Raw genomic sequence first — 51624 nt, 5'->3', positions numbered from 1 at the left:
CTAGCTCTAGTTTATATTCCATGAAGAAACACTGAAGCTTGTGTTTCTTCATGGAGCTAAGGTAATGTTCAATTACAGTTTCAGCCCTTCGTATAGCGTGTTAATCCATTTATCTGCGGTGCTGAAAAAACCTGCTCCAATCAATGTTATATTTTTGCATGCCTTCAAACGTTATCAGCTCCAGACTCATTCTCGATGAGAGCTTGCTCTACATCTGATTAATTGATTGATCTAGCATTATGCTTGAAGCGAACGAGAGAGCATCTTGTGGCCAGTTCGCCGTGAACTGGGATGACCTTAGTGTCCTTTAAAAATGAGGGGCTGCAATTGCAGCCCCTCATTAACGTTACTCCGCAAACCTTATTGTCTCAATGGCTTGCTCAATATGCCCAAGGCATAAGCCTTCTCGACAGGCTATTTGCACGACCTAGACGTACGGCGGCGTTATAGCGCATTCTATACAGGGCTTGATAACACAGGGGCACCAGATAAAGACTGGTCACGGTAGAGAATGTTAAGCCGCTTATGATGGCAATGGCCATGGGTGAATATGATGGGCCGCCTCCACCGAGCTGAGTGTCACCCAGTGCCAGCGGCAGTAGACCCAGTACGGTAGTGGCGACAGTCATCAGCACGGGGCGAAGACGCGAAATACACACCTGACTGATGGCTGTCGATAGCTTGTCGAGTGCCGGCTCTTGCTGGTTTATCTGATCCACCAGCACTATGCCGTTGTTGACCACTATGCCCATCAAGATCAATATGCCTATCATGACCATGACGCCCATGGGCGTGCCGGTAAATAGTAAGCCCCAAAATACGCCTGTGATGGAAAACAGGATCGAGGTGATGATGGCTGTCGGTAACAGTAAAGATTCGAACAGAGCCGCCATCACTATGTAGATCATGGCTAAGGCCAGCAACATGTTGGTCGCCATCACCGCCTGATCTTCATCTTGCTTCTCGAAGCCTCCTCTGAGTGAGTAGCCATATCCCGCAGGGAAATTCACCGTATCCATCACTCGAGTTATCTTCTCCTGTGCCTCTTCTGTGGTGAGATCATCTAGGTTTGCGCCGATAGACAAGGCCGTCTGTCTGTCATAGTGACGAATGGTATCGAACCTTGGCGAGATGGTGATACTCGCTAAGCTGTCTAAGGTATAGACGCGGTTATCGATTCTGATCACAGGTAGCTGTTTTAATCGCTCTAGCGACAGGCGCCACTCTTGCTCGAAGGACATCTCGATGCGTAACTCGCCATTGGGATCATGACGAAAAGATCTAAGTTGGCTGCCTCTTAAGGCCATAGAGATACTCGAAGCGATTTCATTGAGCTTAAGATCCAGTCTGGCGGCCATCTGCCTGTCAATCTGGATCACCACCTCCTGCTGAGCACCGCTGAGTTCAGACCTCACATCCGTTAAGCCTTCAATCTCAGACAGGAGCGGGATCACTCTTTGACTTATCTCGATAAGCTCGCCGGTGGAGCGTCCGGTCAGGGTCACTCTTAAGCCGTTGTTACCACCGCCCCAACCAAATTGAGGCTTGGCGATAGAGAACTTAGGGAAGCCTTCACGTATGACCTTCTTTAGCGCCTTCATGTCGACTTCAGTATCTTGTTTCAGGATCAGGGTCGATTGGCCGCGGTCGGGAGCATAGTAGCTATAGACGGAGTCGATATGAAATTTATCTTTATTGGCATAGAGATAGGTCTCCATCCTAGTGATCATCGCCTCGGTGACGTCGAGATTGTGTCGTCCTTCAACCTGGTAGTTGATGTAGAGTTTATTGTTGCCCTCACCATCGGATTGATCTTGATTGACCATACTTAAGGGCAGGGCGGTTGATGCCAAGATAATGAGAGATATCACACCTGAGGTACGTGGCCTGGTTAAGATCCAATCCAGGCTCTTGTGATAGTAGGTTTGCAGCTTGCTCTCTTTGTCCTTAGTTTCGACCTCTATGTTCATCTTACTGAGCATCAGTGGCAGTAAGGTTTTCGCCACCAGCAGTGATGCGGCCAGCGAGATGCAGATAGCGATGGCCACATGCTCGAGGAAGATGGTCAATTCGACTTTGACACCGAAGATGTTGGGTAGAAATACGATGCCAGTGGTGAGTGTACCGGCGAGAACCGCCAGTGACACCTTGTTTACCCCGGTGAGTACCGCAGAATCAGACGCTTTGCTGGAGCTTGAGCCCTTGGCTTGTTTCTCCTGCAGCACGCTCTCGGTGACGACCACGGCATTATCAATCAGCATGCCGACGGCGAGTAACAAGCCCATCATGGAGAGAATGTTGAGGCTATAACCTAGCAGATACATGGCGGCCAATGTCATACAGATAGAGATGGGGACCGAGGTTACCACCACTAAAGTCATCTTCAGGTTTCTGAGAAACAGATACAGGATGGCAAAAGAGAGCAGGCCGCCTATTAGGCCGGCGGTCAAGAGATCGTTCAGTGACGATGTGACCCCATAGGCCTGATCTTCCATGACAAATAACTTGATGCCGTCAAACTGCTCATCTTGCTTAGCAGCCTCGATGACCTGCATCACTCTTGCCGACACATCGACTAGGTTAGCGCCCGATTCCTTGAAAACGTCCAAGCCTACGGCGTAGTTCTTGTCTAAGTGACGGCCATCTAAACGCTCGGGAAGCGAGAAGCCGATAGTGGCAATATCGCCAAGGGTGATACCAGGTTTGAGCACCACGGCGTTAATATCATCTAGGTGTCTAAATTCTCCCTTGGGAGAGACCTGATAGACTCGCGAGTTAGCCCTCAAGATCCCCGCGCTGACGATAAAGTTTTCTTGTTGCAGGCGCTGCTGCAGATGGGGAATAGAGATCCCACTGGCCGACAACTTATCGGCATTTATCCTGATCTCAATCTGTTTCTGTTCGACGCCGTATAGCGTCACCTGAGACACACCTTCGACTCGCTCCAGCGGACGTTTTAGCTGCTTATCTAGCAGGTCGAATGCGCCGGATAGCTCACGGTCGCTGGATATTCTTAAATTAAGCACCGGCATATCTGCGGTCGAGAACTGCCTGATAAAGACACGCTCTACATCTTTTGGCAGCAGGTGTCTCACGGCATCGATTTTTTCTCTGGCCTCTAAGCTTTTAGTGGCAACGTTCTCGCCCCACTTCATCCTGAGCTCAATCTCGGCGCCATTTTGTGAAGAGCTGGATCTGAGCTCTTCTATGCCGCCCATGGTGGCTAAGGATTCCTCCAATATACGGGTGATATCACGCTCGACCTCGGCCGGAGTGGAGCCTTTATAAGGCACACTTATGTTCACCTGAGGCATATCTATGCCAGGAAACATCTCCAGAGGCAGCAAGCGGCTCGATGCCAAACCAAACAAGAGAATGGCGACGAAAAACATGCTGGTGGTTACCGGCCTTGAAATGGCTAATCGGGTGAGATTCATGCCTGACCTCCTTCACTCACGAGCCGTGCGTCTTGAGTCTCTTTGGCCACAGCTGAGGCGTATTGCTTACGATCGAACAAGGCGTACAGCACAGGTATCACCACTAAGGTGAGTAGGGTCGATAAGATCAGCCCGAATATGACCGTGATTGCCATAGGTGCGCGGACCTCAGAACCGTCCCCCAGACCGAAGGCCATGGGGGACAGGCCTAAGGCTGTCGTCATGGTGGTCATGATAATGGGGCGTAAACGAGACTTGGCCGCTTCGGATATGGCCGCCATCTTCTCTTTGCCTTCTTGGCGTAGCTGGTTAATGCGATCCACCAGTACGATGGCATTGTTGACCACTATGCCGGCCAGCATGATGAGTCCGATGAACACCACCACACTCAAGTGGGTGCCAGTTACATAGAGGCCCAATATACTGCCACCGACCGCCATAGGCACGGCAATCAGAATAAGCAGGGGGTGCAGCAGAGATTCAAACTGGCTGGCCATGACCAGATAGACTAAGAATATGGCTAACACTAAGGCTATCTGCAGCGACTGGAATGAGTGTTCCATCTCCTCATTTTGACCACCAAATCTGGCTTGGATTGAGGTCGGTAACGTCTGCTTGGCTAAGATATTTCTGGCTTCCAATACGGCTTCGTTGAGATCCCCATAGGCTAAGTTCGCCGAGACGATGGCGACTCTTTGTTGACTGATTCGATTGATGGCCGAGGGACCTAGCTTGAGTGTCACATCGGCAACCGCACTGAGGGCAATGGGATGACTGCTCTCTGGGTTGATGATCATGGCGCCAATATCGCTTATCTGATCGCGCTCATCTAGCTGACTCCTGACCAGGATATCGATTTTACGATCTCTGACCGTGTATTGGCTGGCAAGGGTACCACCAATTCTTTGAGCGATACGATTTGCCACGGTCGGCGCGTCCATGCCCAGTGCAGCCAAACGCTGATGATCGAAGCGAATACTGATCTCTGGTTGGCCATCTCTTAAGCTGGACTTAAGGTCTGCAAAACGGTCTGAGTCTGACAAGGCGTCGACTAGGTCATTGGCAGTTTGCTTCAATTGAGTCAGATCATAACCAATGAGCTCAATTTCTAGTGGTGTCTTGAAACTAAATAGCTCTGGGTGTTGTATTTGAGCTTCCAGCTCAGGAATACGCATAGCTGTGGTACGCAGCACAGATGCGACGGCATCGAAGGCATCGGGATCGGCTAGCACGACCTGCAAGCGCCCCCAGTTTTCACCGCCACGAGAGGTATCCGATGTCATCAAACCACCACTTCCCGCCTGGCTATAGGCATGCTTAACATCTGCTCTGCCTTTTATCGACAGGGCGAGTCGACGCAGTATCTTGTCAGTCTCTGATACTTCGGTTCCTGGGGGCAGGAGGATCTCGACATAGAATTCACCTTGGTTCATGGGAGGAATAAGCTCCATTCCCAATTTAGGCACCAAGGAGGCCGCGCCTAAGGTGATTAGGATGGCGATAGACAGAGTCATGACCCTGAATCTAAGCGCCAATGCGAGCAGTTGATGGTAGATACCTTCAAGTTTATGGTAACACCCGTTGAATCCTTGGCTCAGGGGGCGCATAAACAGTCCGGTGAACCAAGACAGCAGGCGGCCGAGCATAAGCACTAAGGTCAACATGGCACTGGGTAAGTAACTGAATAAGATGATAAACGGGAAAGAGAAAACCGTGGCACTGTAGTGTGTTAACTTGCCCATTTTAGTATCTGGTGTTGGCTTCTTCTCTTTAGCGAGTAGGGGAGGCAGAGACTTTATACCTTCACGAGACGCCAACATGGGAATGGTGGTGAGCGCGACCAAAAGCGAGGCAAGCAGGGCGAAGGTGACGGTTAATGCTTGATCCGAGAACAGGGCACCAGCGACACCATCGACGAAGACCAGAGGGATAAATACGGCGAGTGTAGTCAGAGTCGAGGCAAATATCGCCCCGGAGACTTCTTTAGTCCCGGTCACAGCGGCTTCGAGCTTACTCATGCCCAGGGAGCGACAGCGATCTATGTTTTCGAGAACCACGATAGCATTGTCGACCAGCAATCCCACAGCCAGAGCAATTCCCCCCAGTGACATGATGTTTAAACTAATATCGGCAAAATACATCATATTAAACGTGGCGATGACCGAGAACGGGATCGAGATAGAGATGATCAAGGTGGGAATAATATCTTTCAGAAATAGGTAGATGATCAGCATGGAAAGCAAGCTGCCTATCAGGGCTGACGATGTGACCTCACTGACGGCACTCTCAATAAACTCCGATTGGTCGTAGATAACGGTTAATTCTGATTTGAGCTGATTATCATTTAGCTGCTTAATCGCCGCGTTGACTTTTCTGGCCACGGCTACGGTATTGGCGTCTCCTTCCTTGTAAATTGCCAGCTCGATAGATTCTTGGTCGCCGATGCGGGTGATATCGTTACGCTCCTTATGAGCATCGACAATGTCGGCCACCTCAAATAGCCTGACTAACGTCTGAGCGTCGCGATAGACGATGATCTCGCCCAGCTCTTCCAGAGAGCTGAACTGGTTCAGGGTGCGCACCAAATACTCTTTATCTCCCTGGACCACTTTACCCGCAGACAGGTTAATATTTTCTTCGGCGATACGCTGACGTATTTTTTCGGCGTTGAGATTGAGCTGAGTCAGTCTCTCTTGATTGAGCAAGATGTGCACTTCTTGCTGCAGTCCGCCCGAGAGTCTGACAGCGGCGACACCGGTCAAGGATTCGAGTTGACGTTTTAATTCCTCTTCGGCGTAGGTACGCATCTGCTTGAGCTCGTTATCGCTGGCATCGGGAACCGATAAGGCGAGGCGAACGATAGGATCCAGGTTTGGATTGAATCTAAGCAGCAGCGGTTTCTTAACATCGAGAGGCAAGATAATCGTGTCCAGTTTTTCCCGAACATCTAGGCTGGCCATGTCCATGTCAGTGCCCCATTCGAACTCAAGTACCACATCAGACATACCAGAGCGTGATATTGAACTGATTTTTCTTAAGCCCTTGACGATACCCGCGGCTTCTTCGATGGGTTTTGAGACGAGTTGCTCGATTTCGACAGGGGCAGCGCCCACATACAGAGTGCGTATGGTGATCGTGGGGTAACTCAAGTCAGGCAGGAGCTTGACTGCCAAGCGTGAGAAACCCACCATGCCGAACAGGATCACAGCCAACATGAACATCCATACTGTGACCGGACGTCGTACCGATGTTGTTATTATAGACATAGTTCGGCTTCCTTTACTGCTCGATTGAGGCGAGGTCTAATGACGTGATCACTTCTACAAGCGACTGATCTTTTAGATTCTGTTGACCGCGGATCACGATTTGCTCACCGGGTTCGATACCTTGGGTGATCTCCACGGTATCGGCTTCGCGATACCCCAGAGAGACTTCACGGCGATTGACATTAGTCCCGTCGATGACATAGAGGGCAAACTGATTATCTTGGTTGACCACAGCGTTATAAGGCACAGTGATCACATTCTTGTGGGTGTCATACCTGAGCTCGACTCGGGTAAACATGCCGGCTTTTAGCTTGGCATCGTCATTGGGTACAGATAGGGTGACCTTGAAAGTACCACTCTGGGCATCGACGATGGGACTGATGCGCAATACTTTGGCATGAACCGTATCTTGTGAATGCTTGTTGGCGAACACTTGTGCGTCCTGACCCAGACGTAAGCTTTGGAGTTGCTGCTCCGGCAGATGGACGATACCGTGTAGTTCGTCTTGATTAACGATATAAAACAGCTCGTCGAACTCTTTTGCCATATTGCCTTTTTTAACGAATCGAATGGCGACAACGCCCTCGATGGGGGAGCGAACCATGCTCTCTTCGACATGTAGGCTTGCCAGATCACGCTTAGCGATAGCAGCCTGCATCTTGTATTCGAGTTTGGCCATGGAGTCTGCGCTGATAAATTCTCTATTGCCCATCTTCTTTAGGCGGTTGAGTTCCTGTTCGATTATTTCTACTTCGGCCTGTGAGCGGGCGAGATCGTATCTCTGTCTCTTAGCATCGATAACCGCCAGTAATTGACCCCGAGTGACCCTGTCACCCTCTTCAACCTCGATGGCTTCAATCAAGCCCGCGATGCGAGTGACCACCTTAGCTTCTTCTGGGGCTTCCAGTGTGGCTGTGGTGCTGTAGAAAGAAGAGACATCCCCCTGAATGACTGTGGTCGTTTCGACTGGAACGGCATACTTGTCCTCTTCTTTCGTAGGCTCTTCACCGCTACACGCTGAGAGTACCGATACCAGAAGCAAGGGAAGTGCAAACTTGAAACCATTGAGTGACCGAGTCTGAATACCTGATTTTTTAAAGTGAATGATTTGACTATTAGCGAGTGTATTTAAAGAGTCCATGTAAAAACACCTAAGTTATTTGTTGCAATTACCACTAACTAAGCACAAGTCATGCCAATATATAAAGTTGGGTAAATACAAATGGTTATAGTTTTAATTGTCGATTTGGTTACACTTGTTAAGCATTATGTAGCGAAAAGGTTTAAAAATTGATGCTTTTGACTATAGGGAGTTCTACGCGTAAATGGATGACTAAAATAATTCTAATTGCAACAAAATGTAGCTGTGTATGATGGTTGGAGATAAAAGCTGGGGCTTATTCTGGAGGATAAGTGCTGAGTAATGTCAAACGTGGAGGCAATACAGTCGTTTAAATGTCAGGCTGTGATCTAGGATTAGAAAATGGCACTGACGCTCAGTGCCATTGATTATTACTTGATGCTATCCATCATGAACTGGCCAACTTGAGAGTGATGAGTCACTTGAGAGAAAGGTTTGATATCTTCAAGGGGACCCCAAGCAAAGACTCCTACCGGAGTGGTTGTGTGAGTACCTGTCCCCCAGACAATATTTTGTTGCTCAGAAAGTGCACGTCCCATGAGATCCCAACGTATCTCTTCACCGTATACATAAAATGACTGGAAGTCATGAACGGCTGGAAGTGTGTCTGCGCTTAAGCTTGAATGCCCTAGAGTCTGATACGGATTAGGTGTATCAGTTAAAATAACTTTAGCCTGCTCAAGAGTAATAGGGAAATCAGTATGAGCATTCATGATCCTACGGAATGCTTCCGGTGTTTGCTGAGACTTATCGAGGTCGTAGAACTTGCCTGTCATATCTTCAAAACTCATAGATTGAGCATAAAGTCTATCTAGCAGTTTCTTGTCACCAAAGTTGTAGTTTGGTTTGTAATCTTGCTTAGAAAATCCAGAGCCAGGCAGTTTTTTAGCTTGAGGTATGTTTTTTGCTGAGTAACTGAAACCAAATGATCCTGTCTCATGATCGGCGGTGATAATCACCATGGTATCTTTGCGATTTTTAACCCACTCGTAGACATATTCGATGGCTTCATCAAATTTCAACAGATCATGCAACATAGTGCCCGCATCATTGTTATGACCCGCCCAGTCAATCTGACCGCCTTCAATCATTAAGAAGAAGCCATCTTCATCTTGACTAAGAACGTCTAGCGCTTTCATCGTCATTTCTTTCAACGATGGTTGTGTGCGTTTGGGATCATTCTTCTTGGCTGTATAACGGATACCGTTATCCATACCAGAATGAGAGAATAGTCCAAGCAACTTTCCATCATTATCGGCAGAGGCTAATTGTTCTCTGTTAAAGGCCACTTGATAGCCATCTTTTTGTGCTTTGGTAATTAAGTTCTTACTGTCTTTACGCTTAGATTTTATTTTGACGGCGCCGTCAGTCATCTTAAGCAGTTTTTGATAGACAGGGCCTTTATCATTGACTTCTTTAGGGATCCAATGACGTAGACCACCGGAAAGCATGACGTCTGCGCCAGTTTCTAACATTTCTACTGCAATTTCGTTTTCCAGTGAGCGATGTGGCTGATGGGCAGCAAAAGACGCTGGAGTTGCATGAGTCAAACGAGTATCTGAGACTAGACCTGTCGCCTTACCTAGACGCTTAGCTTTTTCAAGTAAAGTTTCAGCTGGGTTGCCCTTCGCATCAAGGCCAATCACTTCAGAAGGTGCAAACTGGCCGATTGCCAACTGAGTAGCCGAACAAGCTGAATCTACAACAATAGAATCATGAGGGTTAGTCAGAGACATGCCAACTAGACCTTCCTTGGCGAACTTTCTTATGGCTGTTGACTTGCCTATATATATAGAATTTGGTGCTTCTCGTGCGTACAATTCAAGTAGGCCTACTTGTTGTGGCCCCATGCCATCGCCGATCATTAAAATGAGGTTTTTAACCTCTGCTTGGCAAACTGGGGCCGCTAAGACGGCACTCATAGATATGGCCAGTAGCGTTTTTCCAAATTTCATATTTTTCCCTTGATATTATCGAGTAACGATTATTCATATATTCGTAAATGGTCGAATAATACAAAATATCTTTAATAGCGTTAGAGTTTAATTAATAATGTTTGAATGAAATAGATGCTAATGTTTTTTAGCAATCTAATCCTGTTATAAATTAAAAACAACCTATTAAGTTATATTTGTGATGTTCATCAGATTGTTTAAGCGTTATCAATTGACTCAATGCTTGAACACTTTTTTGAGTGAATAATGAACGGAACCAGTCCGAGTTTTCATTTTAATCTCCCATAAATCTATTTGTCACATATTTTAACCTGTGATCCATTTCGACATTATGACTTAAAGTGTGAGGTGTTAATGTAAATGTGAACGCTAATTGTAACTGATATTCAATAAATGTGACTAATAGCACAGAATAATATTAATGTTTTGTAGATCATGTTTGACCAGTTAAGAGCGTAATAAAGTGCATTGTAAACCTTGTTCATCAAAATACTGTTTTATAAGTCACGCTTAATTAATTAGCTTGTTGATTAGGTGTGTTTAAAGAAGTGATTTATTATTTAATATGGTAATGGTTATACATTAACGGTTCTAAATTAATGGTTATAAATATATTGATATGGTCTATGTGCAATTAATCCGTAAACTCAAATAATCTTGGTCAAAAATAATGTTCAGTGTCGATTTGCATTGGTGGTGAATAGTTTATCTGAGTTCATACGCTTAAATAGCCGGGTCATATTTATGCTGTTAGATACTCGCTAAGTTAAGAGCCGTTGAGCTGTCGAGATTTAGATTTATAAATTTAATAGAAGATGAGATAAAGATGAAAACAACTAAAACGTTAATTGCGCTAGCAGTTGGTCTTTGCAGTTTAAATGCTTATGCAGCCGATAGCGAATCACTCACGCAACAAATTGAGACTCTCACTCAACGCATTCAACAACTGGAAGAGAGTGACAGTAGCGCAACCGCCGCTTTTCCAAACGGCTCAATGAAAATATATGGCACGTTTAGAACTAAATTCGCGATGAATGAGAAAGGCCATGGCGACGCGGATGACAGTTGGGATGTATCAGATAACTCATCGCGTATGGGACTGATAGCCAAGACAGACTTTGGTCATGGTTGGGGAGCTATTGCTCAAGGTGAATGGCATGTCAAGCTAGGCGGTGATGGTAGTTTTGGTACTAAGGCTCGTAAAGCATATGCTGGTATTACCTCACCTTACGGGCAAGTTGCCATAGGTAAGCAGCGCTCTGCGCAGTACCTGATCGTTGCCGAATATACCAATATCTTCAACCATAATGGCGCACCATTTGCTTATGATGAGGAAGGCCTTTTCCACACTGGTAATCTTCTGACTTGGCGCGGAAAAACAGGTGACTTCGAGTGGATGCTTGATACTCAGTTTGACGAGACGGACGATGGCGCTAACATAATAAACGCCGCGGTAGGTTATGATTTTGGCAAGATGCATCTTGGTATTGGTTACATCAAACAAGACTTGTTAGAAGGTGGTGATAACCTAGGTAAGCAAGATACTCTGGGTGGTGTTATCTCATACACGTTCAGTAATGATATTTACCTCGCAGCCGCATATCATGCTAAAGAATATAACTATGATTTAGGTGGAAAAGGTCGTAGTGGCGGTGCATTAGACACAGGCTTGGTTGTCCCATTCGGTGATGGCTTCAATTTCTTGACTGGTTACTTCCAGTTCAAAGATGGTATTGATACTGTAGAATCAAAAAATTACACGGGTTACAACGTTTCACTCGAGTATTTCATTGCCAAAAATGGTAAAGTTTTTGTTGAATACTTAACTTATGACCATGAAAATATGGCTGAGGATCAGATATTTAGTGTTGGTTTTAGATATGACTTTAAATATTTCTGGGACAAATAATCTAGTTTTAAAGAGCTGAACTGTCGTTAAAACCCCGATAATTTAAGCAACACGTCACTCACCTTTTGTTCGAGGATGTAAAAATCCAGAAATGGACTGAAATTTCTGGATTTTACACGCTTTTGTTTCTGCCGTGTCGCTCCTATACACACGCTAGTGAAAGACGCAGTGCGCATGAATCTGTGTACATAAATAGTTACATGCTTGATGTGATCTGCGTCTACTTGTTGTGATGTGTAATGTTGAAGTATCTTGTTTGCGTGGGTTTGGTTCGGTATTATGCTTAGCTTTTAAATAGCTAAAATAATGAATAGTATGAAGTTTACACGATCACTTTCAATCATCTGTCTGTTAAGTTTATCCGCGTGCAGTAATATTCCCGATGACCCAGTGTCTACAGTGGATATAGCTGAATCGTCCATTGAGCATAGCGTTGGGATCAATGCCAGCATCGATGCTAAAGGCCTAGCTACGCCAAGAACAATGAATGGCATGATCCTTGGGTACGATATCACTCCAAGCTTCCCTATTGCCCCTAAATTGGGTAGCGGATTTGGTTTCACTTATACCGCTTCCGTTGCGGTCAATATGATCAAGAATGATAACGCATCAGCAAAGATACTGGTTGATGTGCCTAGAAAAGTGCCGGTAACCATTATCGTCAAACACCCTGAAATTACATCAACAGATGGGACTGTGACGACAGAATCGAGCTGGAATGACACACTCTACTTTGGCAGGCCTAACTATGTGATTTGGAATTTTGAAACAGAATCAGAGTTGGTTTCAGGTAAGTGGACCGTATCTGTAGTCGAAAAGGGCACTGAGCTAGTCAGTCAAAGCTTTTTGGTGATGAATGCCCCCACAAAACCTGCCAAGATCACCCAGGTATGTACGCTCGATGAATCGAAATATCCCCCACACTTGATTAGCGAGTATCAGCAATGTTGCATGAATGATAATGCTTCTGCTTGTTATCAATTCGCCTGGAAAGGGGTGGAGCGTTTCAAGGATACCGTTGGCGCGATACTCTATTATGGACGTGCCTGTGAACTCGGTGATATCTCAGGATGCCGTAGGGCAGGCCAGATGTCTGAAGGTGATAGTGAAGCTAAATGGTTCAACAAGGGTTGTGATTTGAGAGACTTCGACTCTTGTTTCGAAATCGGTAGAAGCCTACCGAATTAACACAATAAAAAAGGCACTCGATGAGTGCCTTTTTATGGTTTCTGCTTCCTAGGTGTTAAGTTCTAGGTGCTTGTATCTTTAAGATTTTCGTTCGTCTTGTGGGACAAAAGAACGCTCAGGTGCGCCGGTATACAGTTGACGAGGACGACTGATCTTATGACCAGGTTGATCCAACATCTCTTTCCAATGAGCAATCCAACCCACTGTGCGCGCTAAGGCGAACAGTACGGTGAACATGCTAGTCGGAATACCGATAGCCTTCATGATGATACCTGAGTAGAAATCGACGTTTGGATATAGCTTCTTAGAGACGAAATAATCATCTTCAAGGGCGATACGTTCGAGTTCCATGGCAACATCTAGCAGTGGGTCATTAACGTTAAGCTCTTTAAGAACTTCATGACAGGTTTCACGCATGACTTTAGCGCGAGGGTCGAAGTTCTTATAGACGCGATGTCCGAAGCCCATCAGACGGAAAGGATCTTCCTTGTCTTTAGCGCGAGCGATGAACTCAGGGATACGATCCACAGTGCCAATCTCTTCGAGCATATTCAGACACGCTTCGTTAGCGCCGCCGTGAGCGGGTCCCCAAAGTGATGCAATACCCGCTGCAATACATGCAAATGGGTTAGCACCTGAAGAACCGGCCAGACGGACTGTCGATGTGGACGCGTTTTGCTCATGATCCGCATGCAGAATAAAGATGCGATCCATGGCACGTTCAACAATCGGGTTAACTTCGTATTCTTCACATGGCACAGCAAACATCATGCTGAGGAAGTTACCCGCGTAGCTCAAGTCATTACGTGGATACACGAATGGCTGACCGATCGAGTACTTGTAACACATGGCGGCAATGGTCGGCATCTTAGAGACTAGACGGAACGCGGCGATTTCGCGGTGACGCTCATCGTTAACATCCAGTGAATCTTGGTAAAATGCAGAAAGTGCACCCGTAACACCACATAGCATTGCCATGGGGTGAGCATCACGTCTGAAACCTTTAAAGAAGGCGACGAGTTGCTCGTTAACCATGGTGTGGTTTTTAACTGTATGAACAAATTGTTCGTACTGAGTCTTGGTTGGAAGCTCTCCGTACAGGAGCAAATAACACAGATCTAAATAATCTGAATTTACGGCTAATTCACCAATAGGGTATCCGCGGTGAAGCAGTATCCCTTGTGCGCCGTCGATATAGGTAATCGCAGATTCGCAGGAGGCTGTCGCGAGAAATCCTGGATCGAAGGTAAAGTGACCTTTACTACCTAATTTGCTGATGTCAATGACATCGAAGCCTGCCGTGCCTTTCTTAATGGGCAAATCAATTGACTCATTACCTGGCAGTTCCAACTTGGCTATATTTTCAGCCATACCCGTTCTCCTTACTTCATTCTTATGTGAGTGCGGCTTATCAAACGCCAACACTCTACAGTGAATCTAGATCACATTTCAATTTAAATAAGCGTTTAAATTTCTTAGACCATGGTCTTATTTTGCCCAAACCCCATAATAGAACAGGAACTTGGCAGATTTTTTTACCAAAAAAACAAAATTTGCATAATGTGATGTTTGTATTTGACATTTGCCGCGCGTATACTTGCTTCGGCTCAGAAGAGCCACAGACATTACCGTTTAGAGAGCGCTTAATTAGTCACCTGATAAGTTGTTTCTAAAGCGTTAAAGGTCTGTTTAAACTTTTCTTTTGTAACAGCATCGAAGTGTGAACGCATTCTCGGTTCGATGTTTGCACAAAAGCGGTTCGTATAACAAAAATATAGCTCAATTGAGCAGAGTGAGCAGAACGTGAAAAAGCAAAGACCTGTCCATTTAGATCTGCAGACCATACGCTTTCCTGCAACAGCGATCGCGTCTATTCTCCATCGAGTTTCCGGTGTCATCATGCTATTTGCAGTTGGCATTCTTATCTGGTTGCTGAATGCATCTTTAGCATCCCCAGAGAGTTTTGCCGGCGTACAATCTCTTTTTGATAACTTGCTCGTTAAGTTTGTCATCTGGGGAATTCTTACCGCACTGGGTTATCACCTTATCGTTGGCATACGTCACCTGATAATGGATGCCGGTTGCTGGGAAGAGTTGCCAGCTGGTATTGCTTCGGCAAAAGCCGCATTTGCCTTGTCAATTGCGTTTTCTATCATAGTAGGGGTTTGGGTATGGTAACTAATGCAGCGAGTCTTGGACGCAGTGGTGTTCATGACTTTATTCTAATACGCGCTAGCGCAATTATCTTAGCCCTATACACTATTTTTGTGGTTGGATTTATTGCCCTTAGCTCTCCACTAACCTACGACGCATGGCATGGCTTGTTCAGCGCTCTGCCGATGAAAGTGTTCACCTTACTCGCCCTGGTCGCGATTCTGGTTCACGCTTGGATCGGTATCTGGCAGGTGCTAACAGATTACGTTAAGCCATTAATGCTTCGTGGTTTACTTCAGTTCGTTGTTGTCGTAGCAGCCTTGTCTTATATGGCAGCTGGCATTTTGATTGTGTGGGGTGTTTAAGTGAGTATTCCAGTACGCGAATTTGATGTGGTCGTGATCGGTGCCGGTGGCGCAGGTATGCGAGCAGCATTACAGATTTCAAAAGAAGGTAAGAGCTGTGCGCTTTTATCTAAAGTGTTCCCGACGCGTTCTCATACGGTTTCGGCTCAAGGCGGCATCACAGTCGCCTTAGGCAATGCCCATGAAGATCATTGGGAACAGCACATGTACGATACGGTGAAAGGTTCCGATTTTATCGGTGATCAAGAAGCGATCGAATTTATGTGCGAGAAAGGTCCTGAGGCGGTTATCGAGCTGGAGCAAATGGGTCTGCCGTTTTCTCGTTTCGAGAACGGCAAGATATACCAGCGTCCGTTCGGTGGTCAGTCGAGAAACTTCGGTGGCGAGCAAGCCGCTCGTACCGCAGCAGCAGCCGACCGTACCGGTCATGCACTGCTTCATTGTCTATATCAGCAAAATGTTAAGCATAAGACACAAGTCTTCTCCGAGTGGTATGCACTGGATTTAGTCAAGAACGAAGACGGCGTGATCGTCGGTTGTACCGCTATCGATATCGAGAGCGGTGAAATCGTCTATTTCAAGGCCAAGGCTACCGTGCTCGCTACCGGTGGTGCGGGTCGCATCTATGCATCTACTACTAACGCACATATCAATACCGGCGACGGTGTCGGCATGGCAATGCGCGCCGGTATACAAATGCAAGATATGGAGATGTGGCAGTTCCATCCTACGGGAATCGCGGGAGCCGGTGTGCTGGTGACCGAAGGTTGTCGTGGCGAAGGTGGATATCTGCTTAACAAAGACGGTGAACGTTTCATGGAACGTTATGCGCCTAACGCGAAAGACTTAGCATCACGTGACGTGGTCGCACGTTCTATGATGACCGAGATTCGTGAAGGTCGTGGTCTAGACGGTCCTTTAGGTCCGCACTTATTACTCAAGCTGGATCACTTAGGCAAGGAAACACTGGAAGCGCGTCTTCCTGGCGTGTGTGAACTGTCACGCACCTTCGCCCATATCGATCCGGCCGATGCACCAATCCCTGTACTACCAACCTGTCATTACATGATGGGTGGTCTGCCTGCTAAAGTGAGCGGTCAGGTCATTCGTAAGACGGAAGATGGCACCGAGACTGACGTAATAGGTCTATTTGCCGTCGGTGAGATTGCCTGTGTATCGGTACACGGCGCTAACCGCTTAGGCGGTAACTCGCTACTTGATCTGGTGGTCTTTGGTCGTGCTGCGGGTCAGCATCTGGGTAAAGCCCTGGATGAGACTCCAAGCCCTAAAAATGCCACTGACGCCGATATCGATGCATCTCTAGCACGCCTTAACCGTTGGGAAAGTAACCAAGACGGTGAAGATCCGGTGCAGATCCGTAAAGACTTACAGCTGTGTATGCAGCTGAACTTCTCCGTATTTCGCCGTGGCGACTCTATGGCCGAAGGCCTGGAAGAGCTAAAGCAAATTCGTGAACGCCTGGCCAATGCTAAGCTTTCGGATAACTCGAGAGAGTTTAATACCCAGCGTATCGAATGTTTAGAGCTGGATAACTTGATGGCTACTGCGATTGCGACGGCTTATGCCGCCAATTACCGAACCGAGAGCCGTGGTGCTCATTCACGTGAAGATTTCCTCGAGCGTGATGATGAGAACTGGTTGTGTCACAGCCTGTTCGACCCCGTGACTGAAACAATGGATCGCCGTCCGGTTAACATGGAGCCTAAGCTTCGTGCAGCCTTCCCCCCGATCAAGCGTACTTACTAAGGAGATACAGAGATGAATTTGAATATCGCAGTTTATCGCTATAATCCCGATGTAGACGCTAAGCCGTATATGAAGGATTACACATTAGAAGTTGCAGAAGGTACCGATATGATGGTTCTGGATGCGCTGATACTGCTGAAAGAGCAAGATCCTACGTTGGCGTTTCGTCGTTCATGTCGTGAAGGTGTTTGTGGCTCTGATGGCCTGAACATGAACGGCAAGAACGGTCTGGCTTGTATCACGCCAGTGTCTAGCTTCAAGGGTAAGAAGATTGAGTTAAGACCTCTGCCAGGAATGCCAGTGGTGCGTGACATCATTGTCGACTTATCTCAGTTTTACACTCAGTACGAGAAGATAAAGCCTTATCTGATTAACGATGAGAAAACGCCTGCGCGTGAACATCTGCAATCACCCGAGGAACGTGCACAATTAGATGGTTTATATGAGTGCATCATGTGTGCTTGTTGTTCTACCTCTTGTCCATCTTTCTGGTGGAACCCTGATAAGTTCATCGGTCCAGCTGGCTTGTTACATGCCTATCGCTTCCTAATCGATAGCCGTGACACAGCAACCGAAGAGCGTTTATCGGAACTTGATGATGCATACAGCGTATTCCGTTGCCATGGCATCATGAACTGTGTCGATGTGTGTCCTAAGGGACTCAATCCGACTAAGGCAATTGGACATATTAAGTCCATGTTGTTGAAAAGAGCGGTGTAAATGCAAAACAAAGAGCTGATAGTAATAATTAGATAGCTCGAATCGAGTCACTTCTCCGTGGAGAAGTGACTCTTTTATGTAATGGAACTACAATATGCCGTTAATCTTGGAACATCATAAATCCAGGGCGGCAAAAACTGTGTACCTCTCGTCAGTCTTTTTGTCTCTACGACGAAAGGTGCATTCACAAAACTTCGGCTAAACACGTGTATAAAGTTTGAAAGGAATAGAAATGCACCAAGGCATCATGAAAGCCTGGCTCGAATCATCACACCTAAACGGTGCTAATTCGACCTACGTAGAAGAGATGTATGAAGCCTATCAAGAAGACCCTCAGTCTGTTTCCCAAGACTGGCAAGTGGTGTTTGATAACCTCCCTCATGCCAACGGCGCATCGGCTGATGTACCCGAAGCCGCCCACTCTAAAGTACGTGATTATTTTCGTAGTCTAGCGCTCGAAGGACGTCATATGGGCTCTGTCCGTGTGACAGACCCTGAAGTCGACGCTAAGCAAGTTAAAGTCCTGCAGATGATCAACGCTCATCGATTCCGTGGCCACCAGAATGCAAATCTCGACCCTCTGGGACTGTGGAAACGTGACAAGGTTTCTGAACTGGACCCGGCCTACCATGGCTTAACAAGCGAAGATATGCAGCGTGAATTCAATACAGGCTCATTTGCTCATGGTGGCGAAACCATGAAGCTTGTGGATCTTGTAAACGCATTGAAGGCCACATATTGTGGCTCTATCGGTGCCGAATACATGCACATGATAGATACTGACGAGAAGCGCTGGATCCAGCAAAGGTTAGAACCTTCTTTAGGTAGAGCTAATTACGATAAAACTGCTAAGACCCGTATCCTTCAAGGCCTGAACGCCGCCGAAGGTATCGAGAAGTACTTAGGGGCCAAATTCCCAGGGGCGAAACGTTTCTCCCTCGAAGGTGGCGACGCGCTTGTTCCTATGATGCGCGAGATCATCTATCGCGCGGGCGAAGCTGGCACCAAAGAGGTCGTTGTGGGCATGGCTCACCGTGGTCGTCTAAACTTACTGGTTAATATTTTAGGTAAGAAACCTGCTGAGCTGTTTGACGAATTCGCCGGTAAACATAGCGACGAACTCAACGGTTCGGGTGATGTTAAGTATCACCAAGGTTTCTCCTCCGACTTTAAGACGCCCGGTGGCAACGTTCACCTGGCCCTCGCGTTTAACCCATCGCACCTGGAGATCGTTAATCCGGTCGTCATGGGGTCGGTGCGTGCACGTCTGGATCGTCGCGGTTGCGATGATGGCCTCGACGTATTGCCTATCACCATTCATGGTGACTCGGCTATCACGGGTCAGGGCATTGTCCAAGAGACATTCAACATGTCTCAGACACGTGGCTTCAAGGTGGGTGGCAGCATACGTATCGTGATTAACAATCAGGTAGGTTTCACCACGTCGAATCAGGATGATATACGCTCAACTGAGTATTGTACCGATATCGCTAAGATGGTGCAGGCGCCGATTTTCCACGTCAATGCCGACGACCCGGAGGCTGTTGCCTTCATCTCTCAGCTGGCCGTCGACTATCGTAACGAATTTAAGCGTGATGTGGTTATCGATCTGGTGTGTTATCGCCGCCATGGCCATAACGAAGCCGATGAGCCGAGTGCGACTCAACCCTTGATGTATGCCAAGATCAAGAAGCATCCTACGCCGCGTAAGATCTATGCCGATAAGTTGATTGCCGAGAATACCTTGGCCGCCGATGAAGTCACCGCGATGATCAATGCCTATCGCGATGCCTTAGATCACGGTGATTGTGTGGTCGATGAATGGCGTCCTATGACGCTGCATTCGGTCGACTGGTCACCTTACATCAACAGAGAGTGGGATGAAGACTATCCGGCTCAGATGTCGATGGAGCGTATTCGCAATCTTGCGGATAAGATCAGTTACGTGCCTGAATCTCACAAGTTGCAGTCTCGCGTGGCTAAGATCTACAAGGATCGCGCCCTGATGGCAAAAGGCGAGAAGCTGCTCGATTGGGGCTTCGCCGAGACACTAGCCTATGCGTCGATCCTCGAAGACAAGAAACGTATCCGCATCACGGGACAGGACTCGGGTCGTGGCACCTTCTTCCATCGCCATGCGGTATTGCATAATCAACATGATGCATCGGCTTATATGCCGCTACGCAACATTGCCGAAGACCAAGGCCCGATCGACCTGACCGATTCAGTATTATCTGAAGCCTCGGTGCTGGCGTTCGAATACGGTTACGCTACGGCTGAACCGGGTGGATTGACCCTATGGGAAGCTCAGTTTGGTGATTTCGCCAACTGTGCCCAAGTCGTCATCGATCAGTTCCTCTCCTCTGGTGAGCAGAAGTGGGGCCGCTTGTGTGGTCTGACTATGTTGCTACCCCATGGCTATGAAGGTCAGGGTCCTGAGCATTCGAGTGCTCGTCTGGAGCGTTTCCTGCAATTATGTGCCAACCACAATATGCAGGTCTGTGTGCCATCGACACCGGCTCAGGTCTACCACATGCTTAGGCGTCAGGTTGTACGTCCTATGCGTCGGCCTCTGATCGTGATGTCTCCTAAATCTTTGCTGCGTCATCCATTAGCTGTTTCTAGCATGGAAGAGCTGGCACAGGGCTCGTTCCAGAACGTTATCCCTGAGATGGACACCCAAGATAGCAGCAAGGTGGATCGCGTGGTTTTCTGTAGCGGTAAGGTCTATTTCGAACTGCTAGAGAGACGTCGTAAAGAGAACATCACCAATGTCGCCCTTATTCGTGTGGAGCAACTTTATCCGTTCCCTCACGCCGATATGGAAGAGACATTAGCCCAATACCAGCATGTCAAAGATTTTGTCTGGTGTCAGGAAGAGCCACAAAACCAGGGCGCCTGGTATTGCAGCCAGCATCATTTCTGGGGTTCAATCCCAGCCGGTGCCCAGTTAACCTATGCCGGTCGTGAAGCATCCGCTGCACCCGCATGTGGTTATCCGGCACTGCATGCTCAGCAGCAAGACTCTTTGATCAAGACAGCATTAAAACTGTAGTAACAGACAATTTATAAAAAGGATAGCTCATAATGAGTATCGAAATTAAGGTACCCGTACTGCCAGAATCTGTTGCCGATGCGACCATTGCCACTTGGCATGTGAAAGCTGGCGAACAAGTCACTCGTGATCAGAACCTCGTCGATATCGAGACTGATAAAGTTATACTCGAAGTGGTTGCACCTGAAGATGGTTCAATCTCCGAGTTCTTGGCCGAAGAGGGTGACACCGTTCTTGGCGAAGTCGTCATCGCCAAGTTTATCGCTGGGATGGTAGCCGGTCAGGAAGTGACTAAGGCCGAAGCCGAAGCCGCGACTCCTGAAGCGACTGATGAGTCAAATGACGCCCTTAGCCCATCGGTTCGCCGTTTGATTGGCGAGCATAATATCGATGCTAGCAAGCTTAAAGGCACAGGTGTTGGCGGACGTATCACTAAGGAAGATGTCGAAGCCTTCGTTAAGAATGCCAAGGCTGCACCGGCCCCAGTTGTAAGTGCACCTGTTGCTGTCGCGCCTCTGGGCGAGCGTAGCGAGAAGCGTGTGCCTATGTCACGCCTGCGTAAGACGATTGCTAGGCGTCTGCTGGAAGCTAAAAACTCTACCGCCATGCTGACCACGTTCAACGAAGTCAACATGCAACCTATCAAGGATATTCGTAAGCAGTATCAGGAAGTCTTCGAGAAGCGTCATGGTGTGCGTCTGGGCTTTATGTCTTTCTACATCAAGGCCGTGACCGAAGCACTGAAGCGCTTCCCTGAAGTTAACGCCTCTATCGATGGCGATGACATTGTTTATCACAACTATTTCGATATTAGCATCGCGGTGTCTACACCACGTGGTCTGGTTACGCCTATACTGCGTGATACCGATACCATGAGCCTTGCCGATATCGAGCGCAATGTGCGTGAATTGGCGCTTAAAGGCCGTGACGGTAAGTTAACCGTTGCAGATATGACTGGCGGTAACTTCACCATCACTAACGGTGGTGTGTTCGGTTCATTGATGTCGACACCTATTTTGAACCTGCCACAGAGCGCGATCTTAGGCATGCATGCCATCAAGGATCGTCCTATGGCAGTCAATGGTCAGGTTGAAATCCTGCCCATGATGTACCTTGCACTCTCTTACGATCACCGTATTGTCGATGGTCGTGAGTCGGTTGGCTTCCTGGTTGCCATTAAGGACTTCCTCGAAGACCCAACTCGTCTACTGTTAGATTTATAAAAAAATTGCAGTGACACCATACTCGTCACGTCTGAGGATGTGACGAGTATGCCCCTCGTTACTGGCCCCGAAAGAGCCAGTTAAATTTGATTAGAAGTATACGGATAGATCATCATGAATTTGCATGAGTATCAGGCAAAAGCCCTTTTTGCCGAATATGGTTTACCAGTGTCAGAAGGTTATGCGTGTGATACAGCTCAAGAAGCTGTAGAAGCTGCTGGCCATATTGGCGGTGATATGTGGGTTGTTAAGTGTCAAGTACACGCAGGCGGCCGTGGTAAAGCAGGTGGCGTTAAAGTGACTGGCTCTAAAGACGAGATCAGAGCGTTTGCCGAACATTGGTTAGGTAAAAACCTGGTGACTTACCAGACAGATGAGAAGGGTCAGCCGGTTGCTAAGATTTTAGTAGAAACCTGCACTGACATCGCCAACGAATTGTACCTAGGTGCCGTTATCGATCGCGCTTCACGTCGTGTGGTATTCATGGCGTCTACCGAAGGCGGTGTTGATATTGAGACTGTGGCTGAAAATACGCCAGAGTTGATCCACAAGGCCATCATAGATCCATTGACAGGTCCTCAGCCATTCCAGGCTCGTGATCTTGGCTTCAAGTTGGGCTTAAACCCGACTCAGATGAAGCAGTTTACTAAAGTCTTCATGGGCTTAGCTAAGATGTTTGAAGACCATGATTTCGCATTGCTAGAGATCAACCCGCTAGTGATCACCACCGAAGGCAACATTCACTGTCTCGACGGTAAAATTAGCATCGATGGTAATGCCTTGTACCGTCAGCCTAAAATCCGTGACATGCACGATCCGTCACAAGATGATGCTCGTGAAGCACATGCGGCTAAGTTCGAGCTTAACTATGTGGCACTAGACGGCAACGTCGGCTGTATGGTTAACGGCGCGGGCCTTGCTATGGGTACCATGGACATAGTTAACCTACACGGCGGCAGACCAGCTAACTTCCTAGATGTTGGCGGCGGAGCGACTAAAGAGCGCGTTGCAGAAGCGTTCAAGATCATCTTGTCTGACGATAACGTTAAAGCAGTATTGGTTAACATCTTCGGTGGTATCGTGCGTTGTGACATGATCGCCGAAGGTATTATCGGTGCGGTTAAAGAGGTCGGTGTAACCGTACCTGTTATTGTCCGTCTTGAAGGTACTAACGCAGAACTTGGCCGTGAAGTATTGGCTGGTTCAGATCTCGATATCATCGCTGCCACGAGTCTTACTGACGCGGCTGAGCAAGTTGTTAAAGCTGCGGAGGGCAAATAATGTCTATCTTAATCAATAAAGATACTAAAGTTATCTGTCAGGGATTTACCGGCGGTCAAGGTACATTCCATTCTGAGCAAGCTATCGATTACGGTACTCAGATGGTCGGTGGTGTTTCTCCTGGAAAAGGCGGCAAAGTTCATCTTGGTCTGCCAGTATTTAACACAGTGAAAGAAGCCGTCGCTCAAACAGGTGCTACAGCATCGGTTATCTATGTACCTGCTCCTTTCTGTAAAGATGCCATTCTTGAAGCTATCGACGGTGGCATCGAGCTTATCGTTTGTATCACTGAAGGCATCCCGACTCTGGATATGCTGCAGGTTAAAGTTAAGCTTGAAGAGACTGGCGTGCGTATGATCGGTCCTAACTGTCCAGGTGTTATCACGCCTGGTGAGTGTAAGATTGGTATCATGCCTGGTCACATCCACAAGCCGGGTAAAGTCGGTATCGTTTCTCGTTCAGGCACCCTGACCTATGAAGCGGTTAAGCAGACTACCGATGAAGGTTTCGGTCAGTCTACTTGTGTTGGTATCGGTGGCGATCCAATTCCTGGTACTAACTTCATCGACGTTCTCGAGTTATTCCAGAACGATCCACAGACCGAAGCGATCGTCATGATCGGTGAGATCGGTGGTACTGCCGAAGAAGAAGCGGCCGAGTACATCAAGGCTCACGTGACTAAACCTGTTGTTTCATACATTGCCGGTGTAACTGCACCTGAAGGCAAGCGTATGGGTCACGCTGGTGCAATCATCGCCGGTGGTAAGGGTACAGCAGAAGATAAGTTTATCGCTCTTGAAGCTGCAGGCGTAACGACAGTGCGTTCACTTGCCGATATCGGCAAGGCACTACGTACAAGAACGGGTTGGTAATTTCTCTTCCTGTTTAAAAAAGGCGCCTCTGGCGCCTTTTTTGTTATTTGTAATTCAACAAACAACTTTTATTTTTCCTCAGCCTTTTGAGCTACGTTGAGCTAACCATGTTTATCGTATCCGTTATTTTTCCGCTGATTTTCATGCTGGGTCTGGGTTATCTATCGACTCTGCTGTCTGTGTTTAGTTTTGGTTTCTGGTTATGGATCTTGTTATAGGCCTAAGTGGTGAGATATTAATTTTTGCTTCTTGATGCTTAGGCCCGTTGTGTCAACTCGGGGGGCTTAAGGAAGAACACATCTTCGGCATAGAATTGCTCGGCACGGCTGCTATCCCACCCGTTCTGCCAGGCATCATCACGACAACCGAATAGTCCTGAGCCTATCTGCCACACAATGTCGCCGCTGTGTTTAAGGTGGTAGGGGCTGGCGCCTTCTCCCGTGTTATGAAAGCAACCGGCTTGTTTGACGCCAAGGTTCAGGGCTTGGATTGCGTTTGCGCTTAATCAGCCAGTATATCAATTGCATTATGGTCATATTACTTGCTTGTTAATCGTGCCGCACCAAGAAAATACACGCTTTATTGCGGGATTATATTGATTAAAAACCAACAGGTATATAAATTGGCGACTCATTTAGATTGACTGCATTAAATTGTGGTTCGCTATACTGGGTTCAACCATTAGCCTCAAGTTTAAGGGATTATATGATCATTGCTGAAACGGATAGATTGATTTTACGACAACTTGAAGCTAAGGATGTCCAGGCGCTATTCTTGCTTAACAGCATACCGGAGATCTTGACCTACATTCCTGGTGAGCCCATGACCTCGGTGGATCAAGCCGAGCAGATTTTCTCCGATGTCATTGTCGCTAACTATCAAGAGTTCGGCTATGGCCGCTGGGCGGTAGAGCATAAAGCCGATAAAAAAGTGATTGGATATTGCGGGCCTAAGTATATTAACCAATTTAAGCAAGTTGAACTGGGTTACCGTTATCTGCCTCAATATTGGGGCCAAGGCTACGGCTCTGAAGCGGGAAAAGCGGCACTGGAGTCGTTTCCAGACTTTGGCGTCCATGAGGCGATTGCACTCATTTTATTGGGTAATAAAGGCTCAGAAAATCTGGTTAAAAAACTCGGAATGGAACAACAAAATAGAGACAGCTTCATGGGACACAAGGTGAATGTGTTTCACAAGCACCTTTAATATCTACACATTGCCGATAACAATTTAATGCTTGTCATTCTCGCAAAGCTTGTGGGCGTGGAACCAGCGGCTTTGGCTAGCCTTCGAATGAAGGCTGATCACATTTTCTGGTTTAGCTTTTGGCTGACTTGGTATTGGGAGATTTTTTAAAGTCATACTTTCATTGTAATTTATAGCCCGCAGCGGTGCCGTGCAGGGGCTTATATGTTCCCGGCATCATAATGTCATTCCCATCTGATCCACAAGGACGTGGGAATGCCTGAGTGACCTCTGGAATATCGAAGGTTCTGAATATTTTCTACTTGCGAGCTAGGGGGGGAGGGAGCCATTGGTTATGGCTTCACATATTTAGTGAGTATGGACACCGAAACGAGAGCATGTTTTTATCCACAATGGTTTAAATTACCACAGGCACAAAAAAACCAGCTCGAGGGCTGGTTCTTTTAGGACGTCACTTAATGAGTATTAAGCGTCGTTGTGCTCACACTCATCATTGGTACAGACACCGTAGAGGTATAGGCTGTGGTTAGTGAGCTTGATGTTGTGCTTCATGGCGATCTCAAGTTGGCGAGCCTCGATCATATCATCTGAAAACTCGATGACCTTGTTGCATGATAAGCAAACTAGGTGATCGTGATGAAGCTTGGTCGCCAATTCGAATACTGCCTTGCCGCTCTCGAAGTGATGACGGGTAACGATACCTGCATCATCGAATTGGTTGAGTACGCGGTACACGGTGGCAAGACCGATCTCTTCACCTAACGCGAGTAATCTTTTATACAGATCTTCAGCACTGATGTGTTGATTTTCGGGTCCTTGCATCAGTTCTAGAATCTTGACTCGTGGTAAGGTAACTTTCAAACCCGCTTTTTTTAGCGCCTGATTTCCATCTGTCATTACTAATCTCTTGATTGCAGAACCATCAGTTTAACTATCGGTTCAATAGTGGATATTAATATCTATTATAGAGGTAAAATTCAAAACTTAAACCTCTGAGGGTCTTTATCTCACCTTTATCAAGGCAAATACAATAAATCGCTATTAATCAGAGATAAAGCATGAGATTTAAGCTTACATTTTGTATTGTTATTATTGCATTTATACTAATGCATAATATCCTGTGTTAGATATTTGAGTCAGGCTTGTCAGGTTTTAATTAATAAGAATAAAAACAGTATGGAAGGAATGCAAATGTATCGGCAGATAGTGATTTTAACTGGCGCTGGAATTTCAGCAGAATCAGGCCTAAGAACGTTCAGAGATCAAGATGGCCTATGGGAAGAACATAAAATTGAAGATGTTGCGACGCCGGAAGGTTATGCGCGAGATCCCGAGCTTGTGGATCGATTCTACAATACTCGTTGGAGCCAGCTGCATAGCGGAGATGTTGAGCCCAATGCAGGCCATACTGCCTTAGCGCGCCTCGAGAAAGAGTTTGATGGAGAGCTATTGGTCGTCACTCAAAATATCGATGATCTACACGAGCGAGCCGGATCGCACCGATTATTACATATGCACGGCGAGCTAGCGAAAGGACGTTGTCCGCGTTCTCGTCAGACATTTTTACTCAAAGAACCATTTGGACCAGAGCATACTTGTACTTGCTGTATTCCGGCTCAGAGACTGAGGCCCCATATAGTTTGGTTCGGTGAGATGCCCATAGGCTTAGACCGAATTCAACATGCTTTAGATACGTGTGATCTGTTTATCGCCATAGGAACCTCGGGCACCGTTTATCCGGCCGCAGGTTTTGTCGATACTGCCAATCACCATGGCGCTCAAACCGTCGAAGTTAACCTGGTCGAAGCGGATCGTCATAGTCAATTTCAATATCATCTGCAGGGTAAGGCCAGTGAAGTCTTGCCTAAGATGGTTGAGCGCATCTTATCCGGCGCGATTATCAATGATGAGGGCTTGTAAGGTTATGCTGGGAAATGTGACACCGCCGCAGCCTAAACAGGCATCCAGAGTCGAAAAGTTAGCGATAATCATGCGCGGTCTGCCTGGCAGCGGTAAGTCTCGTTGGGTCGATGAGTTTATTGCCGGTCAAACACTCGACGTCGCCATGAACATTCGGCGTAAGGGGTATTTTTCGACGGATAGTCTGTTCTATCAGGGGGATGAGTACAGGTTCGATGTTAAACGATTGGCCGAGTTTCATCAAGGCAACTTAACCGGCTTTATTCATGCGCTATCGGTATCTCAGCCTGTAGTGATTTGTGATAACACTAATATAGCGTATTGGGAATTTATGGCTTATGAAGCTGCGGCGAAGGCCTTAGGCTACCAGGTTCGCATCGTGTTAATTGGTGAACCTCAAGACTCTGCTCATCAGCTCGTGTGCGCCCAGCGCAATAACCATGGCGTGCCGTTAGCCCAGATACAGAGAATGGCCAAACAGTTCGATGAGTGTTAATTGCTAGCGAGGGGCAAGCAGCGCTAATTTGGTTTTTATGGAGTATTTATGGCCTATAAAGCTGCAATAGGCGAGTTTAAATGGATTTGGGACGGGAGCTAGCCATGTCTGTGCTTGTCATCGCGATAATGTCCTGGGCCCAGAACATGCCTGGAATGGACACACTTTCTCGTTGGGAGGGGATTTTGCGCAGAGCTGTTAGCTTTCTTTGTCAGTCCTATACTGTGACTCTTTTATTCTAGTCAATGTCAGACGGTATGTTGCGAACGCAAATGGGTTAAAATTTCCTGCTCCAGACTGATTATTAATCGGCGGGTGTTTTCATTGCTTAAGTTTAATGCCACCCAGCCATCTGTGCCCATAAATTCGATAGCTGATATTTCCAGTGTCTGAGTCCTGTAGCCGCTCAGTCTGAAAATGCCTCTCGATGTGTGTATTCTGCTGATATGAAATGCTGTCATGGCTTAACGCTAACAAATAGCATCTTAGGTTACAATTGATGATTCGAGATAAACGTGATTAGTTGTCAGTATCTTTGAATGACAAATATCAGCAGATTAATCGTGAGGCAGTCAGTGAGCATCTCAGGCCGGTATGATCAGTGTGACCTTGCCTATGACTCTGCCACTCCTTATGGGGCCCATCTCTTGGCTGGATATACTGGCCTCGTTCTCGCCTTTGAACCAGAGGTTACCCGCACTGTCTATCTTAATCAGGGTCTTGATCAGCTCACCGAGTCTGGGATGATCGAACAGGTATATTGAACCTAAGGTTAAACGAGTCTGATAAAAGGCGCTCATGCACAGAACGAAACTGCCGGCTGGAATACGTGGCTGCATACTGACTCCGGCAATTCGGTAGAGATTGATCCCAAACATGAGCACTCCTATAAGAGTTATTTAGCTATTTTAGTTGCGGGTAAATCAAGATTTCGGCTGGCGGATAAGGGCAGGTGGCCTGATAAGTCTTAACCCCCTTGGTCTCCCAGAATATTCCGGCGAAGCGATTGACCTTGTCCAGCAGAAGCAGAGTGACATCACGATCGATATGCTGCTTGGCTTTCGATGCCGCCAGCATGATGGCGTGACTCAGCTCATGGAGCTCTGGGAATTGGTCCAACTGAGGCTGCTTGATGTAGTCGCCCCAGATAATAGTGATCTCCTCTTTTACCTTGTGGCCATGGACTTCCTTTTCGGCCACTAAGCGGCCGAACTGGGCCTGTTCATTGGGCGTGAGAGACGACTTAGCATTGAGTTCTTCGAGTAAGTCGACCATGCGGATCATGGTCAATACTGCCAGCTGAGCCGTGATAGGGTCGTAAATCTTGCACGGGATATCACAGTGGGCAGAGGCTCGCTTAAAAGGCGCTTTACTGTCGAGTTTATTTAATAAATTATAAAACATGTTGGCCTCTTATTTGCTTTTTGATTGAGTCGCGACTTTCTTTCGACGGTACAGAGTGATGGCGAGTCCCAGGGCTGCCACGGCGGGTAATATCCACAGCAGGTGGACCATAGACGATGACCAATGTGCATGATCATGTCCCGGATGTGCCAAGGCCGTTGGGGCGATAAGCAGGGTGGTTATAAATGTGAGTGTAGCTGAAAATCTTTGCTTCATGGGTCTTGACCTTAACGATTAAGTGGGTATCTGATGTCTAGCTTGAGACAGGGTTATTACTAGTGGATGACCTGAGTCAAAGCATTCATATCGACACATTTAGCGCCCTGTAATTGGCTCTTTTGGAATAGGTATAACTCTTTGCAGCTAAGCTTCAATCCATGCAGGATGGCGGCATAGATGGGCTTGTTATCTGCTTGAGTGATGAGTCGATTTCTTAATTGGTGATAAGGGATCATGATATTACTGAGTTGAGCGGCGGATTTTCCCTGTCTGCCGTAGAGCTCTGACAGGTTATGGTAACTGGCTAACCAGGCCATCATGACCTGTTCATCGTTGGCATATTCGGCATAGAGGTGATTAATCCTCGACACGGCGACCAAATATTGATGTTCGGCATCTTGCCAATTACCCGCCTGAAAAGCTTGGTTTGCCTCACAAATCAGCTGTTTCCATGTATCCATACCCGCTCCTTCAATATCCATAATTCATAAACGCAAATAAGAATCAATATCATTATGCTCGTGGGAAGGGATTTGTAAAGGGCGCTATCATAGATAAATCTAACATTTACATTTGTTGCACTGTGATGGGAAGGCAGGGGCTGGGGCTGAGAAATTAGAGGCCGAGGAAATCTGTATGTTGAGCCTGAGGAAGCTTGGTCTGGGTTCAGCCGCCCGCTTGAGGCTGATGCTTAATGGCTTTCGCTATCTGGAGTATGGCGCTAACCGCGGCTGTCAATAACATATTTTCCTACTATCAGGAATAAGATCCCGCCTAAGATCATCATTGATGCGAGTATCAGGCGCATGGACATGGATTCACCGGCAAAAATGATGCCGCCGACAGCCGCGATAACAGGCACCACCAGTTGAACCACTGCCGCCTGTATCGCGCTCAGACCAGTCAGTGCGATATACCAGATGGTGTAGCCGATCCCCGAGGCGAGCCCGCCGGACACTATGGCTAATGCCAGACCGGTATTTGATAGTTGAGCATCTTGAAATGTGAACAGGATTAAGAGGATAACGAACGGTAAGGTACGCAGAAAATTATAGCTGGTATCTCGAAGTGCGCTGGTAGAGCCTCGCCCCATCAGGGTGTAACCTGCCCAGGCAATACCAGATATTGTCATCAGGATAAAACCTGACAGTGAAGGTGTCGCGAGTGTCGGCATCACCAGATAGATGAATCCGCAAAAAGCCATTACCAGTCCGCTCCACTCGGTATAGTGGAGCTTTTTACCGCCGATCAGGCTGGCTATCACCATGGTGAGTTGCACCGAGGCAAACAAGATGAGGGCGCCCATGCCGGTGGCCAATGATACATAGGCGAAGGAAAAGGTTATCGCGTAGATAAATAACAATATAGCGGCTCGCCAACTGCCTCTTGCCTTCGATTGACTCACAGCGTCGGCCGCAGATGTCCCTTGCAGGTTATCTGGTCCATCTTGGTTTACACCCTTACCTTCAGCCCGGCTAAAGCGATATGCTAAGCCTGAGCGTGTGAAGGCTAAGATGATGATTAATACTAGAATCCCAGACAGCAGCCGCACCGAAGTAAAGCTCGCCGCATCTATGGTGTTATCGCCTAATGCCAGACGACACAGGACTGAGTTAGCCGCGAACGCTGTCAGGGCCAGAATCGTGTAGAGGCTGATGTTAAGTCTGCTCAAGCGTTATCGATTCCTTGTTGAGTCAAATGCGTGTCGTGGGTCCTTGCGGATAATTACTCACTCATTAGTTTTGAGGTGCTGAACTGGCTCTCAACTGTCCAGACTCGATATCTTAGTTCGCTACCTTGGGGTAGATAAAACACCTTATCCAGACGACTGTCATACTTGATTTTAAGCTCAGCTCTGATGGGCACAAAAGCCTCTTTTTCGGCTGGCTTGAAACACGCCATCATAGTCGTTGGCCCCTGAGTGATCGAATCAACTTGATAATAGTTATATCCCCACCCTTGAACCGAATGTTGTTGCAAGTCACCCATTAGGCTGCCGCCATTACAGTCCACCATCTTAGTTTGGCCTATCTGTATTTCGACCATGTAGTTCGACTCATCATCTAGCTTAGGCAGAGTGAGTATGTGTTGCACCATGCCTGTTTCTGGTGCGGGAAACATCCTGGTTGCGTCTTGAACTTGGTGATCCGCTGCAGAGAAGGCTTGGGAGGTGATGATATTTTGGTTGTGACCACTCTGGTTAAGATCCGTGGGGTGAGCCGGGATGCTGGCCGATGCATTAAAAGATAATAGTGACACGGCTAAGATGCTGCCTGCTGAAAATGTGATGGTCAATGCTTTCTTAGCGGCGTTAAGTGGCGATGAATTCATAAAATCTCCAAAAATAAAAAGATGTTGCTGTGCTCGTTCCCCTTATAAACGACTGGAAGATGAAAAGGGGTTAAATATTTTAAGTTTTTTTAAAACCTGAAGTGCACCACTTTAAAGCGAAAGCACCGAGAATGTACATTTATCTACACTGGCTGCTTGATATCTTATTGATTTCACTTATTTAATATTTTGGCATGAGGACTGCATTGTGATGAATATTGCTGAGATAAAGCAAAAACAAAATAGAATCTATTCAATGTGGGGCGAATTTTATGCTGTTTGGTCGTAAAAAAAGAAAGCCTATCGTGATACCCAGCAAAAAAGTTGCACAGTGGAAGTACACCACCTGTAATTACTGCTCTACGGGCTGCTCTATCGAAATTGGCTTAAACGAGCAGAACAAGATTGTTACCACCCGAGGCCACGCTGGCGCCGATGTGAATCGGGGTAAACTCTGTATCAAGGGGATCTTAGAGCACGAGTTGTTCGAGAGTCCAGGCAGGGGAACTGAGCCTCTCATCAGAGACAAGCATTTCGAAGACTTTGAGCCTACCTCCTGGGATCACGCCTTAGATACCACGGCCACTAAGATCAAAGACATTCAAGCCAAGTATGGCCGTGATTCTTTTGCCATCGTCTCTTCCGGTCAGTTGTTAACCGAAGAGTTCTATACCTTAGGCAAGCTTGCCCGCGGCGTAATAGGCACCAACAACTACGACGGTAACACCACCTTGTGTATGGCGTCTGCGGTCAGCGGCTATAAGCGCTCCTTCGGCGCCGACGGTCCACCGGGCTGTTACGATGATTTCGAGCATACCCACTGCCTGATGGCTTTTGGCTCCAACCTTCCCGAACAGCATCCCATCATCTACTGGCGTCTGAAAGAGGCGCTAGAGAAGCGCCACTTCCCCCTGATCGTGGTGGATCCAAGAGTGACCATGCTGGCGCAATTTGCCGATATTCACCTGCCGATCACCCCAGGCACAGATTGTGTGCTGATCAACGCCATGCTGCACGTGATCATCAATGAAGGGCTGCAAGATCAGGCCTATATCGACGCACACACCCAGGGCTTCGACGCCGTCAAGGCGCTGGTGCAGGACTATGATCCTAAGCAGGCACAACACATCTGCGGCATAGACGAAGATACCATACGCAATGTGGCGAGGATCTATGCTAAGGCCCCAGCCGCCATGAGCATCTGGACCATGGGAATTAACCAATCTACTCACGGCTCGGATGGCGTCGCCAACATCAATAACCTTAATATGATAACCGGCAATATCGGTAAGCCAGGTGGCACCAGCTTATCGATAACCGGTCAGTGTAATGCCATGGGCACCCGGGAGTGGTCATCTTGCTCGGGATTACCTGGATACCGTTACCTTGAAAATGAAGCCGACAGAAACGAGATAGCCGATTTTTGGGGCATAGATCCTGAGTTCTTTCCTAAGCAGCGCGGCCTGGCCGAGACCGATATCTTTCCCGCCATCGAGACCGGGGAGATAAGAGGCCTGTGGATCGTGGCAACCAATCCCATGACCTCAATGCCCAACACGGCGCGGATCCGCAAGGCGCTGGAGAAGCTGGACTTTCTGGTTATCCAAGACGTCTATAGGGACGTTGAGACTAATCAGTATTCTCATGTGTACCTGCCGGCATCGGTCTGGGCCGAAAAAGAGGGCACCCACACTAACACTGAGCGTAGGGTCAACCTGATCTGTAATGTGTTACCGCCCTTTAAGAATTCGAAGCCAGATTTTTGGATCTTCAATCAGCTGGCCAAGCGTTTCGATAATGGCCAACTGATCCATTTTCCCGAGACGCCGGAAGGGGCGTTCGAGGAGATGAAGTCCCTGTCTAAGGGCACGTTGTCCCATGGCGGTGCGCGTCACTTAGATATTTCAGGCATGAGCTATCAGAAAATCGAGGCGGCCAGAGGCATTCAGTGGCCATTTAGAGAAAATGATGCAGGTCTCAAAGGCGCAGCCCGGCTCTACAGCGATGGCCTGTTTCCGACACCCAGTGGTAAGGCAAATCTGCTGCCCATTAATTTTTATAACAACAACGAGCAGCCCTGTGACGAGTATCCCTTCTGGCTCAACAGCGGCAGGGTGGTGGAGCATTTTCATACTCGCACCCGCACGGGCAAGATAGGCAACTGCAACAAGTTCAGCCCAACGCCATACATGGAGATGAACCCAGATGCGGCTAGAGCGCTTGGGGTCCAGCACCAGAGCTATGTGCGCCTCACGAGTCGTCGCGGCGATGCCGTGGTGATGGTGCAGCTGACCCACAGGGTGCCCCGTAACATGGTGTTTATCCCGTTTCATTACCACGACTGTGTCAACCGTCTCACCTTAGGCTTACTCGATCCCTATTCACGTCAGCCGGCATTTAAGCAATGCAGCACGCGAATAGAGCCGATCGATCAAGATGAAGCTGCGCGGATCAACGTCGAGCGTCGTGCGTTCTAGGGTGACGGATAATTTTGCGAATTTAACGCCTGAGATTTAAGGCTGGAGACGAGATAATGACATCACAGATAACTGCAAGCAGCACATTGGCCAGGGGCAATGATAAGGCGGGAGTAGGGCTATTTACCCCTGAGCCCCGCGCAAGCGTAAAGGTGGCACCAGCGAACGCTTTGCCTAAGAAAGGCGAAGAGCAGCTGGGGCGCTCAAATCATTGGCAAGTGCGCACCGAGGAGCAGGCCTACGCCTATCTGCCCAAGACCGACAGCGAGATAGAGAACCGCTACGGCAAGCGTATCGATTTGGTGGAGTTGACCGACAATCCGGTGGGCCGTTCGATGTTTATCAACGACAACCCTGCCGTCGGCACCAATCCGGATCGTAACAAGCAGCATGGTTTCTTCTTTACCGCAGACAATTGTATCGGTTGTCATGCCTGTGAGTCGGCCTGCGCCGAGAAGAATGACACCCCAGCCCATCTGGCGTTTCGTTCGGTCGGCTATGTGGAAGGGGGCTCATATCCGGATTATAAGCGGATGAACATCTCCATGGCCTGTAATCACTGTGACGATCCAGTCTGTCTCAAGGGCTGTCCGACCCGGGCTTATACCAAGCATGCCGAGTATGGGGCCGTGTTGCAGGACCCTGAGACCTGTTTTGGCTGTGGCTACTGCACCTGGGTCTGTCCCTACAATGCGCCTCAGTTGGATCCGATCAAGGGCACCGTGTCCAAGTGCAACATGTGCGTCGATAGGTTGGAAGTGGGCCTCAAGCCTGCGTGCGTGTCAGCCTGTGTGGGTAATGCCCTGGATTTCGGTGTGATTGAGAATACTCCTCAGAATCGTGAGCAATGTAAGACCAGCATTCCCGGCTTCCCGTCACCGGAAATTACGCGGCCCAACATACGTTTCCAGCAGACCAAGTCGATGCCCCAGGAGATGACACGACCCGACTCCATGCCAATAAAATATCATAAGGGAAGTGATGGTCAATATAAGCCTATTCTTGATAAGAAGGGGGACCAAAAAGTGGGCAAGCAGCAACACTGGAACCTGGCCAGGCTCAACAGCCGGGAGAATCCTCTGGTGCTGTTCACCCTATTTGCTCAGGCTGCCCTGGGTACCTTCATGGTTCCCTTCCTTGCGGCTTTGGCCGGGATCGAGATATTCGAGCTATTTATGGCCTCAGACATGATGTTAGTGCTGGTGGTTACATCGCTGTTTATGACCTCTTTTGGCCTGTTTATGAGTGTGACTCATCTGGGTAAACCTTTTCGATTCTATCGTGGCTTCAACAACCTGCGATATTCACCCATGAGCCGTGAAGGATTAGGCCTGGCCCTGTTCAGCGCCGGACTCGGCCTGATGGCCGTGTGCCTGCTAGCCACCAATACCTGGTTTAGTGAGCTGCTGGTAGCGGGCTTCGGCATCGAACTCTCCGGACTTACTAGCGCCTTGCCCTTGGTTAACCTAACTCTGGGGGCGGGCATTTTTGCGGCAATTTCCGGCGCCGCGGGTTTGTATTACATGAACCAGTGTTATCAGATCAAGGCGCGTCCGTTCTGGAATCATTGGCAGACGGTGACCAGTTTTGTGGGCAACAGCGTGTCCTTGGGAACCATGGTGAGCGGCGTGATGATATTGAGCACACTCGCCGTGTTGTCCCAGCCGCTCTTACCCGCCTTACAGCTACTGGGAGGCGTCTGGTTAGTCGGTGTGGGGCTCGAAGCCATAGGTCTGATAGGTCACAACCGGGATCTCAATGCCAGTGAGAATGAGGGCGGTGCGGCGCACTATATTCAGTGCACCACCTTTGGCAAGACCTATAAGCTACGTAACCTGATGTTGGCCTTGAATATCTTTGCCGGCCTGACATTACTGGCCCTAGGTGAACTTGGCTTACTCAATACCCAAGGGCTAGCCTCAGAGTCTGTAGCTATTAGCGTGTGGGCATTCGTTGCCTGGTCTGTTATCGCCCTGATTAATTGTATCAGTGCCGTCATAGGCCGCGCCTTGTTTTATAATCTGGTGATCCCGACCACCATGCCAGGTGCTTTCTTCTGGAAGAACAAGGGGTTCGAGCAACATGCCAGAGACATAGGTTTGGCGGACAATCCGGCCTGTGGGGTGGCGCCGCAGGCCCATTAACCTAGCTTATGGATAAATGCTTATTGCCCAATTGATAAGGCAAGATAACAAGAGCCAGAACAATAACTATAACTATAACTATAACCATGATAAGAACAACCAGTAGACACGAGGTGAGTATGCTGACATTGGAAACGACCATAGAGAAGACCTGCTTGATTGGACTGACCTACTTTACCGCCGAAGGGGAGATGCTTAAGCAATCTCTGTTGGCGGGCAAGGTGATCTCCTGTGATGCAGAAAAAGGTATAGGCATAGCCCTGTTCGAAAAGGAGAGCTCGGGGCTGGCAAGCAAGCTGTTCCTTATCCCTACAGATCTGTCACCTTGGTTTACCGCCCCCAAGGGAAAGTTTCACACCAGTGTCGAGGGCGTCACTGTGACCGATCCAAATTATCTGATCACCTGGGATATTTATCAGAGCCGCTCCTATAAGCAAGAACCAAATGAGGGAGAGGCTACTAAGCCGTTAGCGGATAAGCAATCAGGCAAGCAAGGGGACGAGCAGATGCAGTGGTGGGAATGGCAACCCAGGACGGAGCAACCTAAGGTCGGATAATTAAGTGATTGAGTTTATTATCTCAGCTAATGTGTAGTGCTGAAGGCAAAAGTACATAGCGAGGATTTAGCTGGATATAAATATGGAAGCGCTAGCCGAAGTCCTGGGTTATTCGCAGGGAAGCCATCAGACGAGACAACACATAAGACAAGCCATTGGCGATGCAGATGCTTAATGGCTAGCGACTGCTGGTATTTCCTTCTCACATCTATTGTTTCTCTAAGTTTGAAAGTTTATATCATTATAACGAGTGCCTATATATTGTACTCATGGTAATACTAAACTAATTTCTGGTTTTAGTTTTTTGACTGTATGGTTTTACAATATTTTGGAAGTCATTATGGGTTTGTTCGTGTGTTTTAATGTCCTTACAGGCTAATTTTTTAAACAATTGGAATAAGTGAAAACTCAATAAATATTTATCTGAAACTCTCAATAGATGCCTGATTGATTCTTAATGTATCGAATTGAGATTAGAAGTTAGACATGACAACATCAAGTTCAGCGAGAACCTAATTTCTGTCTATTCCATGAGTGTGGCCAAAGTGTAGAGCTTACAGATATAAAATTCGGTGCAGATGACATGGAATAACTCGGATTTTAAAATGTTGAACTGACCGTGACTCATGTGGCCCAGGCGTAATGTTCTAAAAAATTTCCCGCCTATAATTAAGCTAGTATTTTAACAACGAACAGCCCATTTTTTATAGTCGGTGGAAAATTCAATTACGCGTAATAATTAGCGTCCATTCTTAAATAATGATTTAATTAATTATTTAAATTTACTAAAAGATAGTTCTTTCTTCCGATTGCGTGCGCATTTTTAGCTCTATAGCATGACGGATAACGATTTGTTGATTTCATGTGCCGCCTTACTGCGTGAATATTTAAAACCCTGGGTATTAACCAGGGTATTATTAATTCAGTGCTGACTCACATGAATATCATCGGGTTGAAAATGAATTGGGTTGCTGTCTATACAGGGGTCCTAATTTTTAATTAGTCAATGGGTCAAGAAATAATGCAAAACAATAAAATGTCTTTAGTCTTTCTCGCAGTGTCGGCGTCTTTGACGAGCTCTGCATTTGCAGCTAATAAAGTTGACGTGTCTCACCTGATAAATATGACGTCCAGTAATAACATTCAGAATGTTATTACTGCCGAGAGAGGCAGCGAATTTAGAGTGTCTAAAGAGATATCCCTGGGCAAGTCAGGTACTAAACAACGTCTGCAGCAATATTTTTATGGTGTACCTGTATTCGGCTATTCCGTCAGCGCCTCTAAATCTAATATGGGTTTTTATTCTCAGCTACAAGGTTCGGTTCTGGCAAATATAGCTAAGCCTAAAGGTTTTGTTAAAGCGAAAATAACCGCGGAGCACGCACTTGAAATATCGATGCGGTCGGTGTCGAAAAAGAGCATAAAATCAGATGTTAACAACCCTAAATCTGACATCTGGATTTATCCTACTGCCTCGGGTGAGCCTAGACTGGTATATATCACCTCCTATGTGGTTTATGGCACGAGTCCCAGCCGCCCATTTACCATTGTAGATGCACAAACTGGCCTGGTCATAGAGCGTTGGGAAGGGCTTAATCATGCACAGATAGGGACAGGCCCAGGCGGTAACGAGAAGACCGGCCAATATGAGTATGGGACCGATTATGGTTTCCTGGATGTGATCGAATCCGGTGATGATTGCACCATGAATTCGGCTAACGTGACTACGGTTAACCTGAATCACGGCAGTAGCGGCCACACGGCATTTAGCTATCTTTGCCCTCGCAATACAGTGAAACAGATCAACGGTGCTTATTCTCCCCTCAATGATGCTCACTATTTCGGTAACGTCATCTATAACATGTATAGCGACTGGTATAACACTGCGCCATTGAGTTTTAAATTAACCATGCGAGTGCATTACGGCACCGAATATGAGAATGCCTTCTGGGATGGCTCGGCGATGACCTTCGGTGACGGCAAAGACTACTTCTATCCTATGGTGAGTTTGGATGTCTCGGCTCACGAGGTCAGTCATGGATTCACCGAGCAAAATTCAGGTCTGGTGTATGCTAATCGTTCGGGAGGCATGAATGAAGCCTTCTCTGATATGGCCGGTGAAGCGGCCGAGTTTTATATGCTCGGCAGTAATGACTGGCTAGTAGGGGCCGGCATCTTCAAGGGAGAGGGGGCATTAAGATATATGGCCGACCCGACTCAAGACGGTAGCTCAATCGGTAATGCGGCCGATTATTATGCGGGTATCGATGTTCACCATAGCTCAGGTGTATTTAATAAAGCCTTCTATACCTTAGCCAATACATCAGGCTGGGACACGCGCCGCGCATTTGAGGTGATGTTGGTCGCCAATCAGGTTTATTGGACCGCCAATAGCCAGTTTTGGGATGGGGCATGTGGTGTCAAGAGCGCGGCTGCCGATCTTGGTTATAGTCAAGAAGACGTACTGGCTGCGTTTACGGCCGTGGGCGTCGAGGCATGTGTTGAGCCGGGCCCTGAGCCAGAGCCAACGGCTGAAATATTAACCAATGGCACCTCGGTACAGGTGGCAGGAACCACAGGAAATAAATCCTATTACACCCTGGACGTCGGTGCTCAGGCCACAGATTTGAGTTTCGCCATCACAGGCGGCACAGGAGATGCGGATCTCTTTGTGAAGTTCGGTGAGGTACCATCAGCGGATAACTATGATTGTCGTCCTTATGAGTCGGGAAATGAGGAGACATGTTCAATCGATTCACCCCAAGAGGGCACATATTGGGTTATGTTGCATGCATGGGAAGCATTTGATGGCGTGAGCCTGACGGGCAGTTACCAAGGCGGCGACTTGCCTAATGAGGCGCCAGTTGCCACATTTGAGGCAAGTTTTGCTATGGGTAATGGGGCATTTACCAGTACCAGTACCGATAGTGATGGTGAAATCTCGGATTGGAGTTGGAGTTTTGGCGATGGCGCATCGGCCAATGGAGAGTACGTGACTCACAGTTATGCTGAGTCGGCTAGTTATGATGTTAGCCTAACCGTCACCGACGATGATGGTGCCTCAACGACAGTGACTCAGACACATGAGGTTGATGTGTCTGATGTCGCCATCGACTTGAGCGTGACACGAGCCAAGATATCGCGTCGTGGCACAGTCCGTGTGACGCTGGACTGGAGTGGCGACCTTGCTCGATTTTACACGGTTTATCGTGACGGTACTCAGGTAGGAACATCCAGGAACACGCATTTTACCGACAGGTTCTATGGTGACGTCGGCAGCAGCTATACCTTTAAGGTCTGCCTATCTGAAACTGCATGTTCAAATGAGGCCGTGGTGAGTTTTTAAATTAATCACTGCCGTCATTTATACCGATTGATTTTAATCGTAAAACCACCCTTATCCAGGGTGGTTTTTTCTTGCAGTTATTAAAGCTTGAATGATACGAAATTGGCATCAAGATAATACCGATCGGTTTAAGACCATAACTCGATAACATTAGCCATTACTGATAAAACCTTCATGCTTGTAGGGTAAAATTGTGCCAGCGACTCGTTTCATCGCCGAGGTGAGCTTAGTCAACTGCTCCGGTGTGATCACATAAGGGGGCATGATGTAGATGAGATTCGAAAAAGGCCTGATCCAGACTCCGAGTTCGACAAACTCTTGCTGCAGCTCTGCAGTATTGACGGTCGACTTCATCTCTATAACCCCTATGCCGCCCAGTACCCGCACATCTTTCACCTGGGGATAATCGATGGCTTCTGCCAGTTCAGTTTTCAGTTGAGCTTCTATGCTGGCGATTTGTCCTTGCCACTGGTTAGTAGCCAATAAATCTAAGCTGGCACAGGCGGCGGAGCAGGCTAACGGGTTCCCCATAAAGGTGGGGCCATGCATAAAGACGCCGGCAGGGGAGTCGCTGATCCCTTGTGCGACTTCATCGCTGCATAAGGTGACAGCGAGAGAGATATAGCCGCCGGTGAGCGCCTTGCCTAAACAGAGGATATCGGCCTCGACTGTGTGTCCATTGATTCTGGCATGCTCATAGGCAAACATCTTGCCGGTACGGCCAAAGCCCGTGGCTATCTCATCGAGGATCAGTAGTACCTTAAATTCATCACAAAGCTGACGCAAACCAACCAGATAATCCGGGTGGTAGAAACGCATGCCGCCGGCGCCTTGGAGAATAGGCTCTATGATCACAGCGGCAATGTCAGCGTGCATAGCCTCAAGTTTGGCCCGCATCTCGCCCAGTTCGCTGGGATTAAAACTGGCGCCAAAACTGGCCTGTGGTGCGCTGACAAATTCGTGCTGAGTGACTGAGTCGCCGAACATGGTATGCATGCCGCCCTCGGGATCACATATGCTCATGGCGGCGAAGGTATCGCCGTGATAGCCGCACTTAACCGTGAGAATGCGCTGTTTGTTTGGCTGATTTTTGCCTTGCCAATATTGCAGTGCCATCTTAAGCGCCACTTCGACGGCAATAGAGCCCGAATCAGCCAGAAACACCTTAGTCAGGTTCTCGCTGGTCATGGCGAGCAGTTTTTTTGACAGTTCGATGGCGGGTTGATGGGTGATGCCACCAAACATCACATGGCTGAGTTTGCTTAGCTGTGTCTGCATCGCGTCGACGATGGCGGGGTGACTGTAACCATGAACACAGGCCCACCAGGAACTGGTGCCATCGATCAGCTGACGGCCATCATCTAAGGTGAGTAGGCACTCTTTTGCCGATACGACACCGAACGCCGGCAGGGCGTTGTTCATTGAGGTATAAGGGTGCCAGATGTGCTGCTTATCAAATTCAAGGTCCATGCTGGACGTTGGACGCTTAGATGTAGGAAGGGTCGTTGCTGAGATACTAGGACTGATATCAGAATTGCTTTTGTTCATATATTGACCGTTAGTAAACCTGTTTGACTGGTTGGCGTTGACAGATTACGACCTGCAGGTATCCTAGGCAAGATAAAAACAAATTATATTGAGCAAAAAGGGAAAGTTAAATGTCGGATATACAGCTACGTTATGATTGGCAACGTGATGAAATAACAGAACTTTATGATTTGCCTATGAATGACCTCCTGTTTAAGGCGCATTCATTACACCGCCAGGTATTCGATCCAAACGAAGTGCAGATCAGCCGACTATTGTCGATTAAAACCGGCGCTTGTCCCGAAGATTGTAAATATTGCCCCCAGAGTGCCCGTTACGACACGGGTCTGGAGAAAGAGCGACTCATCGAGATTGATAAGGTGTTGACCGAGGCTCGCAGTGCTAAAGCTGCCGGTGCTTCACGTTTCTGTATGGGCGCCGCCTGGCGTAATCCGCACCCGAGAGACATGCCTTATTTGAAAGATATGGTCAGCGAAGTCAAAGGCATGGGTATGGAGACCTGCATGACCTTAGGCATGCTTTCTCCGGAGCAAGCCGGCGAGCTGGCAGAGGCGGGACTGGATTACTATAACCATAATTTAGACACCTCTCCCGAGTACTACGGTGACATCATTACTACGCGAACGTATCAGGACAGACTCGATACCCTGTCTAATGTGCGCGCGGCCGGCATGAAAGTTTGTTCCGGCGGCATCGTTGGCATGGGCGAACAGGCAAGCGATCGTACCGGTTTATTGCAGCAGCTAGCGAACATGGAGCAGCATCCTGATTCTGTGCCTATTAATATGCTGGTTAAAGTCGCCGGCACGCCGTTCGAGAATATCGACGATCTCGATCCCTTAATATTTGTTCGTACGATTGCCGTGGCGCGGATCTTAATGCCTTATTCCAGAGTTCGCTTGTCGGCAGGGCGTGAGAAGATGTCTGATGAGATGCAGGCCATGTGTTTCTTCGCCGGGGCTAACTCTATCTTCTACGGTTGTAAGCTATTAACCACCAACAACCCGGAAGAAAACGAAGATATGACTCTGTTTAAGCGTCTAGGTTTACATCCTGAGCAGGGCAAGTATGCCACGATCGAAGATGATGAGGCCGTGTTTGTTAAGGCGACGGCTAAGGCGAATGCCATCAGAGATAAAAAGAGTGCCGCCTTCTACGATGCAGCGGCCCTATAAATTTGATGAGTGTGCTAAATTGGCTCTCGAGTGAGCAAGGGCGATGAGTACTTCACTGCTTGATAAGATTGAAAAGGCTCAGGCCCAGCTTGCCAGTCAAGGCTTGCTGCGGCGCAGGCATGCTATTTCAGCAAGCTTACCCAGTGACGGCGCGTTATCGTTCACGTTAGAGGGTAAGCATTACCTGAATTTTAGCAGTAATGACTATCTTGGCTTATCTCGCTCATCTCAGTTAATCGATGCCATGTGCGATGGTGCCAAACGTTACGGCGCTGGCAGCGGATCTTCACCTTTAGTGACAGGTTACAGCGAGGCACATTTAGCATTGGAGCAGAGGCTGTGCAAGATCACCGGCCATCAGGCGGCCTTGTTATTTTGCTCTGGTTTCAGTGCCAATACGGCCTTGATGAAGACCCTGTTCGACTCAAGCGATACCGTGATGGCAGATAAGCTGATGCATGCCTCAGTCATCGATGGCTTAAGAGATAGCCAGGCTCAGTTGAAGCGATTCTTACATAACGATATCGCCAGCGCCGAGCGCATAATGAAGCTGCGAGTTCCCACCGCCTTAGTAACCGAAAGTATTTTTAGCATGGACGGTGATATAGCACCGCTCTCATCCCTGTCTCGACTCTGTAAACAGAATAATGTCTGTCTGATAGTCGATGATGCCCATGGTTTTGGGGTGCAGATGCCGCCGTTAGTCGATGCCAAGATTGCCGATATTCAGGTGGTGACCTTCGGTAAGGCTTTGGGCTGTCAAGGCGCGGCCATCTTAGCCAGTCAGCAGGTGATCGATTTTCTGGTCGCTAATGCCAGAGAGTATATCTACTCGACTGCCATTTCTCCCGTGAATGCCAGCGTCGCGCTGGCCGCGGTGGATTTGATTGATACAGATAGCTCACTGGCTCGAAGACTCAGTGATAACATTGGTTATTTTAGGCTGCAATGTGAACGGGTCGACATCAAGTTGACCGATTCTTGCACTGCAATTCAGCCCTTGGTACTGGGTGATGTTGATACCACCTTGCTCGTTGCCGACAAGCTTAAGCAGTTAGGGCTCTGGGTGGGGGCTATTCGTCCTCCAACAGTGCCTAAAGGCTCAGCGCGACTACGAATGACTATCACTGCTATGCATACTCGTGATGATATCGATAGATTAGTGGATGGACTGAGCACCAGCTTAGGGTAATTTTAAATAGTGATAGCAAGGAGCCCGAAGACGTGAATCAAAGGGTAGCACAAAGCGTTAATGATCAAACCGTTGCTCAGCGATTTTCCGCTGCGGCAAAGCATTACCATGAACATGACAGAGTGCAGAAACTCTCCAGCATGCAGCTTTTTGACGCCATGACTCCCCAAGGGGTCATGCTGGACATAGGTTCGGGGCCGGGGACTGATTTCAGTCAGTTTTCATCGGTCAACCAGGTGATAGCATTAGATATCGCTCAAGGTATGCTCGAGCAGGTTAAGCTGGATTTCCCCGATTATCAGACGATTTGCGCCAATGCCGAATCCATTCCTCTGCCTGATAACTCGATTGACAGTGCCTATTCTAATCTCGCGCTGCAGTGGTGCGGCGACCTTTCAACCAGTTTCAATGAGACGGGTCGGGTGCTTAAAGCCGGGGGGGAATATCATCTGGCAATTGTTGCCCAAGACAGCTTAGCTGAGCTGGCAGAATTAGGTTTTAGGGTGAATGCATTTCGGTCGCTGGAGGAGATCCTGAGTCATTTCGATAGGGAACAGTGGCAGATTATTGCTGCTGAGACGACGGCGGTTAGCGTCTATTTTGCCGATTTGAAATCCTTACTCTATTCCATTAAGGGCGTCGGCGCCTCTATTCATGGCGATGACAATGACAATGGGAGTATTAAGGCCAAGCCAAGCCAGGAAATCCGTGGCAGAGGCGATTGGCAAAAGTTATTGGCGATAGCAGAGTTGAGCCGAACTGCGCAAGGCCTGCCGCTGACTTATCAGATTGCTACTATTTCTGTAAAAGCTCAGCAACACAATCAAGAGATTTACCTATGAAGTATTTCGTCACCGGAACTGACACAGATAGCGGTAAGACCTTAGTGACTTCGGCGCTCTTGTATAAAATGAGCCAAAGCCAAGCCTATGGCCGTACCTTAGGCCTTAAACCTGTCGCCTCGGGTTGTGAGCCGACGGAGAAGGGCTTGAGAAACAGTGATGCGCTGGCACTCATAGAAGAGTCCAGTATCAAGTTGGATTATGAGCGGGTAAATCCTATCTCATTCTTGCCCGCGATTGCGCCGCATATTGCAGCGTCACAGACAGGAGTGGACATCAGCCCAGCTGCGATACTGGCCCCAATACAGCAAAGTATCGTTGCAGCAGAGCTACATGATAATGATGTGTGCCTTATCGAAGGGGCGGGGGGCTGGCGTCTGCCTTTAGGGCAGGGTCACTTTCTCTCTGAGGTGGTGCAGGCCTTAGATGTGCCGGTAATTTTGGTCGTGGGAGTGAAACTAGGCTGTTTAAATCATGCTGTGCTCACATATGAAGCCATCATAGCCGATGGATTAACCGTCGCCGGCTGGGTCGCTAATATCGTGGAGCCACAGACCCGCTGCCTGGATGAGAACCTGGCGAGCTTACACCAACTCATGCCTTCTTCATGTTTAGGCGTGGTGCCCTATCTCAGTGAAGCTACTGCGGCAGCGGCCGCTGAACATCTGAATCTGGCTGCCTTAGTTTCATAGACCGCTTAGCTTACCCTTATTTAAGGTCATCAGTGAAGGGCAGTTGCCGGTTAACTAACTTTATCGCTTATTGTCAGCTGTAGTTAAGATAGCAGTTAGGATTTAAGCTTTGCTTAATGTAAGCCTCCTAGACTGCTGCTCCCTATATAGATATACAATTCCGAGTAAGTATTTGATCATTCAGCGGGAGTTCAAAGCGCTGTAGGCAAGGCGAATGTTTGAAGCTAATAGTTATTCTCGGCAACAAGCTCCTGCATCCATGGAGTCGTATATCGAGAACATTCAACCTAGCATAAAGGGCTTTGCCCTTTTCTTTAAACATCGGCCGCATTGCGTGAGGCTCTCAGCGTTCCACTTCAGTGTTACATTGACTTAAAAGGGAATAACCATTTCCTCATCAATGCGCCTTGAATTGAAAAAGCTGAGAGTCTCTGAACTGACCAGATACTTATATGGAATGGTATGAGTATTTTGCGAGTTTAAAGTGATCCCGAATTGAATTGAATTTGTTTAGATGTACATTTTTTTACTATTCTCCCCTTGAATTCTCGCCATTCGGACATATTATGTCTTTAGAACGCAACATCAGGTACTCAAGTACCCAACAGGAGCTTATTTTATGCGTATTTTTTTATTGATTGCGACCAACATGGCAATCTTACTGGTGGCCTCAATCGTGATGTCACTACTCGGTGTTAATACATCTACCATGGGCGGATTGCTCGTTTTCGCTGCTATTTTTGGTTTTGGTGGCGCCTTTCTCAGTCTCGCTATCTCTAAATGGATGGCCAAAAAGACCATGGGCTGTGAAGTCATCACCACTCCTCGTGATAATACCGAGCGTTGGTTAGTCGAGACTGTCGCTCGTCAGGCTAAGCAGGCCGGTATCAAGATGCCGGAAGTGGCTATCTATCAGTCTGAAGAGCTTAACGCTTTTGCGACGGGTCCCAGTAAAGATAAAGCCCTTATTGCTGTGAGTAGTGGTCTGCTATATGGCATGAATCAAGATGAAATTGAAGGTGTGCTTGCCCACGAAGTGAGTCATGTGGCAAACGGCGACATGGTCACACTGACTCTTATTCAAGGTGTGGTTAACACCTTCGTTATCTTCGCTGCCCGTGTCGTTGCTGGCATCATCAATAACTTCGTTTCCAGCAATGATGAAGAAGGCGAAGGCTTGGGCATGTTCGCTTACATGGGCGTGGTGTTTGTCCTAGACATGTTATTCGGTATTCTGGCCTCTATCATAGTGGCCTACTTCTCGCGTATTCGTGAGTTCAAGGCCGACCAAGGCGCGGCTAAACTTGCGGGTAAGGACAAGATGATTGCAGCTCTTGAGCGTCTGCGTCAAGGGCCTGCATCGGGTGCCATGCCTGCACAGATGTCTGCACTAGGGATCAATGGTAAGAAGTCTATGTCTGAATTCATGATGAGTCATCCGCCACTAGAGAAGCGTATCGCAGCTCTGCGTGCAAGCTAGTCACTAGTCAGAAATCGTTATAAACCAAACGGGAGCCTAGGCTCCCGTTTTTGTGACGGGAACGTTTATGCCAATTCTCCATTTCTATGTGGCTGTCACATTTAGCTAGATGTTAACTTTATTGTCATCGGAACATGGGAAATGCAATTCTCGCTAAAAATCTTATTCTAAGTAAATACTCGAATAATAATGAATATCATTAGCTTTAGTTTATGAGGTTTTATTGCGTAGTTATTCAGTCTTATTGCTGAATTTTAACTATTGTGAAACCTCAGTATTGATTTGCTTTCACATAATATTCATGTAGAGGCTTACTATATTGCTGAATTCAGTACATTATTAACAGAGTAATTTGATTAAGCGCACAGTTTCACACTCGCTTTGGCAATATACTAAGCCCAAGATAAGTTGCGTATTTGCAGTTCCTTAGCTATTTTATGCAATGTCGTGCTAAGACTGTTGAGAGCAAGATGGGGTTAACTCATAAAACGCCACTATGCTGTCATTATAAGAGGATATGATTGTGAGCAAAAAAATACTAAGTGCATTATTCGGTGCTGCTTTGGCAGCATTAGCTTTATCACCAGTAGCTATGGCTGAGCCACAAGAACTTGCAGAAATGCATGTAGAGATGGATGGATGTGAAGCCTGTCATGAAGATGGCGAGCCTTCTGCTGACGGCGCATTTGAGTTTGAACAGTGCCAGAGCTGTCACGGTACACTAGATGAGATGGATGCAGTACACCAACCACATGAAGGCAACTTGATGTGTGCCGATTGTCATGCTCCCCATGACATGAATGTCGGTGACACGCCAACATGTGATAGCTGCCACGATGATGGCCGCACTGCTGAGTCAGTTCTCAAATAAGAGCTGAAATAAGCGTTTAAATAAAGTATCTGGTTATCAGGTGCTTGAAAAATGGGAGCTTAGGCTCCCATTTTTACGTTTGGAGAATGGATGTCGTAATAACAACTGTGTCGTGCAAGATAACGATAATCAGCGGTTGTCGACAGGGTTAATATAGAATCCAGTCTATAATTTGTGGTAAGATCTTTTACCTGCCCCTTCTTAATTTCTTCCTAAAATGATAAAAACTGATGAATGATATAACGATAGTAACCCACGATGGTAATTTTCATGCCGATGATGTTTTCAGTATCGCAGCACTTAAGTGTGTTTTTCCGGCTTTTAATCTCGTACGGACACGTAATGCTGTCATTATTGCTAAAGCAGATGTCGTGCTTGATGTCGGTGGAGAGTATGATCCGGACGCAGGCCGCTTTGATCATCATCAGCGTGGTGGAGCAGGTGAGCGTGAAGATGGTATCCCGTATTCATCTTTTGGCTTAATTTGGAAAAAATATGGCTTAGAAATTTGTCAGGGTGATCAAGAGTTAGCGACATCAGTCGATGCGGGTTTAGTATCGACCATCGATGCTATTGATTGCGGCTATGTTACTGGTGTTGCTACAGGTATTAGTCTTAGTCACACTATTTCCATGTTTAACCCAACTTGGCAAGAAGAGGGTGACTTTGATGCTAGCTTTAACGAAGCGGTAGACTTTGCATCACGGGTTTTAACACGCTTTATTGCTTCGGCTAACGGTGGTATTAGCGCAAAAGCGATTGTGGCTAAAGCGATTGATGATGCTGAAGATCCAAGAGTGATTGTATTAGAAAAATATACACCTTGGAAAAGAACTGTTCATGCCTTATCTGAAGCGGCTTTATATGTTGTTTATCCATCTCAGTCAGGGCAATGGAGAGTTCAAACCGTACCAGCAGAACTTGGTTCATTCGAAGATAGAAAGTCGCTACCAAAAGCGTGGGCAGGATTAAACGGCGCAGCTCTTCAAAAAGCAACAGGCATAGATGATGCGATGTTTTGTCATAACGGTTTGTTTATTGCTGGTGCAGAATCGTTTGCAAGTACCATGAAGATGGCAAGCATTGCACTCGCGGAGCAGTAAATACGCAGCTACTAGAGTAAAAAATATTTGAGATTAGCCTTTATAAAATTAAGGGCTAACCTTTAAGATCATTAAATAAATCATTAAATAAATCACTAAATAAAAATCTTTTAGCCGCTGAACACACCTCTAGCATCAGTATAAATAGCGCAATACCCTTGGCTACTTTTGTCTTTGCTCTATAGCAAGCCATTGAGGTATAGCTGTGCCAATAAGCCGTAGTCACTACCCCATCCTCGACTCATCCTGCGTGTGATCCGTGAGCCCCATAGTGGTGCAACTTGTTACTGCTTCGACCTACTGATTGCACTCTCTTTGCTCATTTTATCAAAAAACAATACCAGCTAATTTTTTTATTGTTAATTATCAGTTGGTTGAATCTTGGCGCGTTGGTTGCAATCTTATATTTATCGCGAACATTAGTGGGTGATATGAGATGGAAAGTGCCGATATTATTGAATTGAAACATAGCAACAATGTAAACCTCGGGGATATCTCTGCCTCGCACAGAGTGGCTATCCTTGGTGCGGGTTGCGGTGATGTTGAGCTACTGACGCTGAAAGCTGCCCGTCTTATCTCCTCTGCGGACGCTTTGATCTATGACAGCTTGGTCTGTGAAGATATTCTTGAGCTGGCATCGAATGAGTGTGAGATGCACTTTGCCGGCAAGAGATGTGGCATGCCCAGTGCCAAGCAAGATGATATTAACCAGCTGCTGCTGGCGTGTGCGAAGCGGGGACTCAAGGTCGTACGATTAAAAGGCGGCGATCCCAATGTATTTGGTCGTGGTTGTGAAGAGGCCATGTATCTGGCTAAACATGGTATCAAGAGTCAATTTGTCCCCGGTATCACAGCCGCATTAGGCTGCGCCGCCAGTGCTGGGATCCCCCTGACTCACAGAGGAGTGGCACGATCAGTGACCTTAGTGACTGGCACTGTCATCGATGATTCTTCCCAGACTGGCGTCGCTTGGCAGGCGCTGCTAACTGCCCAGTCGACGCTAGTATTTTATATGGGTAAAGAGCAGGCGGCGGATATCGCCCTTGGTCTGTTAACGGCGGGGGCAAGTATCACACTGCCTATGGTGTTTATCAGTAACGGGGCTAGAGTCGAGCAAAAACTCAGCTTTGCAACCTTAGGGACCATGGCCGAAGTGGCCAGTCAGCTCCAAGTGTCGGGTCCGACCTTGATGATAGTGGGTGACGTGGTTGCTGTGGGACAAGCGCTTGCACAGCTAATCAATCAAGTTGAGTGCAGCAAAAATAATGTCATTTCCAGTGATAAAGATATGAGTGAATCTGCTTAGATTCTTCTGCCGATAAAACATGAGTTTGATTGTGATGAAGAAGACTAATGTTCATTAACAGTTGAGACAATGACTCTGTTTTAAATGAAAATAATAAGAGGCTGTGATATCTATGAAGCAAGCCTATCAAGCATTGATAAAAGCATTAGGGCGAGGTGAGAAAGGCTGCCGGGCTTTGACGCTCAGTGAGGCGCACTTTCTTATCAGAGGCTTCTCTGACGGCATTGGCACTCAGGTGCAGCTCGCTGCGGCGTTGATGTTGATGCGGGTCAGGGGAGAAACCGGTGAGGAAGTGGCTGGCGCGGCCTTAGGGATAAAATCAACCATGAGCGCCGAGTGGTCAAATCTCGATGTGAGCATCGACTGGCCTTGTTATGCTGGAAAACGTGAATTATTGCCCTGGCTATTGCTCGCCGCAAAAGTGCTGGCCAATCAAGGTGAACGTGTACTACTGCACGGAGATCCTAGATCGCTCAGTCACAGAAAGCATATTGCGGCTCATGTTGAGGGACTTAATATTCCTCGGGCGAGCAATCCAGAAGAGGCTCAGGCTGCATTAGATTCAGTGGGCATTTGTTATGTCGATGCCGATAGTTTCTCGCCCTTGGTCGCGCAATTTCGCGAATTACATCAAGAGTTAGGTTTAAGAAGTTTGTTCCAGATAGCCATTCGCTGCACAAATCCTGCTAATGCTCCTGTTAGCCTGCGCAGCTATTTTCATCCAGGTCTGGATAAGATGCATGTTAAGGTCGCTAAGCTGATGGCCCATGCGTGTTTAGATGCCAGCCTGCTGGATGGCTCTTTTAATGACAGTGTTGATAGCATAGCTGTCAATCCTGCCGAGCAAGCTTTTGCACTCGAAGCTAGAGTCGGCATTTTTAAAGGGGTTCAGGGAGAGACTGAAATTAATCCCAGGATCTCCACCGAGCTGACTATCGCATCACGGGATGACAGCCAAGTTATTCATCTTCCCACCCAGCTC

39 protein-coding genes and 1 pseudogene are annotated in these 51624 nt (G+C 47.5%); 26 read left to right on the top strand and 14 right to left on the bottom strand.

All coding sequences use genetic code 11. The features are described 5' to 3' along the window. Positions 1-380: 380 nt before the first annotated feature. From HRU42_RS11550 to HRU42_RS11535, 4 genes are all read right to left on the bottom strand, one after another. Complete coding sequence (locus HRU42_RS11550; protein ID WP_295031276.1) at positions 381-3437, bottom strand: efflux RND transporter permease subunit; 3057 nt, start codon at positions 3435-3437, stop codon at positions 381-383. Continuing rightward, complete coding sequence (locus tag HRU42_RS11545) at positions 3434-6703, bottom strand: efflux RND transporter permease subunit (protein ID WP_295031274.1); 3270 nt, start codon at positions 6701-6703, stop codon at positions 3434-3436. Before HRU42_RS11545 ends, HRU42_RS11550 begins: the two co-directional genes overlap by 4 nt. A 13-nt stretch (positions 6704-6716) precedes the next feature. Beyond that, positions 6717-7844 carry an efflux RND transporter periplasmic adaptor subunit gene (locus HRU42_RS11540; protein ID WP_295031272.1) on the bottom strand — a complete coding sequence of 376 codons (1128 nt, stop codon included), beginning with the start codon at positions 7842-7844 and terminating at the stop codon, positions 6717-6719. A 371-nt stretch (positions 7845-8215) separates the two neighbouring features. Next, positions 8216-9799 carry an alkaline phosphatase gene (locus tag HRU42_RS11535; protein ID WP_295031270.1) on the bottom strand — a complete coding sequence of 528 codons (1584 nt, stop codon included), beginning with the start codon at positions 9797-9799 and terminating at the stop codon, positions 8216-8218. Positions 9800-10625: 826 nt separating this feature from the next. Between HRU42_RS11535 and HRU42_RS11530 the strand changes: the two genes are divergently transcribed. Then, positions 10626-11708: a porin gene (locus HRU42_RS11530; protein ID WP_295031268.1), complete on the top strand. Its 1083-nt coding sequence runs from the start codon at positions 10626-10628 to the stop codon at positions 11706-11708. 315 nt (positions 11709-12023) lie between these two features. Beyond that, positions 12024-12896 carry a DUF3859 domain-containing protein gene (locus HRU42_RS11525; RefSeq protein ID WP_295031266.1) on the top strand — a complete coding sequence of 291 codons (873 nt, stop codon included), beginning with the start codon at positions 12024-12026 and terminating at the stop codon, positions 12894-12896. Positions 12897-12974: 78 nt separating this feature from the next. Here HRU42_RS11525 and HRU42_RS11520 read toward each other — a convergent pair whose 3' ends face one another. Then, positions 12975-14267, bottom strand: coding sequence for a citrate synthase (locus HRU42_RS11520; RefSeq protein ID WP_295031264.1), 1293 nt, complete (start codon positions 14265-14267; stop codon positions 12975-12977). Between the two features lie 411 nt (positions 14268-14678). On the opposite strand from HRU42_RS11520, the gene sdhC reads away from it, so the two are divergent. The 8 genes from sdhC to sucD all read left to right on the top strand — a co-directional run bounded on the left by sdhC (position 14679) and on the right by sucD (position 24333). Then, complete coding sequence (gene sdhC / locus HRU42_RS11515) at positions 14679-15074, top strand: succinate dehydrogenase cytochrome b556 subunit (RefSeq protein ID WP_193632458.1); 396 nt, start codon at positions 14679-14681, stop codon at positions 15072-15074. Beyond that, positions 15068-15415 (top strand): succinate dehydrogenase, hydrophobic membrane anchor protein, encoded by a 348-nt coding sequence (sdhD, locus tag HRU42_RS11510; RefSeq protein WP_295031262.1) that lies wholly within the window; start codon positions 15068-15070, stop codon positions 15413-15415. The genes sdhC and sdhD overlap by 7 nt, the downstream gene beginning before the upstream one ends. Beyond that, on the top strand, positions 15416-17182 hold the full coding sequence (sdhA, locus tag HRU42_RS11505; protein ID WP_295031260.1) for a succinate dehydrogenase flavoprotein subunit: 1767 nt from the start codon (positions 15416-15418) through the stop codon (positions 17180-17182). Positions 17183-17194: 12 nt separating this feature from the next. Further along, positions 17195-17902 (top strand): succinate dehydrogenase iron-sulfur subunit, encoded by a 708-nt coding sequence (locus tag HRU42_RS11500; RefSeq protein ID WP_295031258.1) that lies wholly within the window; start codon positions 17195-17197, stop codon positions 17900-17902. 232 nt (positions 17903-18134) lie between these two features. Beyond that, entirely contained in the window at positions 18135-20957 is a 2823-nt protein-coding gene (sucA, locus tag HRU42_RS11495) for a 2-oxoglutarate dehydrogenase E1 component (protein ID WP_295031256.1), read from the top strand. A 32-nt stretch (positions 20958-20989) separates the two neighbouring features. After that, entirely contained in the window at positions 20990-22180 is a 1191-nt protein-coding gene (gene odhB / locus HRU42_RS11490; RefSeq protein ID WP_295031255.1) for a 2-oxoglutarate dehydrogenase complex dihydrolipoyllysine-residue succinyltransferase, read from the top strand. Between the two features lie 114 nt (positions 22181-22294). Then, positions 22295-23461 carry an ADP-forming succinate--CoA ligase subunit beta gene (gene sucC, locus HRU42_RS11485; protein WP_295031253.1) on the top strand — a complete coding sequence of 389 codons (1167 nt, stop codon included), beginning with the start codon at positions 22295-22297 and terminating at the stop codon, positions 23459-23461. After that, positions 23461-24333, top strand: a complete 873-nt coding sequence (gene sucD / locus HRU42_RS11480; RefSeq protein ID WP_295031251.1) for a succinate--CoA ligase subunit alpha — start codon at positions 23461-23463, stop codon at positions 24331-24333. Before sucC ends, sucD begins: the two co-directional genes overlap by 1 nt. Before the next feature lie 352 nt (positions 24334-24685). Here the strand turns inward: sucD and HRU42_RS11475 are convergent. Further along, positions 24686-24838, bottom strand: a pseudogene (locus HRU42_RS11475) (glutamate synthase-related protein); the annotation flags it as partial. 200 nt (positions 24839-25038) lie between these two features. Between HRU42_RS11475 and HRU42_RS11470 the strand changes: the two are divergent. Next, positions 25039-25539: a GNAT family N-acetyltransferase gene (locus HRU42_RS11470; RefSeq protein ID WP_295031249.1), complete on the top strand. Its 501-nt coding sequence runs from the start codon at positions 25039-25041 to the stop codon at positions 25537-25539. A gap of 465 nt (positions 25540-26004) precedes the next feature. Here HRU42_RS11470 and fur read toward each other — a convergent pair whose 3' ends face one another. After that, on the bottom strand, positions 26005-26436 hold the full coding sequence (fur, locus tag HRU42_RS11465; RefSeq protein ID WP_295031248.1) for a ferric iron uptake transcriptional regulator: 432 nt from the start codon (positions 26434-26436) through the stop codon (positions 26005-26007). A gap of 294 nt (positions 26437-26730) precedes the next feature. Here fur and cobB point away from each other — a divergent pair, with 294 nt between their 5' ends. Both cobB and HRU42_RS11455 read left to right on the top strand, forming a co-directional pair. Further along, positions 26731-27459, top strand: coding sequence for a Sir2 family NAD+-dependent deacetylase (gene cobB / locus HRU42_RS11460; RefSeq protein ID WP_295031246.1), 729 nt, complete (start codon positions 26731-26733; stop codon positions 27457-27459). Between the two features lie 4 nt (positions 27460-27463). Next, positions 27464-27955, top strand: a complete 492-nt coding sequence (locus HRU42_RS11455) for an AAA family ATPase (protein ID WP_295031245.1) — start codon at positions 27464-27466, stop codon at positions 27953-27955. 584 nt (positions 27956-28539) lie between these two features. On the opposite strand, the gene HRU42_RS11450 is transcribed toward HRU42_RS11455, so the two are convergent. The 6 genes from HRU42_RS11450 to eco form a co-directional block, all read right to left on the bottom strand. Beyond that, complete coding sequence (locus tag HRU42_RS11450; RefSeq protein WP_295031244.1) at positions 28540-28833, bottom strand: S24 family peptidase; 294 nt, start codon at positions 28831-28833, stop codon at positions 28540-28542. A gap of 25 nt (positions 28834-28858) precedes the next feature. Next, a complete protein-coding gene (sodN, locus tag HRU42_RS11445; RefSeq protein WP_295031241.1) occupies positions 28859-29359 on the bottom strand; it encodes a superoxide dismutase, Ni in 501 nt (166 codons plus the stop codon). A 9-nt stretch (positions 29360-29368) separates the two neighbouring features. Continuing rightward, complete coding sequence (locus HRU42_RS11440) at positions 29369-29575, bottom strand: hypothetical protein (RefSeq protein WP_295031240.1); 207 nt, start codon at positions 29573-29575, stop codon at positions 29369-29371. A 59-nt stretch (positions 29576-29634) separates the two neighbouring features. Next, complete coding sequence (locus HRU42_RS11435) at positions 29635-30039, bottom strand: hypothetical protein (RefSeq protein ID WP_295031238.1); 405 nt, start codon at positions 30037-30039, stop codon at positions 29635-29637. Positions 30040-30299: 260 nt separating this feature from the next. Beyond that, positions 30300-31250 (bottom strand): DMT family transporter, encoded by a 951-nt coding sequence (locus HRU42_RS11430; protein ID WP_295031236.1) that lies wholly within the window; start codon positions 31248-31250, stop codon positions 30300-30302. Positions 31251-31303: 53 nt separating this feature from the next. Beyond that, complete coding sequence (eco, locus tag HRU42_RS11425; RefSeq protein ID WP_295031235.1) at positions 31304-31909, bottom strand: serine protease inhibitor ecotin; 606 nt, start codon at positions 31907-31909, stop codon at positions 31304-31306. A gap of 272 nt (positions 31910-32181) precedes the next feature. Here eco and HRU42_RS11420 point away from each other — a divergent pair, with 272 nt between their 5' ends. From HRU42_RS11420 to HRU42_RS11405, 4 genes are all read left to right on the top strand, one after another. Continuing rightward, positions 32182-34386 (top strand): molybdopterin oxidoreductase family protein, encoded by a 2205-nt coding sequence (locus HRU42_RS11420; protein WP_295031233.1) that lies wholly within the window; start codon positions 32182-32184, stop codon positions 34384-34386. Between the two features lie 56 nt (positions 34387-34442). Then, positions 34443-36530, top strand: coding sequence for a DmsC/YnfH family molybdoenzyme membrane anchor subunit (locus HRU42_RS11415; protein WP_295031232.1), 2088 nt, complete (start codon positions 34443-34445; stop codon positions 36528-36530). 119 nt (positions 36531-36649) lie between these two features. Then, positions 36650-37087: a hypothetical protein gene (locus HRU42_RS11410; protein ID WP_295031230.1), complete on the top strand. Its 438-nt coding sequence runs from the start codon at positions 36650-36652 to the stop codon at positions 37085-37087. Positions 37088-38108: 1021 nt separating this feature from the next. Then, a complete protein-coding gene (locus HRU42_RS11405; RefSeq protein WP_295031228.1) occupies positions 38109-40433 on the top strand; it encodes a M4 family metallopeptidase in 2325 nt (774 codons plus the stop codon). 150 nt (positions 40434-40583) lie between these two features. Here HRU42_RS11405 and bioA read toward each other — a convergent pair whose 3' ends face one another. Beyond that, complete coding sequence (gene bioA, locus HRU42_RS11400; protein WP_295031278.1) at positions 40584-41903, bottom strand: adenosylmethionine--8-amino-7-oxononanoate transaminase; 1320 nt, start codon at positions 41901-41903, stop codon at positions 40584-40586. A 188-nt stretch (positions 41904-42091) separates the two neighbouring features. Between bioA and bioB the strand changes: the two genes are divergently transcribed. The 9 genes from bioB to HRU42_RS11355 form a co-directional block, all read left to right on the top strand. After that, a complete protein-coding gene (gene bioB, locus HRU42_RS11395; protein WP_295031227.1) occupies positions 42092-43156 on the top strand; it encodes a biotin synthase BioB in 1065 nt (354 codons plus the stop codon). A gap of 43 nt (positions 43157-43199) precedes the next feature. After that, on the top strand, positions 43200-44348 hold the full coding sequence (locus HRU42_RS11390; protein ID WP_295031225.1) for an 8-amino-7-oxononanoate synthase: 1149 nt from the start codon (positions 43200-43202) through the stop codon (positions 44346-44348). 32 nt (positions 44349-44380) lie between these two features. Beyond that, on the top strand, positions 44381-45190 hold the full coding sequence (locus HRU42_RS11385; RefSeq protein ID WP_295031224.1) for a methyltransferase domain-containing protein: 810 nt from the start codon (positions 44381-44383) through the stop codon (positions 45188-45190). Further along, complete coding sequence (gene bioD / locus HRU42_RS11380; RefSeq protein WP_295031223.1) at positions 45187-45882, top strand: dethiobiotin synthase; 696 nt, start codon at positions 45187-45189, stop codon at positions 45880-45882. Before HRU42_RS11385 ends, bioD begins: the two co-directional genes overlap by 4 nt. A gap of 619 nt (positions 45883-46501) precedes the next feature. Continuing rightward, positions 46502-47362, top strand: coding sequence for a protease HtpX (gene htpX, locus HRU42_RS11375; protein WP_295031222.1), 861 nt, complete (start codon positions 46502-46504; stop codon positions 47360-47362). A gap of 523 nt (positions 47363-47885) precedes the next feature. After that, entirely contained in the window at positions 47886-48233 is a 348-nt protein-coding gene (locus tag HRU42_RS11370; RefSeq protein ID WP_295031220.1) for a cytochrome c3 family protein, read from the top strand. A 230-nt stretch (positions 48234-48463) separates the two neighbouring features. Beyond that, the gene (locus HRU42_RS11365) at positions 48464-49336 is read left to right on the top strand and encodes an MYG1 family protein (protein ID WP_295031218.1); all 873 of its coding nucleotides are present in this window, start codon (positions 48464-48466) and stop codon (positions 49334-49336) included. Positions 49337-49772: 436 nt separating this feature from the next. Further along, the gene (gene cobA / locus HRU42_RS11360; RefSeq protein ID WP_295031216.1) at positions 49773-50642 is read left to right on the top strand and encodes a uroporphyrinogen-III C-methyltransferase; all 870 of its coding nucleotides are present in this window, start codon (positions 49773-49775) and stop codon (positions 50640-50642) included. Between the two features lie 112 nt (positions 50643-50754). Then, positions 50755-51624, top strand: an 870-nt coding sequence (locus HRU42_RS11355) for a glycosyl transferase (RefSeq protein WP_295031214.1), incomplete at its 3' end; no start/stop codon positions are given.

Origin of the sequence: Shewanella sp., from assembly GCF_013214165.1 — a bacterium.
Lineage (GTDB): Bacteria > Pseudomonadota > Gammaproteobacteria > Enterobacterales > Shewanellaceae > Shewanella.
This window is presented reverse-complemented; position numbering and strand designations above follow the sequence as displayed.

Bases quoted from the DNA above. Each gene is read 5' to 3' on its own strand.
- HRU42_RS11540 (WP_295031272.1), bottom strand. From the start codon at position 7,844: ATGGACTCTTTAAATACACTCGCTAATAGTCAAATCATTCACTTTAAA.
- HRU42_RS11525 (WP_295031266.1), top strand. From the start codon at position 12,024: ATGAAGTTTACACGATCACTTTCAATCATCTGTCTGTTAAGTTTATCC.
- HRU42_RS11365 (WP_295031218.1), top strand. From the start codon at position 48,464: ATGAATGATATAACGATAGTAACCCACGATGGTAATTTTCATGCCGAT.
- htpX (WP_295031222.1), top strand. From the start codon at position 46,502: ATGCGTATTTTTTTATTGATTGCGACCAACATGGCAATCTTACTGGTG.
- HRU42_RS11410 (WP_295031230.1), top strand. From the start codon at position 36,650: ATGCTGACATTGGAAACGACCATAGAGAAGACCTGCTTGATTGGACTG.
- HRU42_RS11440 (WP_295031240.1), bottom strand. From the start codon at position 29,575: ATGAAGCAAAGATTTTCAGCTACACTCACATTTATAACCACCCTGCTT.
- HRU42_RS11435 (WP_295031238.1), bottom strand. From the start codon at position 30,039: ATGGATACATGGAAACAGCTGATTTGTGAGGCAAACCAAGCTTTTCAG.
- odhB (WP_295031255.1), top strand. From the start codon at position 20,990: ATGAGTATCGAAATTAAGGTACCCGTACTGCCAGAATCTGTTGCCGAT.
- HRU42_RS11420 (WP_295031233.1), top strand. From the start codon at position 32,182: ATGCTGTTTGGTCGTAAAAAAAGAAAGCCTATCGTGATACCCAGCAAA.
- cobB (WP_295031246.1), top strand. From the start codon at position 26,731: ATGTATCGGCAGATAGTGATTTTAACTGGCGCTGGAATTTCAGCAGAA.
- HRU42_RS11470 (WP_295031249.1), top strand. From the start codon at position 25,039: ATGATCATTGCTGAAACGGATAGATTGATTTTACGACAACTTGAAGCT.
- HRU42_RS11520 (WP_295031264.1), bottom strand. From the start codon at position 14,267: ATGGCTGAAAATATAGCCAAGTTGGAACTGCCAGGTAATGAGTCAATT.
- HRU42_RS11545 (WP_295031274.1), bottom strand. From the start codon at position 6,703: ATGTCTATAATAACAACATCGGTACGACGTCCGGTCACAGTATGGATG.
- sucC (WP_295031253.1), top strand. From the start codon at position 22,295: ATGAATTTGCATGAGTATCAGGCAAAAGCCCTTTTTGCCGAATATGGT.
- bioD (WP_295031223.1), top strand. From the start codon at position 45,187: ATGAAGTATTTCGTCACCGGAACTGACACAGATAGCGGTAAGACCTTA.
- HRU42_RS11450 (WP_295031244.1), bottom strand. From the start codon at position 28,833: ATGTTTGGGATCAATCTCTACCGAATTGCCGGAGTCAGTATGCAGCCA.
- sucA (WP_295031256.1), top strand. From the start codon at position 18,135: ATGCACCAAGGCATCATGAAAGCCTGGCTCGAATCATCACACCTAAAC.
- sodN (WP_295031241.1), bottom strand. From the start codon at position 29,359: ATGTTTTATAATTTATTAAATAAACTCGACAGTAAAGCGCCTTTTAAG.
- bioA (WP_295031278.1), bottom strand. From the start codon at position 41,903: ATGGACCTTGAATTTGATAAGCAGCACATCTGGCACCCTTATACCTCA.
- HRU42_RS11530 (WP_295031268.1), top strand. From the start codon at position 10,626: ATGAAAACAACTAAAACGTTAATTGCGCTAGCAGTTGGTCTTTGCAGT.
- cobA (WP_295031216.1), top strand. From the start codon at position 49,773: ATGGAAAGTGCCGATATTATTGAATTGAAACATAGCAACAATGTAAAC.
- HRU42_RS11390 (WP_295031225.1), top strand. From the start codon at position 43,200: ATGAGTACTTCACTGCTTGATAAGATTGAAAAGGCTCAGGCCCAGCTT.
- bioB (WP_295031227.1), top strand. From the start codon at position 42,092: ATGTCGGATATACAGCTACGTTATGATTGGCAACGTGATGAAATAACA.
- HRU42_RS11455 (WP_295031245.1), top strand. From the start codon at position 27,464: ATGCTGGGAAATGTGACACCGCCGCAGCCTAAACAGGCATCCAGAGTC.
- HRU42_RS11500 (WP_295031258.1), top strand. From the start codon at position 17,195: ATGAATTTGAATATCGCAGTTTATCGCTATAATCCCGATGTAGACGCT.
- HRU42_RS11550 (WP_295031276.1), bottom strand. From the start codon at position 3,437: ATGAATCTCACCCGATTAGCCATTTCAAGGCCGGTAACCACCAGCATG.
- fur (WP_295031248.1), bottom strand. From the start codon at position 26,436: ATGACAGATGGAAATCAGGCGCTAAAAAAAGCGGGTTTGAAAGTTACC.
- eco (WP_295031235.1), bottom strand. From the start codon at position 31,909: ATGAATTCATCGCCACTTAACGCCGCTAAGAAAGCATTGACCATCACA.
- sucD (WP_295031251.1), top strand. From the start codon at position 23,461: ATGTCTATCTTAATCAATAAAGATACTAAAGTTATCTGTCAGGGATTT.
- HRU42_RS11415 (WP_295031232.1), top strand. From the start codon at position 34,443: ATGACATCACAGATAACTGCAAGCAGCACATTGGCCAGGGGCAATGAT.
- HRU42_RS11405 (WP_295031228.1), top strand. From the start codon at position 38,109: ATGCAAAACAATAAAATGTCTTTAGTCTTTCTCGCAGTGTCGGCGTCT.
- sdhD (WP_295031262.1), top strand. From the start codon at position 15,068: ATGGTAACTAATGCAGCGAGTCTTGGACGCAGTGGTGTTCATGACTTT.
- HRU42_RS11535 (WP_295031270.1), bottom strand. From the start codon at position 9,799: ATGAAATTTGGAAAAACGCTACTGGCCATATCTATGAGTGCCGTCTTA.